The organism is Wolbachia endosymbiont of Litomosoides brasiliensis, assembly GCF_013366805.1.
In the GTDB taxonomy this organism is placed as follows: domain Bacteria; phylum Pseudomonadota; class Alphaproteobacteria; order Rickettsiales; family Anaplasmataceae; genus Wolbachia.
Genome location: NZ_WQMO01000004.1, coordinates 1 through 57,671 on the forward strand (window position 1 = coordinate 1; position 57,671 = coordinate 57,671).

At 33.9% G+C, this 57,671-nt stretch carries 48 protein-coding genes and 11 pseudogenes (1 of these 59 running past the window's edge); 34 read left to right on the top strand and 25 right to left on the bottom strand.

From position 1 onward, the window contains the following. Positions 1–640 precede the first annotated feature (640 nt). From ftsH to GO684_RS01310, 3 genes are all read right to left on the bottom strand, one after another. Positions 641–2,470, bottom strand: coding sequence for an ATP-dependent zinc metalloprotease FtsH (ftsH, locus tag GO684_RS01300; RefSeq protein WP_175938249.1), 1,830 nt, complete (start codon positions 2,468–2,470; stop codon positions 641–643). A gap of 12 nt (positions 2,471–2,482) precedes the next feature. Continuing rightward, a complete protein-coding gene (gene tilS / locus GO684_RS01305; RefSeq protein ID WP_175938334.1) occupies positions 2,483–3,778 on the bottom strand; it encodes a tRNA lysidine(34) synthetase TilS in 1,296 nt (431 codons plus the stop codon). 88 nt (positions 3,779–3,866) lie between these two features. Next, positions 3,867–4,346 carry an OmpA family protein gene (locus tag GO684_RS01310; RefSeq protein WP_175938250.1) on the bottom strand — a complete coding sequence of 160 codons (480 nt, stop codon included), beginning with the start codon at positions 4,344–4,346 and terminating at the stop codon, positions 3,867–3,869. Positions 4,347–4,615: 269 nt separating this feature from the next. On the opposite strand from GO684_RS01310, the gene GO684_RS01315 reads away from it, so the two are divergent. Next, positions 4,616–6,043, top strand: a complete 1,428-nt coding sequence (locus tag GO684_RS01315; protein WP_175938251.1) for a gluzincin family metallopeptidase — start codon at positions 4,616–4,618, stop codon at positions 6,041–6,043. A 21-nt stretch (positions 6,044–6,064) separates the two neighbouring features. After that, a complete protein-coding gene (locus tag GO684_RS01320; protein ID WP_175938252.1) occupies positions 6,065–7,141 on the top strand; it encodes a rod shape-determining protein in 1,077 nt (358 codons plus the stop codon). A gap of 79 nt (positions 7,142–7,220) precedes the next feature. Here the strand turns inward: GO684_RS01320 and GO684_RS05120 are convergent. Beyond that, positions 7,221–7,668 (bottom strand): annotated as a pseudogene (locus GO684_RS05120) (transposase); the annotation flags it as partial. Positions 7,669–7,746: 78 nt separating this feature from the next. Here GO684_RS05120 and GO684_RS01330 point away from each other — a divergent pair. The 3 genes and pseudogenes from GO684_RS01330 (at position 7,747) to GO684_RS01340 (ending at position 11,707) form a co-directional block, all read left to right on the top strand. Then, positions 7,747–8,760: pseudogene (locus GO684_RS01330) on the top strand (IS630 family transposase). Between the two features lie 763 nt (positions 8,761–9,523). Further along, positions 9,524–10,636, top strand: coding sequence for a tRNA 2-thiouridine(34) synthase MnmA (mnmA, locus tag GO684_RS01335; RefSeq protein WP_175938254.1), 1,113 nt, complete (start codon positions 9,524–9,526; stop codon positions 10,634–10,636). 102 nt (positions 10,637–10,738) lie between these two features. Next, a pseudogene (locus GO684_RS01340) lies at positions 10,739–11,707 on the top strand (IS630 family transposase). 27 nt (positions 11,708–11,734) lie between these two features. Here the strand turns inward: GO684_RS01340 and GO684_RS01345 are convergent. From GO684_RS01345 to rsfS, 3 genes are all read right to left on the bottom strand, one after another. Next, on the bottom strand, positions 11,735–11,914 hold the full coding sequence (locus tag GO684_RS01345) for a hypothetical protein (RefSeq protein ID WP_175938256.1): 180 nt from the start codon (positions 11,912–11,914) through the stop codon (positions 11,735–11,737). 688 nt (positions 11,915–12,602) lie between these two features. Further along, the gene (tyrS, locus tag GO684_RS01350) at positions 12,603–13,853 is read right to left on the bottom strand and encodes a tyrosine--tRNA ligase (RefSeq protein WP_175938258.1); all 1,251 of its coding nucleotides are present in this window, start codon (positions 13,851–13,853) and stop codon (positions 12,603–12,605) included. A gap of 58 nt (positions 13,854–13,911) precedes the next feature. Next, positions 13,912–14,238 (bottom strand): ribosome silencing factor, encoded by a 327-nt coding sequence (gene rsfS / locus GO684_RS01355; RefSeq protein ID WP_175938260.1) that lies wholly within the window; start codon positions 14,236–14,238, stop codon positions 13,912–13,914. Between the two features lie 174 nt (positions 14,239–14,412). Between rsfS and GO684_RS05125 the strand changes: the two genes are divergently transcribed. The 6 genes and pseudogenes from GO684_RS05125 to GO684_RS01380 all read left to right on the top strand — a co-directional run bounded on the left by GO684_RS05125 (position 14,413) and on the right by GO684_RS01380 (position 20,768). Then, the gene (locus GO684_RS05125) at positions 14,413–14,667 is read left to right on the top strand and encodes an ATP-binding protein (RefSeq protein ID WP_246228187.1); all 255 of its coding nucleotides are present in this window, start codon (positions 14,413–14,415) and stop codon (positions 14,665–14,667) included. 63 nt (positions 14,668–14,730) lie between these two features. Beyond that, entirely contained in the window at positions 14,731–15,021 is a 291-nt protein-coding gene (locus tag GO684_RS05130) for a hypothetical protein (RefSeq protein WP_246228188.1), read from the top strand. After that, complete coding sequence (locus tag GO684_RS01365) at positions 15,014–15,496, top strand: RNA pyrophosphohydrolase (protein WP_175938262.1); 483 nt, start codon at positions 15,014–15,016, stop codon at positions 15,494–15,496. The genes GO684_RS05130 and GO684_RS01365 overlap by 8 nt, the downstream gene beginning before the upstream one ends. Positions 15,497–15,576: 80 nt before the next feature. Then, positions 15,577–16,560, top strand: a pseudogene (locus GO684_RS01370) (IS630 family transposase). Positions 16,561–17,009: 449 nt separating this feature from the next. After that, the gene (gene mutS, locus GO684_RS01375; protein WP_175938264.1) at positions 17,010–19,502 is read left to right on the top strand and encodes a DNA mismatch repair protein MutS; all 2,493 of its coding nucleotides are present in this window, start codon (positions 17,010–17,012) and stop codon (positions 19,500–19,502) included. 66 nt (positions 19,503–19,568) lie between these two features. Beyond that, positions 19,569–20,768, top strand: coding sequence for a ribonuclease D (locus tag GO684_RS01380; protein ID WP_175938266.1), 1,200 nt, complete (start codon positions 19,569–19,571; stop codon positions 20,766–20,768). Here the strand turns inward: GO684_RS01380 and coaE are convergent. Next, positions 20,751–21,338 (bottom strand): dephospho-CoA kinase, encoded by a 588-nt coding sequence (gene coaE, locus GO684_RS01385; RefSeq protein ID WP_175938269.1) that lies wholly within the window; start codon positions 21,336–21,338, stop codon positions 20,751–20,753. The genes GO684_RS01380 and coaE overlap by 18 nt on opposite strands. Before the next feature lie 78 nt (positions 21,339–21,416). Further along, positions 21,417–22,380, bottom strand: a pseudogene (locus tag GO684_RS01390) (IS630 family transposase). Between the two features lie 1,230 nt (positions 22,381–23,610). Between GO684_RS01390 and GO684_RS01395 the strand changes: the two are divergent. The 3 genes from GO684_RS01395 to GO684_RS05505 all read left to right on the top strand — a co-directional run bounded on the left by GO684_RS01395 (position 23,611) and on the right by GO684_RS05505 (position 26,090). Then, the gene (locus tag GO684_RS01395; protein WP_175938271.1) at positions 23,611–23,796 is read left to right on the top strand and encodes a hypothetical protein; all 186 of its coding nucleotides are present in this window, start codon (positions 23,611–23,613) and stop codon (positions 23,794–23,796) included. 704 nt (positions 23,797–24,500) lie between these two features. Then, on the top strand, positions 24,501–25,502 hold the full coding sequence (gene rsmH, locus GO684_RS01400; protein WP_175938273.1) for a 16S rRNA (cytosine(1402)-N(4))-methyltransferase RsmH: 1,002 nt from the start codon (positions 24,501–24,503) through the stop codon (positions 25,500–25,502). A gap of 465 nt (positions 25,503–25,967) precedes the next feature. Continuing rightward, on the top strand, positions 25,968–26,090 hold the full coding sequence (locus GO684_RS05505) for a hypothetical protein (protein ID WP_255419638.1): 123 nt from the start codon (positions 25,968–25,970) through the stop codon (positions 26,088–26,090). A gap of 247 nt (positions 26,091–26,337) precedes the next feature. On the opposite strand, the gene GO684_RS01405 is transcribed toward GO684_RS05505, so the two are convergent. Both GO684_RS01405 and murD read right to left on the bottom strand, forming a co-directional pair. After that, positions 26,338–26,937, bottom strand: coding sequence for a COQ9 family protein (locus GO684_RS01405; RefSeq protein ID WP_175938274.1), 600 nt, complete (start codon positions 26,935–26,937; stop codon positions 26,338–26,340). 12 nt (positions 26,938–26,949) lie between these two features. Next, entirely contained in the window at positions 26,950–28,443 is a 1,494-nt protein-coding gene (gene murD / locus GO684_RS01410) for a UDP-N-acetylmuramoyl-L-alanine--D-glutamate ligase (protein WP_175938336.1), read from the bottom strand. Positions 28,444–28,563: 120 nt separating this feature from the next. On the opposite strand from murD, the gene GO684_RS01415 reads away from it, so the two are divergent. The 3 genes from GO684_RS01415 to GO684_RS01425 are packed head-to-tail and all read left to right on the top strand — an operon-like array spanning position 28,564 to position 30,327. After that, a complete protein-coding gene (locus GO684_RS01415) occupies positions 28,564–28,923 on the top strand; it encodes a ferredoxin family 2Fe-2S iron-sulfur cluster binding protein (RefSeq protein WP_175938276.1) in 360 nt (119 codons plus the stop codon). Positions 28,924–28,925: 2 nt separating this feature from the next. Then, positions 28,926–29,969, top strand: a complete 1,044-nt coding sequence (locus GO684_RS01420) for a hypothetical protein (RefSeq protein WP_175938278.1) — start codon at positions 28,926–28,928, stop codon at positions 29,967–29,969. Further along, a complete protein-coding gene (locus tag GO684_RS01425; RefSeq protein ID WP_175938280.1) occupies positions 29,953–30,327 on the top strand; it encodes a cytochrome c-type biogenesis protein in 375 nt (124 codons plus the stop codon). The genes GO684_RS01420 and GO684_RS01425 overlap by 17 nt, the downstream gene beginning before the upstream one ends. 96 nt (positions 30,328–30,423) lie before the next feature. On the opposite strand, the pseudogene GO684_RS01430 reads toward GO684_RS01425, so the two are convergent. The 4 genes and pseudogenes from GO684_RS01430 to GO684_RS01445 form a co-directional block, all read right to left on the bottom strand. Continuing rightward, positions 30,424–31,391: pseudogene (locus GO684_RS01430) on the bottom strand (IS630 family transposase). Positions 31,392–31,431: 40 nt separating this feature from the next. Then, the gene (locus GO684_RS01435) at positions 31,432–31,584 is read right to left on the bottom strand and encodes a hypothetical protein (RefSeq protein WP_175938282.1); all 153 of its coding nucleotides are present in this window, start codon (positions 31,582–31,584) and stop codon (positions 31,432–31,434) included. Between the two features lie 148 nt (positions 31,585–31,732). Next, entirely contained in the window at positions 31,733–33,124 is a 1,392-nt protein-coding gene (fumC, locus tag GO684_RS01440; protein ID WP_175938284.1) for a class II fumarate hydratase, read from the bottom strand. A gap of 914 nt (positions 33,125–34,038) precedes the next feature. Then, positions 34,039–34,854: a transporter associated domain-containing protein gene (locus tag GO684_RS01445; protein WP_175938286.1), complete on the bottom strand. Its 816-nt coding sequence runs from the start codon at positions 34,852–34,854 to the stop codon at positions 34,039–34,041. 429 nt (positions 34,855–35,283) lie between these two features. Between GO684_RS01445 and hemE the strand changes: the two genes are divergently transcribed. The 3 genes from hemE to GO684_RS05135 all read left to right on the top strand — a co-directional run bounded on the left by hemE (position 35,284) and on the right by GO684_RS05135 (position 37,687). After that, the gene (gene hemE / locus GO684_RS01450; protein WP_175938288.1) at positions 35,284–36,279 is read left to right on the top strand and encodes a uroporphyrinogen decarboxylase; all 996 of its coding nucleotides are present in this window, start codon (positions 35,284–35,286) and stop codon (positions 36,277–36,279) included. A 60-nt stretch (positions 36,280–36,339) separates the two neighbouring features. Beyond that, complete coding sequence (locus GO684_RS01455; protein WP_175938290.1) at positions 36,340–37,533, top strand: pyridoxal phosphate-dependent aminotransferase; 1,194 nt, start codon at positions 36,340–36,342, stop codon at positions 37,531–37,533. A 73-nt stretch (positions 37,534–37,606) separates the two neighbouring features. Beyond that, positions 37,607–37,687 (top strand): hypothetical protein, encoded by an 81-nt coding sequence (locus GO684_RS05135; protein WP_255419640.1) that lies wholly within the window; start codon positions 37,607–37,609, stop codon positions 37,685–37,687. 41 nt (positions 37,688–37,728) lie between these two features. Here the strand turns inward: GO684_RS05135 and GO684_RS05140 are convergent, their stop codons facing one another. Continuing rightward, the gene (locus tag GO684_RS05140) at positions 37,729–37,881 is read right to left on the bottom strand and encodes a hypothetical protein (protein ID WP_246228190.1); all 153 of its coding nucleotides are present in this window, start codon (positions 37,879–37,881) and stop codon (positions 37,729–37,731) included. A 211-nt stretch (positions 37,882–38,092) separates the two neighbouring features. On the opposite strand from GO684_RS05140, the gene GO684_RS05510 reads away from it, so the two are divergent. Continuing rightward, on the top strand, positions 38,093–38,215 hold the full coding sequence (locus GO684_RS05510; RefSeq protein ID WP_255419639.1) for a hypothetical protein: 123 nt from the start codon (positions 38,093–38,095) through the stop codon (positions 38,213–38,215). Positions 38,216–38,331: 116 nt separating this feature from the next. On the opposite strand, the pseudogene GO684_RS05955 reads toward GO684_RS05510, so the two are convergent. Beyond that, a pseudogene (locus tag GO684_RS05955) lies at positions 38,332–39,319 on the bottom strand (IS630 family transposase). 74 nt (positions 39,320–39,393) lie between these two features. Here GO684_RS05955 and GO684_RS05960 point away from each other — a divergent pair. The 3 genes and pseudogenes from GO684_RS05960 to GO684_RS01485 all read left to right on the top strand — a co-directional run. Further along, a pseudogene (locus tag GO684_RS05960) lies at positions 39,394–39,826 on the top strand (transposase); the annotation flags it as partial. Between the two features lie 429 nt (positions 39,827–40,255). Further along, positions 40,256–40,948 (top strand): isoprenoid biosynthesis glyoxalase ElbB, encoded by a 693-nt coding sequence (gene elbB, locus GO684_RS01480; RefSeq protein WP_175938296.1) that lies wholly within the window; start codon positions 40,256–40,258, stop codon positions 40,946–40,948. Between the two features lie 111 nt (positions 40,949–41,059). Next, positions 41,060–41,425, top strand: coding sequence for a hypothetical protein (locus tag GO684_RS01485; RefSeq protein ID WP_246228191.1), 366 nt, complete (start codon positions 41,060–41,062; stop codon positions 41,423–41,425). Between the two features lie 3 nt (positions 41,426–41,428). On the opposite strand, the gene GO684_RS05515 is transcribed toward GO684_RS01485, so the two are convergent. Together GO684_RS05515 and GO684_RS05145 are read right to left on the bottom strand one after the other, a co-directional pair. Then, the gene (locus tag GO684_RS05515; RefSeq protein WP_369408517.1) at positions 41,429–41,662 is read right to left on the bottom strand and encodes a penicillin-binding transpeptidase domain-containing protein; all 234 of its coding nucleotides are present in this window, start codon (positions 41,660–41,662) and stop codon (positions 41,429–41,431) included. Then, positions 41,659–42,210, bottom strand: a complete 552-nt coding sequence (locus tag GO684_RS05145) for a penicillin-binding transpeptidase domain-containing protein (RefSeq protein WP_369408516.1) — start codon at positions 42,208–42,210, stop codon at positions 41,659–41,661. The genes GO684_RS05515 and GO684_RS05145 overlap by 4 nt, the downstream gene beginning before the upstream one ends. 803 nt (positions 42,211–43,013) lie before the next feature. Here GO684_RS05145 and ispH point away from each other — a divergent pair. Together ispH and GO684_RS01500 are read left to right on the top strand one after the other, a co-directional pair. Then, positions 43,014–43,943, top strand: coding sequence for a 4-hydroxy-3-methylbut-2-enyl diphosphate reductase (gene ispH / locus GO684_RS01495; protein ID WP_175938298.1), 930 nt, complete (start codon positions 43,014–43,016; stop codon positions 43,941–43,943). Between the two features lie 527 nt (positions 43,944–44,470). Beyond that, a pseudogene (locus tag GO684_RS01500) lies at positions 44,471–45,454 on the top strand (transposase). A gap of 305 nt (positions 45,455–45,759) precedes the next feature. On the opposite strand, the gene GO684_RS01505 reads toward GO684_RS01500, so the two are convergent. Continuing rightward, positions 45,760–45,951, bottom strand: coding sequence for a hypothetical protein (locus GO684_RS01505; RefSeq protein ID WP_175938300.1), 192 nt, complete (start codon positions 45,949–45,951; stop codon positions 45,760–45,762). A gap of 331 nt (positions 45,952–46,282) precedes the next feature. Here GO684_RS01505 and GO684_RS01510 point away from each other — a divergent pair, with 331 nt between their 5' ends. Continuing rightward, positions 46,283–47,566, top strand: a complete 1,284-nt coding sequence (locus GO684_RS01510; RefSeq protein WP_175938301.1) for an APC family permease — start codon at positions 46,283–46,285, stop codon at positions 47,564–47,566. Positions 47,567–47,658: 92 nt separating this feature from the next. Next, a complete protein-coding gene (locus tag GO684_RS01515) occupies positions 47,659–48,936 on the top strand; it encodes an APC family permease (protein WP_175938303.1) in 1,278 nt (425 codons plus the stop codon). 34 nt (positions 48,937–48,970) lie between these two features. Here the strand turns inward: GO684_RS01515 and GO684_RS01520 are convergent, their stop codons facing one another. Further along, positions 48,971–49,384 carry a hypothetical protein gene (locus GO684_RS01520; RefSeq protein ID WP_175938305.1) on the bottom strand — a complete coding sequence of 138 codons (414 nt, stop codon included), beginning with the start codon at positions 49,382–49,384 and terminating at the stop codon, positions 48,971–48,973. 140 nt (positions 49,385–49,524) lie between these two features. Between GO684_RS01520 and GO684_RS01525 the strand changes: the two genes are divergently transcribed. From GO684_RS01525 to GO684_RS01535, 3 genes and pseudogenes are all read left to right on the top strand, one after another. Beyond that, a complete protein-coding gene (locus GO684_RS01525; RefSeq protein WP_175938307.1) occupies positions 49,525–50,586 on the top strand; it encodes an aspartate-semialdehyde dehydrogenase in 1,062 nt (353 codons plus the stop codon). A gap of 441 nt (positions 50,587–51,027) precedes the next feature. Further along, positions 51,028–52,018 (top strand): annotated as a pseudogene (locus GO684_RS01530) (transposase). A gap of 509 nt (positions 52,019–52,527) precedes the next feature. Further along, a complete protein-coding gene (locus GO684_RS01535; RefSeq protein WP_175938309.1) occupies positions 52,528–53,037 on the top strand; it encodes a DNA-3-methyladenine glycosylase in 510 nt (169 codons plus the stop codon). Positions 53,038–53,062: 25 nt separating this feature from the next. Here GO684_RS01535 and purF read toward each other — a convergent pair whose 3' ends face one another. Beyond that, positions 53,063–54,448: an amidophosphoribosyltransferase gene (purF, locus tag GO684_RS01540; RefSeq protein ID WP_175938310.1), complete on the bottom strand. Its 1,386-nt coding sequence runs from the start codon at positions 54,446–54,448 to the stop codon at positions 53,063–53,065. A 141-nt stretch (positions 54,449–54,589) separates the two neighbouring features. On the opposite strand from purF, the gene GO684_RS01545 reads away from it, so the two are divergent. The 3 genes and pseudogenes from GO684_RS01545 to GO684_RS05965 form a co-directional block, all read left to right on the top strand. Further along, on the top strand, positions 54,590–55,219 hold the full coding sequence (locus GO684_RS01545; protein ID WP_175938312.1) for a ferredoxin reductase domain-containing protein: 630 nt from the start codon (positions 54,590–54,592) through the stop codon (positions 55,217–55,219). Beyond that, positions 55,203–55,727, top strand: a complete 525-nt coding sequence (locus GO684_RS01550) for a 5-formyltetrahydrofolate cyclo-ligase (RefSeq protein ID WP_175938314.1) — start codon at positions 55,203–55,205, stop codon at positions 55,725–55,727. Before GO684_RS01545 ends, GO684_RS01550 begins: the two co-directional genes overlap by 17 nt. Positions 55,728–55,863: 136 nt before the next feature. Beyond that, positions 55,864–56,003: pseudogene (locus tag GO684_RS05965) on the top strand (IS630-like element ISWpi10 family transposase); the annotation flags it as partial. Between the two features lie 68 nt (positions 56,004–56,071). Here GO684_RS05965 and mdh read toward each other — a convergent pair. The 3 genes in view from mdh to GO684_RS01565 are tightly spaced (at most 3 nt apart) and all read right to left on the bottom strand, a layout consistent with a single transcriptional unit that may run on beyond the window. Further along, positions 56,072–57,022 carry a malate dehydrogenase gene (gene mdh / locus GO684_RS01555; RefSeq protein ID WP_175938316.1) on the bottom strand — a complete coding sequence of 317 codons (951 nt, stop codon included), beginning with the start codon at positions 57,020–57,022 and terminating at the stop codon, positions 56,072–56,074. A gap of 3 nt (positions 57,023–57,025) precedes the next feature. Next, positions 57,026–57,598 carry an NADH-quinone oxidoreductase subunit C gene (locus GO684_RS01560; RefSeq protein WP_175938318.1) on the bottom strand — a complete coding sequence of 191 codons (573 nt, stop codon included), beginning with the start codon at positions 57,596–57,598 and terminating at the stop codon, positions 57,026–57,028. A 1-nt stretch (position 57,599) separates the two neighbouring features. After that, positions 57,600–57,671: the 3' end of a NuoB/complex I 20 kDa subunit family protein gene (locus GO684_RS01565; protein ID WP_175938320.1), read on the bottom strand. It continues 435 nt past the right edge of the window; the window shows 72 of its 507 coding nt (coding positions 436–507); its start codon lies beyond the right edge, outside the window; the stop codon is at positions 57,600–57,602.

Below are 57,671 nucleotides of genomic sequence, written 5' to 3' on the forward strand. Positions count from 1 at the left end.
AGAACGTCTTGCGCAATAAGGTCTATAAATACAATTACTTTGCTTGGGAGTGCTTCGTGCAAATTCATTAACTCTCTTTTTCACTCCGAATTAAACAACTCCGCAATATCACTTATTTAACCTACTAACAATGAGAATCAGTATAAGCAGCCAAATGTCATACTTGCAGCAAAAAGTAGACTATAGTTTAGTTTACATCCATCAGGCAATACAATTCTTCTGGTGTATTCCTACTACCATTTCAAAACCCATCGCAATTTTAAATTAGTATCTTCAGATCTTAGTTTTAAATTTACCCATGCTAGCAAGAAACTAACTATAATATCTGCCACTCAGGTAAAATTCTTTTGTTTCACTTGTATCAAACTGTTGTGGCAACAACAAAGTAAGGATTATTATTACTAATGTTTTTTTATTAATTATTAATATTTAACTACTAAATAAGTTATATCTATCCTGCTATTAGCTAAACAAATAAGGAACTTACAAAGTTGCTCAAAGCACAGTTACAGGCAATAAAACAATTTGTTTTTTCACCTTTAAGAGTGGCATTAGTCTAACATTGATTAATTAAAAATTGTTTAATATAACCCATATGGGAAAGAGTAAAAAAATGGAAGGTATACTGTAGAGAGCACATTTAGAGAGAAGATTTTCTTACTTTTTCTCTGCTTCCGTTGTCACCCCTAACAATCTTTTTCCCGCTTAGTACATCTTTGATTTCATCCCCTGTTAAAGTCTCAAACTCCAGCAGGTTTTCAGCAACAAGTTCCAAATCCTTGCGACGTTTAGTTAAGATATCCTTTGCCTTTCCATAACATGAAGATACAACTCGTTTTATTTCTTCATCTATAAGTTTCAAAGTGTCCTCAGAAATTATTTCAGAACTATGTACATTTTGTTCACGATTATGATATATCGGTCCTATTTTGTCGCTCATGCCCCATTTCATTACCATAGCACGTGATAAATCAGACGCCTGTTTTATATCTGAAGATGCACCGCTTGTAATTTTATCATAACCAAAAATTAGCTCTTCTGCCACTCTTCCACCCATGGCAACAGTTATATCTGCTATCATCTTTTCTCTTGTATGTGACACTCTATCTGTTTCTGGCAACCTCATAACTAAGCCTAGAGCTCTACCTCTTGGAATAATAGTTGCCTTGTGTATCGGATCTGAGGCAGGCATGTTAACAGCAACTATTGCATGACCGGCTTCATGGTATGCAGTAAGCTTTTTTTCCTCCTCTGTCATCATTAGAGACCGTCTTTCCACACCCATCATCACCTTATCGCGTGCATATTCGAAGTCATCCATAGTAACAATCTTCTTATTTCTTCTCGCAGCAATGAGCGCAGATTCATTCACTAAATTTGCTAGATCAGCTCCCGAAAAACCAGGTGTTCCTCTTGCAACTATTTTCACATTTACATCTGGCGCTATTGATATTTTCTTTATATGTGTACTTAATATCCTCTCACGCCCATTTATATCAGGCAAAGAAATAGTAATCTGTCGGTCAAAACGACCAGGCCTAAGCAGTGCTGGGTCTAAAACATCCGGACGGTTAGTCGCAGCAACTATTATCACACCTTCATTAGACTCAAAGCCATCCATTTCAACTAATAACTGATTTAACGTTTGCTCTCGCTCATCATTACCACCACCAAGACCAATGCCACGATGTCTACCCACTGCATCTATTTCATCTATAAAAATTATACAAGGAGCATTTTTCTTGCCTTGATCAAACATATCACGAACACGACTTGCACCAACGCCAACAAACATTTCGACAAAATCAGATCCAGAAATGCTAAAAAACGGCACATTAGCTTCACCTGCAATTGCACGAGCAAGCAGGGTTTTACCAGTCCCAGGGGAGCCAATCAAAAGACACCCTTTTGGTATTTTTCCGCCTAACACTTGAAATTTTTGCCTCTGTTTAAGAAAGTCAACAATTTCTATCAACTCTTCTTTTGCTTCATCAATCCCAGCAACATCATCAAACGTCACTTTCTTTCCACTAGTCATGAGCCTAGCTTTTGATTTGCCAAAGCTTATAGTTCTGTTGCCTCCTGCTTGCGTTTGTTTTAAAAGGAACAGCAATAAGCCAATAAAGATAAACGTTGGAATCCATTGGATAAGTAACCCACCAATTATGCTCATTGCAGAATCCCCAGTTGAAAAGGAGAATTTCACTTTTTTATCATGCAAGCTCTTTATTAAGTCACTATATATAATACCACTTGAATTAAAGCTTGATCCATCCCTAAACTTGCCTTCAATGCTCTGGTTCTTTATAACAATTTTTTCTACATCATTGTCTTCTAGTTTAGTTAAAAATTCTGAAAAAGGTATAGTTGTTTTACTCTTACCTATATTTCCGCTAAACTGAATATAAGCAACAGAAATAAGCACAATAATTACTAACCAAATCAATAAGCCTTCTAAAAATTTCTTCATTGTTACTTCTAACTAAATACCAGTTAATATTACCAAATTTTGTTTTACTGTACTATTAATAATGCATTGAACCTCACCACCATCAATGTTTTTTCCATTATGATTTAGGTGAGGATAAGCTAACACTTTTCCATCTTTTAACACTACAGGCAAAGAATAAAAAACTTCAGGGCAGCAATTATAATCCTTTAAAAATTTAGGAATCTTCTGTGTCTTTTTTAGCGGAGTAATAGTTACTGAACATTCCTGATCTCCAAGTATCGTACAGCTAAATCTATTATCCCACTCAATAGGACCATTTAATGGCAAACTTACAGATATTTCCTGTATCTTTGACGATTCTCTAATTATCAAAATACTCTCTCCGCATTTCCTTATTTTACATTCAGAAAGTGTACAATGAACATCGTTATCCTTTCGCAGTACTTTATTAAATATGGCAATAAGACTGTTATACCTTGGTTTATAGCGTTTGTTACTGATTACCATTATAGAGTAAAGAAGAAGCCTCAAGCTTATTTCTTCTGGCAATTTATAAAATTCACTTAGTTTAATTTCGATATAACCAAGGTCATGAATGTTAACACAATCATTGAATGCGAGGCATGTGTAGTATATCAATGCTTTCATGGCTCTTTTCATATGAAGAGTTGTGAGACATATTCGTTCCGTTAAAATCTCTCGATCATCACTTACTTTAAGTAAGTTGCGGTATAACGTGCGCCTATATTTTAAATCCTGGTTACTTCTATCTTCAACCCACTTCAGCTGATAAAAGTCAGCGTATTTTTTTATTCTACTACGGCTAAAACTTAATAATGGTCTCAATATGCAAACTCCATTTAAAGAGGATTTATAGTCCATAGATGACAGTCCATCCAGGCCACTACCACGCTCAAGTCTCAGTAGAAAAGTCTCTGCTTGATCATCTTTATGATGCGCAGTAAATAGGTGCTTAACATTGTTATTTTTGCACCATTTCGTTAACAGCTCGTACCGCGCTTTTCGTGCCTGCGATTGAATATTACCTTTGATATTCTGCTTCTCCCAGTTTAATATGAACGATTCTTTTGCTCCAAGTTCCTTTGCATAATTTACAACAAATTCAACTTCTTCCTGAGATTCTGGACGCAATCCGTGATTTACTGCTAATGCTATAGGGAGTAGACACTGTCTTTTTTTTGCCCAACTGATTATTAAATGCAATAAAGCTATACTATCTATACCACCCGATACTGCAACCGCAACTTTATTGTTATAGATAGCAAAACCGTCTATTACATCTTGAAGTAACGACTCTAATTCCATCATTCCACTACTTGTAAGCTGGATCTTACGTTGAGATACCGCGATGAATCGCGGTATGACAGAACTGCACTAGCCGTAATTAAAAAAACTACCTTTTCATTCTAGAAAATGAAAACTCTACCCTACGATTTTTAGCATGCTCTTTTTCATATTTAGAGTTCTTAGAATCATCTGCTACATAAACCAAAGGTTCAGTTTCACCCTTAGAAGCAGTTTTTATTCTATTTTCTAAGTAAGGTGTACAACTAACCATAAATTTTTTAGCCGCGTCTGCTCTTCTAGCACCTAGCGCAATGTTATATTCATAAGAACCACGATTATCAGTATGACCAATCAAAGTAACTCTCACATTAGGATCATTTTGCAACATTTCCACCACATCAAGCAATACATTTGCACCTGTTTCACTGATATTAGATTTATTATAATCAAAGAAAACCCTTTTTTCTTTCATCTGTTTTACAACAAAGTTCACTTTATTTGTTGTATTCACCTCCTTTTTTTGGCAAGAACTTATACCAGTAAACAGTAAACAAAAACAGCACATTGCAACCAACTTACTCCACATTACTAAACCTCCATAAATTTTAAATACAGTGCGTAACTTTAATTTTTAGTAGTTAATAGTTTCTCTATATTGCAATATAGTCAAGAAAAATAAAATACTAAACACTTTTTCTACAGTCTTACAATTAATTTTCTAATAAAATGCTAGGTTTTGGTAGAAAAATCCGGGAAGGTACAATTTTTTATTGTGATTTAAGTAAATATACTTTTAACTTTATTATTAATCTATTACGATATTAAACAGATATTTTCTAAAAAAGATGAACAAATATGAAATCTTACAAGTTTCTAGAAGAAGTATTACATAGGTTAAAGAATATTGAGAATACGCTAAAAGTACTAGATCAAAGTCAACTAAACGTAGAGGATAAAGTTGAACAAATGGGTCTTCTAGAAGAAATTAGACATGAAGTTATCTCTCACGACATAATAAAAGAGTCACTAGCAGAAGCAGGCGCTCCTAGCAGCAAAAAGAAAGGTGATAGTTGGCAGCTAAAGTTAATAGAGAGGATGCATAAAAGTAACAGTGCTATTCCCATTGATTTAGTAAAATCCCTATCCAAAGCTAAAATTGAGTGCCAAAATTTATGGAGGCTATCTCAATCTGAACCCAGTAGCTTAGAAAAGCTAAAAGAACGCTTTGCTGACTTAGTCAAACTTATTCGTGGAGTAGCTTCAATAAAATCGCAGCAACTAAAATGTTCAAAATATGATTCACTACTTGCTGACTATGACTCTGATATCACAGAAAAGGATATAAAAGAAATATTTTCTAAGCTAGGCAAATTTTTTAGCGACAATATAGATAGAATAATTGAAAAGCAGAAGAAAGACAAGACTACTAATATACAGAAGATTGCTACTCAAAAGCAGATTGAACTTGGCTCGTTATGTTTACAGCAAATAAGTGTTACGTCACATCATACTTTTTATCACTACCCTATAGATTATGATGAATCTGATTTTTGTTACGGTTTGTTTTTACTTTTACGGTTCAGTGGTCATGAAATTTATCAAAGATGTTTAGCACAAAACTCTATAAGTAGCTCATTTACAAAACACGTTATGTGTGAAGCTCAAGGATTATTCATGGAAAGAATGATTGGAACATCAAGAGAATTTATCAAGTTTATTCAACCGCATATAAAAGAGAAGCTTACTATAAAAGGCAAAGTTAATGCAAAGATCAATAATATTGATAACCTGTACTTGATTTTCAACAAAGTGAATCTTTCCTCTCCTTTAAAGAAGGCAGATGAATTTAGCCTGTTAGCCCACATCATGTTGAGAACCAAGTTAGAACAGGATATAATAAATGGTACGCTAGAGGTCAAAGACTTGCATGACGCATGGCTAGGAGGTATGGAACATTATAAAATCCCGGTAAAAGCTAAAAATGAACTAGACACTTATTTTCAAGATGAGTATTGGGTGAGCGGAACCATAGGCTATTTCCCCATTAAAATTATAGCCTTAATTATTGCTGTACAGATTTTTTCTTTCATAAAAAAAAATCATTACGAGTTTTTGGGTGCTATAATAAAGGGAAATTTCGGGTTACTCATTGGTTGGTTATCTCAAAATGTATGCAGTGCAAGGTGTGGTTTTTTGGATCTGCTGAGAAAAGTAACAGGCAAAGGTTTAGATGTTGAATGCTGTACTAGCTACCTGTCTGAAAAGTATGATTTATCTCAATAAAATGGTTTCCTCGAGTTATGTATGAATTTTTTTCAAAAAACAACCAGAAGGTTTTGTAACTTTTTCACTTTTAAAGGTTTATTTGCTAGCGATATTGCTATAGACCTTGGCACCGCAAACACTTTAGTTTATCAAAAAAATCAAGGAATAGTGCTTGATGAGCCTTCAGTTGTAGCAAGAATAAAGGAAAAGGGAAGCTATGTTCCTTATGCTTTTGGTAAAAAAGCTAAAATGATGCTCGGGAAAACGCCAGGAGAAATAGAGGCAATCAGACCACTAAAAGATGGCGTCATTGCCGACTTCAAAAGTGCGGAAGAGATGCTAAAATATTTCATACGCAGTGCAAATACAAAATTCACTGTCAATAAACCTAACATTATCATATGCGTTCCATCTGGGTCCACCCCAGTTGAAAGACGTGCTATACAAGACGCAGCAGAAAGTGCTGGTGCAAATGAAGTATTTTTAATTGAAGAACCAATGGCTGCAGCCATTGGAGCTGGACTTCCAGTTACTGAACCTGAGGGTTCTATGGTTGTTGACATAGGGGGTGGCACAACTGAAGTTGCAATTATTTCTTTAGGTGGAATTGTTTATTCACGTTCTGCTAGGGTAGGTGGCGACATTATGGATGAAGCAATAAGGTCATATATTCGTGAAAATCACAAGTTGTTAATTGGTGAGGCAACAGCTGAAAAAATCAAGAAGAGCGTAGGTTCAGCAAGCCTGCCGGATAAAAATAATAAAGAAGGGATGATGGTCAAAGGTAGGGACTTAGTGAGCGGTATGCCAAAAGAAATGCTTTTGTCAGAATATCAGGTTGTAGAGAGTTTAATAGAGCCTGTGCATCAGATAATCTCTGCTATTAAAACAGCATTAGAGAGTACTCCTCCTGAACTTTCTTCTGACATAGTAGATAAAGGAATAATTTTATCTGGTGGCGGTGGATTGTTACGCAATTTAGGTAAAGTTATCAGTGAAACAACAAAACTACCAGTACGCGTTGCAGATGATCCACTCTGTTGCGTTGCCCTTGGCAGTGGTAAAGTGCTTGAAAATATGGATTATTTTAGCCATGTTTTATTTAAGCAAGATTAAGTATAATAACTGTTTTGAAGGCAGTTTATTGAATTTTTTCGATGGAATTGTGCAATATAAATTAGATTACAGTAACTAATTAGCTATCACTATAGGTCAAATAAGTGACATTGCAGAGTTGTTTAATTACGGAGTAAGAAAGAGAGGTAATAAATTTGCACAAAGCGCTCTCAAGCAAAGCAATTGTATTATAGACTTTATTGTGCAAAATGTCCTGTTTTATACTTTATATGCAACCAAAGTCTCTCAATAAGACGGAGCTCTGGTGAGCATGGTAGCAGGTATATAATCTCGATATTTTTAGGTACCTTTAAATTTTTTGACCTATGTCAACTAGCACAGTTCATGACAAGAAAGGCTTCCCATGTTCTTAAATGTTGCAACATTTATTCAAGAAATATATTCATACAATCAATGTTGACATCCGGTGCAAATAAGCTAGAACTCTTTCCATTTCTGAGATTAACTGCACTGTAGAGATAAAATTTTTGTCTACCTAATTTTACTTTAACCCGTGTTCTAACACCAACTCCCACTGCACAAGGAACGGATAGATAATAATAGAAAAGAAGCCGTATTGAAGTAAATAAAACAGCAAGGTTTAAATGGTGTTGAAATCAAAATTATTAGGTGAAAAAATCGCGGAATCAGCGAAAGAAATGCTGAAGACAGTGTAAAACACGCATATGTTGGTTGCAAAAAAACTAAATGCTGTAATTGCAGCAAAAAAGCACAGCATAACAGCCATAGCAAAAATATGTTGCACTTCAAGAATATGCACTAACTGCATGGACAAAGCACCTAAAATTTAGAAGAGAAAAAATTGTTTACTTTCTCTCAACGTCATAGAAAAACCAGACTGAATCAGAGACAATTTGAACAAGTTGAAGTATGGCTATAAAAAAAACTAATACTACCATCAAAGAAATGGGGATAAGAATCTAGAAAAATTTGGCTTGAACGCCAGTAAGTCCATAGCACACCGTAATATACAAAAAATGAAGTTTTCATATACTACGCCAAGCCCAATTCACAATGAACAAGACAAAGGTAGATAGGAAGAGTTTAAAAAAAACTTAATTAGACTATTAGTAAGCACCCAAACAAGAGTTATTTTTCTTTAATGAATCGCAGTTTGGCATACACTCGAAAGTCGGACACGGATATTTAAAAATGGCGTTAGAACATAGGTTAAAGTAAAACCAGGCAAACAAAATTTTTATCTCTATAGTACAGTTAATCTCAGAAATGGAAAGAGTTCTAGCTTATTTGCACCGGATGTCAACATTGATTGTATGAATATATTTCTTGAATAAATGTTGCAACATTTAAGAACATGGGAAGCCTTTCTTGTCATGAACTGTGCTAGTTGACATAGGTCAAAAATTTAAAGGTACCTAAAAATATCGAGATTATATACCTGCTACCATGCTCACCAGAGCTCCGTCTTATTGAGAGACTTTGGTTGCATATAAAGCATAAAACAGGACATTTTGCACAATAAAGTCTATAATACAATTGCTTTGCTTGAGAGCGTTTTGTGCAAATTTGTCACCTCTCTTTCTCACTCCGCAATTAAACAACTCTGCAATGTCACTTATTTACCCCACTACCAATGAGAATTGGTATTACTTCAGTATGGCTTCTTTTCCACTATTGTCTATCCGTTCTTCATAAAGTGGGAATTGGTATAAAAACTTAAATTAAGGAGTTTCTTCCTAGTTTAGCAGATTTCTTCTATTCAGTGCTATTTAGTAAATTTCTCAAATATTTGTAGCTACCGTCATCCCGCTGCTTGTTAGCAGAATCTAGAGATACTGCAAATAAATCGTGGTATGATGAATTGGTCCAACATGTGACCAGGAAGAATAAGGTGTAAACCCAAGAGCATTGAAGCAGCAATGGTTGGTATCCTGAAAGTAATTAACACTGAAACCCTATTGTTTGTCTTAAGTCAATTCTGAAGAGACTAAAGATTATATGTACCAAAATCACTACTCTATTACTATAAACACAGTTGCCACCTTACATTTTTGAACTATTTCTCATACTAATTGTCAACTACCTCATTAAGAAAATGAAAAATATTTCTCTTGCCTTCAAGAAATTTGTTATATTGGTTGTGGTTACTGGATTTCATTTTTACTAGCACATTTTTTTAAGTAGTTAAATGGTCATTTATAATGAACTCTATCAGCAACCACACTAAGTTTCTTAGCTACTATGCAACAAAGCCATGTCAATATCAGTTACTCTGATAACAATAGAAAGTTGCAATTACCCAAGCAGCTAACACTGGGATTTAGTTTTTTTACACTGAACCCCATCATAGGATAAAGAGGAGCAAAATTTACCTATTTACTACATTTATTTATAAGTTATATGCTAAAAGAATTTAAAATTGAACCTCTATTAAAAGATAAAGCTCCACATCAAACCAAGGCTGTGGTCGCAATGTCCGGTGGAGTAGACAGCTCCGTTGCTGCAGTGTTGCTACATCACCTTGGGTATCAAGTAATTGGTGTGACTCTTCAACTATATGGCACTAATGGCAACGCTAATGCAAGAAAAGGTGCATGCTGCGCTGGACAAGATATTTACGATGCCAAGCGTGTAGCTGAAAGTACTGGATTTTCCCATTATATCTTAAATTATGAAAAAATATTCAAAAAGGAAGTGATAGAGAACTTTGCGCAAACCTATATGCAGGGAAAAACTCCTATACCATGCATAAAATGTAACCAAACAGTAAAGTTCCGTGATTTATTACAAGTCACAAAAAATCTCAGTGCAGACGTCTTAATTACAGGACACTACGTGAGAAGATTAGAAAAAAATGGCGAAGTAAAGTTGTATAGAGGCATAGATAAAAGTAAAGACCAAAGCTATTTTCTGTTTACCATAACAAAGGAGCAGTTGGAGCTTTTGAGGTTTCCACTTGGCAGATTCTGTAAGTACGATGTGAGGAAATTAGCAAAGTACTTTGATTTGTCAATTTTTGAGAAGCCAGATAGTCAAGATATATGCTTTGTTTCTGAAAGCTATAGCAAGACAATAGCTAAGCTAGCTCCACAATCTGTACAGAAAGGCAAAATTGTAGATGTAAATGGAAAAGTACTAGGCGAGCATAATGGTATAGTAAATTTTACAGTAGGACAAAGAAAAGGTTTGGGCATTGCACACAGTGAACCTCTTTATGTTGTAAGAATCAACACACAAAACAATGAAATAGTAGTAGGACCGGTTAACGCACTAATGCAAAGGAAAATATTGATCAAGGAGCTGAATTGGTTAGAACAACCAAAGGAAGGTATGGAAGTAACTGTGAAGCTCCGTTCATCACACTCGGGAAGTTTGGCAACAATATACCCAGTCAGAGAACGAAATAAAGCTCATATCATTTTAAACGACGATTACTTTGGCATTAGTCCTGGCCAAGCCTGCGTAGTATATAAAGATGAGCAAGTTATCGGCGGTGGCTGGATATGTTCTTAATTAGAGGTCCTATAGTGTTATATCAATTCCCACTGTACAAGAAACGGATAGACAATAATGGAAAAGAGGCCTTGCTGAAGTAAGTAAAATAGCGAGGTTTAAATGGCATTGAAATCAAAATTATTGGGCAAAAAAGTTGTGAAATTAGCAAAAGAAATGCTGAAGAAAGTGCGAAAAACACATATGTTGCAAAAAAACTAAATGCTGTTAATTGCAGCAAAAAGCACAGTATAACAGCCGTAGCAAAGTTGCATCAAGAACAGCACTAACTGCATGGATAAAGTACCTAAAATTTGGAAGAAAAGAAAAATTGCCTACTTCCCATCAATGTCATAAAAAAAACTAGATTGAATCAGAGTCAATTTGAACAAGTTGAAGTATGGATATAAGAAAACCCTAATATTATCATTAAAGAAATGAGAGTAAAAATCCAGGAAAATTTAGCTTGAATGTCAGCAAATCTACAGCACACCCTAATGTGCAAAAAACGAAGTTTTTGTATATTACTCTGAACCCAATTCATGTGAATAAGATAAAGGCAGATAGGAAGGGTTTAAAAAAAAACTTAATGAGACTATTAGTAAGCATCCTGAACAAGAGTTATTTTTCCTTGATGAATCATATAATTTAGCACATTCGAAAGTTGGACACGGGTGATTTAAAAGGGACACTAGAACACAGGTTAAAGTAAAATTAGGTAGACAAAATTTTTATCTCTACAGTGCAGTTAATCCAAAAATAGAGAGAGTTTTAGCTTATTTGTACCAAATATCAACACTGATTGTATGAATACATTTCTTGAATAAATGTTGCAATATTTAAGAACACGAGAAGCCTTTCTTGTCATGGATTATGCTAGTTGGCATAAATCAAGAAATTTAAAGGTGCCTACTACCTACTTACCGAGCTCAATCTTATTGAGAGGCTCTAGTTGTATATAAACAGAACATTTTGCGTAATAAAGTCTATAATACAATTGCTTTGCTTGAGAACGCTTTGTGCAAATTTACTACCTTTCTTTCTCACTCCACAATTAAACAACTCTACAACGTCACTTATCTGACCCATTAATAATGAGAATTAGCATGAGAACTTACTTTAATAATCAACAGATAAAATTACATCTAGGTTGTAAAATTGCGTAAGATACTTTTTACCATCAGAAGCAGTTATTTCCATTTTGGAAATAACTGCTTCCTCTTGTAATTCACCATATCCAAATATGTTTTTTATGTGTTTACTAATATCTAGAGATTGTACACAAAATAACTCTGCCATTTTTTGTGCAAGCCAAATGCTCTCTCATCCTGGTACAAAACATTAACCCTTATATCTCCATTTGAAGTTGTATATAATTAGGACTTCGTTTTCTACTATCTTTTCAGTTATTTTATGCTAGTTCTCAAATTTTGAAAATTTGCTTCATACTGTAGAGTATGTTTGGGTTGTTTATTAGTAGTTCTTAATAAATTGCTTGTGCTTTTCTATTTTACAGTTCCCAAGATATCCAGGTTTAATTCTCTTTTACTAGTTCTAATAATGCACTGTTTTTTGGACAAGTTACATCAATAATTTGACCTTTATGGTAAAGATAGCAATGCATTTTTGGAATGTGTGATAAGCTACACTCATTTAGGACTGCAGAGACTTTTGAAGTGTTTACTTTAATCCATCATAAAAACTACTATATAGTGTAATATTGACCTCACACCCGTGGCTTAATCTATAAATCAGTGCATGTTTTGTACTACACATTCCTCGTTTCTCATTGAGTGCTGATAAATAATCAGTATATCAAGATTACGTCCGTAAGGCAATCCACGTACAACTCTAGTGCCTTGTAGAATATAGTAATACTAAAAATTAAAAAGAGATTTAATATAGGTTTATGATGAGATAAACATATTAAATTTAAGTCATTTATATAACTGCTTATTTGTATGAAATTTACTTCTCACTTCAAAAGCTAACTCACCATAACTTTTATGTGGCGTTTTTTCCCCGCAGACAGCTTTATAAACGACTGATCTTTAAAGCTTTTAGAATTTATTACATAATTAACATCGTTTATAGTATTATTATTAACTTTGCATCCATTGCCATATATTAAACGCTTTGCAGCACCTTTTGAAGGTTCAAGACCTATATCGTGCAGCAGGTCTACTAAGGATATGCCATCTGCAACTTGTTCTCTTGTTATAGTATAATCAGGAAGTAGCAAGCTGTCTTCATTTTCAAAAACAGAGACTGCGGCAGATTGTGCAAGTTCTGTTTCTTTATCACCATGACATATTTTTGTCACCTCTGTTGCCAAAATTTTTTTTGCTTCGTTTATTTCTTGATTCTTTAAAGATTCCAGTTCTTTAATCTCATCAATTGGCAAGTCAGTGAAAAACCTTAAAAAACGCCCAATGTCTTGGTCATTAATGTTGCGAAAGTACTGCCAGTAGTCATAAGGTTTTAGCATATCACCATCAAGCCACACAGCCCCACTTTCAGTTTTGCCCATCTTTTTTCCCTGAGCACTCAACAAAAGAGGCGTAGTAAGACCAAACAACTCGGGTAAATTCAACTTTTTGCCAAGTTCAATTCCACTTACTATATTTCCCCACTGGTCCGATCCTCCTATCTGCAAACGGCAGTCATACTTTTTGTTTAATTCAGCAAAATCGTAAGCCTGTAATAACATATAATTAAATTCTAGAAAACTTAGATTTTGTTCTCTATCAAGTCTAGTTTTTACACTATCAAAACTCAGCATGCGATTTACAGAAAAATGTACCCCTGTCCCACGTAAAAAATCTATGTATTTTATACTATCTAGCCAATCTGCGTTATTTACTATAATTGCACCAGTCTTTCCATCGTTAAAAGATACCATTTTCTCAAGCACTTTTTTTATGCCAGATATATTTTGATTTATATCTTCAATAGGTAAAACGCTTCTTGCTTTATCTTTACCAGATGGATCGCCAATCTTTGTTGTGCCACCTCCAAGTAAAACTATCGGCTTATAACCAAATTTCTGTAGGTGACGAAGCATCATAATTTGGATTAAGTTACCAATATGAAGACTTGACGTTGTACAATCAAACCCAATATATGCGACTACGTAGTTATTTTGTAATAGTAGTTGGTCTAACCCTTCAATGTTTGTACATTGATATAGATATCCCCTTTCTTGAATGAGATTTAAAAATTCAGACTTGTATTTCACAGTTTGCTTTTATTAATTAAAATGATTCTAATCCACAAATCTTATAAATGGAAGAAAGTTAATTCCATAGTTCTTCTATTTTATAATACTCCCTTACTTCCGGCCTGAATATGTGAACCATTATGTCTTGAAAATTCAAAATCACCCAATTACCTTTATCCATACCTTCCACATCTATTTTACAACATTGCTTGAGATCTTTCATTACATGTTCAGCCAATGCCTTCACATGGCGGCTTGAATCACCAGATGCAATAATCATATACTTTGCAATGAAGGTTTTATTCTGCACATCAAAAGTGACTATATTCTGACCTTTATTTTGATCTATTATACTCACAATTGTGCTTTTTATTGATTTTGTATCACTGGATACATTAGTCATTATACTAGATTATATAATTTATTTATAATTATACACATAAAATCTCTGGATATGAACTATTTTTAATATAACCGTTTGCTAAGCAAGCAGTTTAAGCTTTTAGTGCAACAGACAGTATGTACAGCGCATATCCTTTTGTATATAATGAAAGGTAGTTTCTCCATTATATTTATTATGAGCAAGACTCTCATACACTTAATTGGCTTTCCAGGTAGCGGTAAACTTACTACTGCAAAAGAATTATGTAAGGTCATTGATGCGGCGATAGTAAGCAATAACCTTTTCAATAATATTATACTCAAAATTGTTAAATTAAGAAATGCTGAAGTTACAGTGACTTATGGAAAAAATTTTTGCAGTCAGAGAAAATATGCTAGCAATATTAGAGCAGTATTACATAAAATCAAAGCACTATATATTTATAAATGAATTAATAGACGGCAATCCACACGACCAAAAGTTATATAATTCAGTGGTAAACTTAAGCAAAAAATGGGTGTAAAAATTCTTCCCGTGGTATTACATTGCAATAGCAAGGAACTAGTAGAGCGCATCCAATCAGAAGATAGGCATCAGGGAAATAAAATTACCGATCCAGATTTTGCTATAAAGAAAATTGAAGAAAAAAGGTTATTTATACCTAAAGGTGCTTTTGAAATTAACAACTCGGAATTAAGCGCAAAGGGGGTTGCAAAAAAAATCGCCGATAAGATAAAAAACGGAAAAAGATTAGTTGAAACTTCTGTAACAAATAATTTAACAACAGGACATACTTGTGGTTGAGCAGAAAGATAAATATCGTCCCTGCGTTGGCATAATGCTATTTAACAAACAAGGACATATATTCATTGGAAAACGCTTTGATAGCGACTCTTACTGGCAAATGCCACAAGGGGGAATTGATGATGGTGAAAAGCTAGAGAAAGCAGCATTACGTGAATTGCTAGAGGAAGTTGGTACTAGCAAAGCAAAGATTATAGCTAAAAATAAGGATTGGATATATTACAACTTACCTGAGAAAATTATACCAAAATGCTGGAATGGAAGATATTCTGGCCAAAAGCAAAGGTGGTTCTTAATGAAATTTTATGGAGAGGATAAGGATATTAATATCAACTATACTGATCATCCAGAGTTCAAGGCATGGCGTTGGCAGAGTATAGATAATTTGGTAGCTAGTGCCATACCATTTAAAAAGGAAGTTTATAAAACAGTGATAGAAGAGTTTTCTTCTCAAATCAAAGTCTCTATATATTAATACTAATTCCCACTACATAAGGAACGGATAGACAATAATAGATAAAGAAGCTATACTGAAGTAAGTAGAGCGAGGTTTAAATGACGTTGAAATCAAAATTATTTGATAAAAAAAGTCGTAGAATCGACAAAAGAAACGCTGAAAAAAGTGCAAAATAACGCATATGTTGCAAAAAAACTAAATGCTGTAATTGCAGTAAAAAAGCACAGTATAACAGCCATAGCAAAAATATATCGCATTTCAAGAACAGCATTGACTACATGGATAAAGCTCTAAAATTTAGAAGAGAAGAAAAATTATTTGCTTCTCCTCAACTTTGTAGAAAAGCTAGATTGAATCAGAGTCATTTGAACAAGTTGAAGTATGGATACAAAAAAAACCTAATAAAGAAATGAGAATAAGAATTCAGAAAAAACTTAGCATGAATGCTAGCAAATTTACAACACATTGTAATATGCAAAAAATGAAGTTTTCATATATTACGCCAAGACCAATTCATGATAAACAAGATAAAGGTAGGCAGGAAGAGTTAAAAAACTTGACAAGACTATTGGTAAGGGTAAGCACCCCAAACAAAAGTTATTTTTCTTTGATGAATCATAGTTTGGCACATATTCAAAAGTTAAATACTGGTGTTTAAAAAAGGCGTTAGAACATAGGTTAAAGTAAAATTAGGTAGGCAAAATTTTTATCTCTATAGTGTAGTTAATCATTAGAAATGAAGAGAGTTCTAGCTTATTTGCACTGAATGTCAATGCTGATTGTATGAATATATTTCTTAAACAACTGTTGCAACATTTAAGAATACGAGAAGCCTTTCTTATTATGGACTATGCTAGTTAGTCTAAGTCAAAAAGAGGTATCTAAAAATATAGAGGCTATATACCTACTACTACGCCTACCTGAGCTTAATCCTATTGTTGGTTGTATATAAAACAGAACATTTTGCGTAATAAAGTCTATGGTACAATTGCTTTGCTTGAGAGCGCCTTGTACAAACTTATCACTCTCTTTCTTGCTCCACAATTAAACAATTTTACAATGTCACTTATTTAACCCATTAACAATAAGAATTAGTATCAATATCCATTTACTCAATCTAGTATACTATCTTTATAGTATGCATTATTTTCAAAAAAGTCAAAATGAAAATTAAGGCTTAACTTTATTTGCATGTATGAAAATAAAAAACCTCCTTATTTTCAATCTTGCCCAAAGACGAAAATAGAGAAGATTTTCTGCCTTTTTCCTCTAGTTGCTATTTCTAGTCTGTAATTCAGTTTGGCAAAATGATTACATGCACACCCTCCACAAATGATAGTTTGAGCTTTTCAAAAAACCAAAATTCCATATAATTTTAGTTATAAGTTATAGCTTATAGAAGAGACACTACCATAGATCTATTAAACATGCACAATTTTCTAAAAAAACGAGCAGTATCATCTTCGCATAGTGTAAAATGCCCCCATTTAAGTTCTATGTTGTCCATATAATCAACTTATTAAAAAGAATTATGAACTTCTTAAGAGAAAAAAACACTCCCGTGATAGAGCAATATTTAAGACTAAAAGCTCAATATCAGGACCATCTGTTATTTTATAGACTGGGAGATTTTTATGAGTTGTTTTTCGATGATGCTATTAAAGCTGCGAAGTTGTTGAACATAGTACTAACTAAAAGGGGTAATTCGTATGGGCAAGAGGTGCCGATGTGTGGAGTGCCAGTACATAGCAGTGAATCTTACCTTCATAAGTTAATAGATTTAGGATTCAAAGTAGCAATCTGCGATCAGTTAGAAACCGCTGACGAAGCAAAAAGGAGAGGTTATAAATCTATAGTAAAACGCGATGTAGTGCGAATTATAACTCCAGGAACAATTGTTGAAGACTCGCTATTAGAAGATAAAAACAACAATTATCTTGCATCTATAGTTGAGCAAAATGGGGAGTACGCTATTGGTTGGCTTGAATTGTCAACGGGAAAATTTTTTCATACCTTAACGAATTTAAAAGCTCTGGACAGTGATCTATTACGTATATCACCAAAAGAATTACTAATTCCTGATAAACTTGCTGAGGATGAAAAAATCAGATCAATTTTAAAAAATTATAAAATATCGATTACGCAGCACGTACAGAGCTTTTTTGAGTATAACAAATCTCATAGAACTCTGTGCGAATTTTATAAAGTTAGAGAACTTAGAGTTATAGGAAATTTCAGCAAAGTGGAGATTATGGCGTGTGGTTCGCTGCTTGAATATGTTAGAGTAACGCAAAGAGGCTCTATTCCAAGGCTTGAATTACCAAAACCCTATAAGCAGCAAAATTTCATGTTTGTTGATATCTCAGCAAGAAGAAATCTTGAGTTATTTTCAACTCAATTTGGTGAAAAGAAAGGCTCGCTAATTTCAGTTATTGATCACACAGTAACAGCTTTTGGTGGGCGTTTGCTAAAACAAATGCTTGCATCACCACTTGCTTGTTCTAAGGCGATTAACTTGAGGCTCAGTACCGTTGAATTCTTTGTAAATAATCATGAATTACGCAAGAAAATACGGGAAATACTATCTAACATTTCAGACATTGAAAGGTCTCTATCACGCTTAATACTGGGACGTGGTTCACCAAAAGATATTAATTTATTAAAAATAGGCCTTGGGAAAACTTTAGAGTTATCTGAGTTCTTATGTAAAATCGAACCTCTCTTACAACAATGTGTCATCCCAGTACTTGACATCAGGGTCCAACAGCCAGTGTCGCACGCTGGAATGACAGTAAAATCAGATGAAAATGAACTTAGCATGATACATAAAAGCCTTGGCAACCATAAAGACCTATTAGAGCTTTTAAACAGCGCTGTGCTTGATAATAATCTCAGTTCTGTGAAAGAAGGAGGATTTATTAATCCAAAATATAATCAAGAGCTATCTGAGTTATCCTATGTGTTAAGTAATAGCAACAAACTAATAACCAAACTTCGTGAATCTTACCGTGATCTGACCGGTATTGCTGCGTTAAAAATATTGCACAACAACATATTAGGCTATTACGTTGAAGTATCAGCGAATCACAAAATAACTTCGGATATATTTATTCATAGGCAAAGCTTAGCAAATAGCACGCGCTATACTACTAATGAATTGAAAGAATTAGAAAATAAAGTTCTTACGGCACGTGATGCTATAATCAGCTTAGAAATAAAAATCTTTAGTGAACTGTGTAGTAAAATTGCCAAAGAATCTGATGGGATTGCTCTTGCTACAAATGCTTTGGCAAAACTTGATATCAGAACCGCGTTTGCAGAGCTTGCAGTACAAAATAATTACACAAAACCTACCATTGACAATAGCAAGGAATTCAATATCTGTAATGGAAGACACCCAGTTATTGAAATTAACGACAAGTTCATTGCAAATAATATCAATTTGGCTGGTATACATCTAATTACTGGTCCTAATATGGCTGGAAAAAGCACTTTCTTAAGGCAAAACGCTCTCATTGCAATTTTAGCTCACATGGGTTCATTTGTGCCAGCAGATAGTGCACATATTGGAGTAATTGATAAGATATTCAGCAGGGTTGGCGCAACAGATAACATAACAGCTGGTTATTCCACCTTCATGGTGGAGATGCTTGAAACAGCAACCATAGTCAACCAGGCAACAGACCGTTCCTTGGTAATACTTGATGAAATTGGCAGAGGAACAGGAGTGTATGATGGTTTATCTATTGCTCAGGCGGTGATTGAACATATTCACAATGTAAATAAGTGCCGTGCTATCTTTGCAACTCATTATCATGAATTAACTAAAGTAAGTAAATACTTAAAGAGTGTAAAATGTTTTTGCGTGAGAATAAAAGAATGGAAAGGAGAAGTGATTTTTTTACATGAAGTAGTTGAGGGCGTTGCAGATGAGTCATATGGAATACACGTGGCAAAACTTGCTGGTTTTCCTGATCCTATTTTAAATAGAGCAAGCGAAGTGCTTAAAGAGCTAAAAGTTTAATTAGGAAAGTCGTTAATTGCAAAATTTAATACAAGTAGTAAAATAGAATTACTTAATAAAAAATATATGTTAATTAATACAACATTGGAGCTGGAGAATATATGTGAAGAGTTAATAGCAAAAAAGCCGAAGTTTATAGCAGCTGACACGGAGTTTATTAGAAATCACTTAACCTATTACCCAAAATTGTCATTAATTCAAATTTCTTATGGAGAGAAGAGTTTCATTGTAGATGTATTAGCACCAGAGGTTGATTTATCATTTATTAAGAAAATCATGCTCAACCGGGAAATAACCAAAGTGTTCCATAGTTGTCGGCATGATATAGAATCTTTATTCACTGTGTTTAAGTGTATTCCTGTTCCTATTTTTGATACCCAAGTTGCTGCTATGTTTTGTTATTATTATCACGACTTTATTGGTTACTCAAAAGTAGTAGAGCAATATCAAGGGGTAGTGTTAGATAAAATTAAAGCTAAAAATTCAGATTGGTTAAGAAGACCATTGTCCAAGGATCAATTAGATTACGCAATAAGTGATGTGGTACACCTATATGACTTACACCAAATACTGTGCGATAGACTTGAAGAAAATGGCAGAATAGGCTGGTTTCATGAAGAGATGGAATCAGTAGTTGACATAAATAGATATTTGCATAGTCCAAAAGATGCATGGAAGAAGATTAAGTTTAATTATAAGGTAAATCCAAAACTGATGCTAACTATTAAAGCAGTTAGTGAATGGCAAGAGACCTTGGCACAGCGTTATAATATAAATCGTAATAAGATAGTGAACAATGCTGTGGTAGCTGGTTTTATTGAAAAAAATGTGGAACACGTTGATGAAATTTTGGATGATCTTAGGAGGAACACAAAAAATATAAGAGAGGAAGATTTATTAGAATTTATAGATGTTTTTAATGAGAATGAGAAAAATTTTGTGCAGCAAGATTATACTCTGTTAAATAATTATGATAGGTCTATATTCGATATGCTCTCAATTATTTTAGAGAGCAAATGTAAAGAAAATAACATATCAAGAAAATTGGTTTCTTCAAAAGATGAATTAGTTGAGTCAATGTCCGGGCAGGTAGATAAATTATTCAAGGGATGGAGATATGATTTTTTTGGTATGTCAGTTGAGTCATTTTTGAATGCAAACTCAAAGTTTGAAATTTCAGTGGTAAAATCTACAAATAATACAGTCAAAATTCGGAGTGATTTAGTAAAGGCAAGTTGTGGATTAAAATCAACTGCAGAGACCTAATGAGTCTACTATACCTTTTACTTGAGAGAGGACATATTCTTTACTTGCTCTGGTGTCAATGGTAAAGTCACTCATCTGCATTTTTTTTTTAACAGGTAGTTGGATACTGGAAATTAGATCCAGCTTTTTTTTATTCATATTACGTTCACTGAGCCTTTGAGCTTGTGTAGCACTATCTGCATAGACGAAAACAATAAAGTCGCAATATAAACAAAATCTCACTTCTAGTAAAAGTGGAATGTCTAAAACTAAGAGTTTCCTATCGACCTCTTTCTCCCGAGCAATAAAAATTTCTAGTTCATTTCGCACAGCAGAATGAACTAAAGATTGGAATTGTTTCCAATTTTCATCATAAGCTAAGAAATATTTGGATAATACTGTTTTATCTATTTCACCATTTACTATTGCTCCAGGGAATTTTTTTTTTGCATAGCTTATTATGTTTTTGTCCATTCTATAAAACTGGCGTACAACAGAATCAGCATCAAATACAGCAGCATCAAATCTCTTAAAGCAATTGGCTATAAAGCTCTTCCCCACTCCAATTCCACCTGTTAGACCTATAATCATACAACAAAAAACACATTATGAAGCTATACTTACAGTAGCTACTTTTTTTTATGTGTCCACTTATACTAATTCTCATTGTTAGTAGTTCAAATAAGCAACATTGTAGAGTTGTTTAATTGCGGAGTGAGAAAGAGAGGTAATAAATTTGCACAAAGCGCTCTCAAGCAAAGCAATTGTATTATAGGCTTTATTACGCAAAATGTTCTGTTTTATATACAACTAAAGCCTTTCAATAAGTTAAGCTTTGGTGAGTACAGTAATATGTATATAATCTTGATATTTTTAGATACTTTTAAGCCTTTTAAATTATGTCAATTAGCACAATTCATGACAAGAAAGTCCTCTCGTGTTCTTAAATATTACAATATCTATCCAAGAAACATATTTGTACAATCAGTGCTGATATTCAGGGCAAATAAGCTAGAACTCGCTCCATTTCTAGAATTAAATTGCACTGTAGAAATAAAAATATCTATCTAATTTTACTTTAATCAATTTCTAACACCCTTTCTAAACCATCTATGTCCAACTTTCAAATGTGGGCCAAATCGCGATTTATCCACGGCGAATAACTCTTGTTCAGGATATCACTAATAGCCTCATTAAGTTTTTTTTTAACTCTTCTTGTTTACTTTACCCTGTTTATTGTAAATTTGGTCCTAGTGTAATATACAAAAAATTCATTTTTTGCATACTATAAGTATGCTGTAGATTTGCCAACATTCAAGCCAAATTTCCCCTGGATTCTTATTCTCATTTCTTTAATGGTAACATTAGGGTCTTCTTGTATCCATACTTCAAATCGTTCAAACTAACACTAATTCAATCTAGTTTTTCTACGACGCTGATGAGGAGTAAACAACCTTTCTTCTCTTCCAAATTTTAGGTGCTTTATCCATGCAGTTAGTGCTGTTCTTGAACGCAACATATTTTTGCTACGGCTGTTACACTATGCTTTATTTGCTACAATTACAGTACTTAGCTCTTTTGCAACACATGCGTTATTTTGAACTTTCTTCAGCGTTTCTTTCGCTGATTCCATGACTTTTATCCAATAATTATTGATTTCAACATCATTTAAACTCGCTACTTTACTTACTTCAGTAAGGCTTCTTTTTCATTATTGTCTATACGTTCCTTGTATAGTGGAATTAGTATTAGGAGCCTCTCTTAAAGAGAGAACATTTCTCGCCTTTCCTCCAAGAGATATACTCTGCAATAACCTTAAATATACCACCAATATTGATGTAAGTACTCCAAGATTTTAGCATCCTGGCATAAAAGAAATTAATATGGTTGACAGAGTCATTAATATAATTGAAAGCAACAGAGCAACCTTTCTTCCATATCTATCGCCAATATGGCCAAATATAGTAGCAGCGACCAGCCTCATTAGAAAAAAACCTCACTGCAAACACTCCAAAAGTCTTTAGTATGCTAGCTAACTGACCGCTGATGAGAAAAAAACATCGCAGGTTATGTTTATAGGCACCAAAAAGCATGTGATTATGCTACAGTAAAGTGTTACAAATTAAACTTGATAGTATTACTTTTATTATTTGCTGCACAATCTTTTACATTCAGAGTGTGAAGAGTGAAATAAATCAGGAGATTTTGTGTCCACTTATTACATATAAATTCAAAAGGGGAAGAGCTTTGAGTCTTCTAGCACAACTGCAAGCTATAACAAAGTTGTAGATTTGAATCGCTGATACAACTAACTTCCTAACCTTAGCACTTTTTAAAGTCTCATTTATACGCCAGATTTACTCAAGGTAAAAAAACTTGACATCCCTTTAATGTTTTACATAATTATATATGTATAGAGAAAATCTAAAAAGTTTTTGTCTAGTACAGTTTTTTATGCCCATTTAATAGCTTTTTCTGAGCGGGGTATTTTTCAATCGGGAAAAAATAGAGAATATGTGGAAATTTATATGGCTAAGTCGTTTTGAACGATTCGTTAGTTAACAAAAAATCTTTTGTTAGAGCATTTATATAGTATCGAGAAAAAAAGATTACTAAGTATATGACTTAATCAAGAAAGTCAAGGATAGTATTATTGCTCTAGATAGAGTAAACCATCAGAACGGGTACAGAAAGCAAGCAACAGTTTTGACAAAATAAAAGCTTTTATAGGGCAGAAAAAAGAAATATTGAAATATATTATGTTCTTCTTAAAGAAGATAAAGTAAGAGAATTTCTTAAAAGAGTTTGAACAAATGCAAACAGATTTCTTAAGAAAAAGCAAAAAAACTACCTTATCTTAGCAATGGAAAAGCTAAAGATATTAACTATAGTATACCTAAATCTAGCAGCAATAAATCAAAATCAGTATATAAAAACACTTTATGAACCTATTATAAGTGAAAATCCTGGACATGCTGTACTAATAAAGAAAAATTCAGATAATAGCCTTGCATTTTATGACCCTAATTATGATGCAGTTTTTATCTGACAGAAGAACAGCTATATAGGGCTGTACAATCATTTTATAGCTACATGAGAATAAGCAAACTATGTATTGTTGCACTACTTATCTTATCAACCTCAGCTATTGCTGAAATGCCACAGCAGTATATGGTTATAATACAATTGCCGGTGTATCACTTATAATTTGTTTAGTAGATTTGTCAATTTTGTGTTGCTTAAACAAAAAATTAATGCTGCAAATGTATAATACTATTATATCAGCCGATAGTATAACAGCTCTTTGTAAAGAGCATGAAACTGAATTAGAAAATCTTATAGATAGGTATTGTGGTAATGAATGACAAGTCAAAGAATGCAGCTGTTATAACCGATCCACAAGTAAAAAGTATAACTGAGAAAAATTTAATTTTGGACAACCCCATAACTTATACGTGTTGAGTTAACTCATAACTTCTCTTTCAGTGGTATGATCTACTCATTTACTCAGGGGCTATATATCACGGTTTGTTTTATATCATAGTGATATGCCTTATTTTTTTTAATACGGGAAAAAATGTGGGTATGATGTAAATACTATGATAATAATGATATCTCATTTAATCTTAATATTTTTATGTCATTGACTATATTAAGTATTTTTATATTATTGCCCATATGTCTCTATAAAATACCATGCTTAAGTAAAAAAATTATCTTTATACATGAACAAAATCTTTCGATAAAACAGCTATGACACATATTCCAGTCTTGTTAAAAGAGATGCTATCACAACTTTCACCACAAAATGGTGGTATATATGTAGATGCCACATTCGGAGCTGGTGGATATAGCAAAGCAATACTGGAGTCAGCTGATTGCAAAGTGTATGCGATTGATAGGGATAAGACTGTTATTAAATTTTATGAAGATTTAAACGTTAAATATCCCAGCAGGATAAAGCTATTTATTGAAAAATTTAGCAATATGAAAAACATATTAGATAATGATAGCCTTGAGTGCCCCGCAGAGCTCTCTCCTACCTCAAAATCCTCTTCCGTTATTTCATCTATGATTCAGAAAAAAAACATATGGATCCCAGTGTCAAACACTGGAATGACACCAAGTAATACTGTAGATGGGGTTGTATTCGACATAGGAGTTTCATCTATGCAACTTGATGACAGAGATAGAGGATTCTCATTTTTACATGATGGTCCGCTTGACATGAGCATGGATAACTCTTCTCATATAAACGCTTCAACATTTGTTAACGCTTTACGCGAAGAAGAAATTGCAAATACTATATATAACTACGGAGGTGAGCGTCATTCCTATAAAATTGCAAGAGCGATAGTAAACGCACGGAAGAAAAAAACTATAAAAACCACATTCGAGCTTGCAAATATTGTGCGTTCTGTAGTGTTTCGTGGAAAAAGCAAAATTGATCCTGCAACTAGAACATTTCAGGCAATCAGAATATGGGTAAATGATGAACTAGAAGAACTTGAAAAGGGCATTAAAGCAGCATCTGAAATTTTAAATAAGAATGGCAAATTAATAGTTGTCACTTTTCATTCCTTGGAAGACCGTATAGTCAAAACTTTTTTTAAAAGTTTATGTGATCCAAGATCTACCGATTGTAAGGCATTCTCTCTTCTAAATAAAAAAATAATCAAAGCAAGCACAGAAGAAGTAAAGACAAATCCACGTTCGCGTTCAGCAAAGCTAAGAGCTATACAGAGGTTATCGTGAGAATTTTCTGTATTATCTCATAGTTATATTTTTTTAGTATTGTAGAGCTGTTTAAGGTAAAATTACACATTCAGTTGTTAAATAAAAAGAGCTAATAGAAACAAGAAGTAAGATTAGTTTGTACAAAGTGACATAAAAGTTCTACAAGTAGAATGGAGTTATTTAAATAATCCGAAAAAACTTGCAAAGTTTATGAAGGGATATTTGAGAGATAACTCTTTAGTATTAGCTAGTCAGGTCAAAAACCTTGCTGCTATAAATGGCCACAGTGTATTAGTACAACTTAAAAACCTAGACTAATGATTTTGTGACTCTCTGCTTAAATGTAGAGCAGATTTGCCAGCACAATCTTGATCTTTTTATACGTTTTACTTCTTTCTCTATATTTGGTTATAGGCTTTAAAATAAACGGTAATCCTAATACCAGTTCTTATTGTTAATAAGTCAAATAAGTGGTATTGCGGAGTGAAAAAGAGAGATAATAAATTTGCACAAAGCGCTCTTAAGCAAGGTAATCGTATTATAGACTTTACTACTAACTCCTCTTTAAAGAATTTTGAATTAATAATTCTAGAAAAACAAGGATAGCCAAACAATACTTAACTAGTTCGCTTTCTTGCTTCTTAGGTACACCTTTACTAAATACATTAACCTTAATACATCCAAGCACTTCAAAAAAGTTTATTATATATTGCGCATCTTCTTTTAGCTTAATATCGTCATCGGGGTAATAAACAACTCCTATTTATCTTTAGCAAATCTTCAGCCATTTTAATATAAAAATTTAAAAAAGCTAAGGTAGCTCTAAAATATGGACTATAATATAACAAAAGTCCTATAGAAAACTCCCTACAATTTCTTTTAGATGGGTTTTAAACTTTTGAAATGTCATAACATTATTGATGCGCCTATCAAGAAATGATAGAGTATGCGCAAAACCTTCTGAGTAGTCATTAATAAAAAAGAGTATTGTGCCTAAGTATATCCCAGCTAATATTGTCCGTTTTGTATAGTAATTAAAATTTGTCGATTGATCGTGAATACTATACCAAATCACATTAACTGTTCCATACAAGAGTTTACTAGAAAAGTATGTATTTTTTGGCAATATAGAAAAGAATAGAATACTTTTTAAAAATTCTCTGTAATTTGGTAATTTAGCATAGTTTGAGAGATGTATTTGAACAGCTAATCTTATTCGCTCCCGCACTTTCATATCTTCCAAATTAGAATTTCGAAGTTCAGCTTCCACTGAAGCATTCAAGTTCTCCACCATACACTCTAAAGCACTATATATCCCATTGCGAAATTTGCAAAAGCTATTGGCTAAATTAAGGTCTGTACACACTTTTAAGAGAGTTTTATCACTTATCCCTTCAAATGGAATAACCCTGATTAGCTCATCTATTATCAACCTTATTTCATCTTGTTCCACAACAACATTGTACTAAACAGCACATGTAATTGTAAATGAATCCCTGAGATTTTCAAACATCCTACAAAATGCTTTACCACGCTCTTCAAAATTTCTCCACTGATCGAAAGAGGCGCATGCAGGAGAAAGTAATATCGTTATCTTTTCTTTGCTCTTTATAGCCTCTTCAAAAGCAAGTCTAAATGCGTTTTCTAAATTGTAACATCTAACATAATCCACTTTGTTTTCCATAGTGCTTGCAAAAACTTCTGTTGATTCCCCAATAAGAAAAGCTTTTCTAATTCTTGTAAAATGCTTACTTAATGACTCTATACCGCCTTCTTTACTTTTTCCACCAACAATCCAATATATGTTTTTATAAGACAAAATTGCCTTTTTGCTTGATTCAGCATTAGTTGCTTTGCTATCGTTTACAAAAAGCACATTTTCTATTTTGCCAAGTAGTTCATTTCTGTGCTTTAACCATGAAAAAGATTTGATTCCGTCGATAATAGTGCTGCTATCTATTTTAAGCAGCTCACACACGGCATATGTAGCTGCTATGTTTTCTGCGTTAAATGTTAAGTTCATTTTCGCTTCACTTGCCGATAAGTTATAATCTTTCAGTTTCAATGAGATCTTCTGGATCCTAGCACCCTTCTTGTTATCTAATAAGAAGTGTATTCCCGAGATTGGAATTTTATTCCCAGTAAACCTGTTGAATATATCAGCGGTAATTTCATTATCACACCCTATCACTGCAACTTCACTACCGCTTATTAGCTTTGATTTAACCGCTATGTAATTTTCCATACTCCCATGTCTGTCTATGTGATCTGGGGTAATGTTGAGCAGTACTGAAATATCTATCTTCATACCAACTATCCTTCTCTTCACTCCGTTCACCCTTTTTGTCACCCCAGATACCTCTTCTATCATCCAAGTAGTACAACACTGAGATCCAGAAAAAAAAGTATGGTCATGCACTGGAATAACAGCAGGCATATTTATTAGCTCTAATTGAAAAGAGGAAAATTCAACTACATAAATTTCTGCATCTTTTTTTAGATCCAAAATAGGAATACCTAAATTTCCACCAATAGCTACTTTTTTCCCCGCAGATTTTAATATATGCCCTATCAATGACGTAGTGGTTGATTTGCCATTCGTTCCTGTGACGCCTATAACCTTCTGGTTTGCAGCTTTAGCTTCTAGAAATAGTTCAATATCAGATTTTATTTTACAGTCAAAATTCCTTGCAAGTTTTACTATCCAGTGCGGCTTCGGATATGAAATTGGCACTCCAGGGCTTAAAATCAACGCTTTTATCTCGCACCAATCGTACTTTCTTGGATGAATAAAATTACACTCTTTATACATTGTTTTCGCATTTGCTAGTTGTTCTTCACTATCATCCCACGCATACACTTTTGCACCACTTTTTATTAGAGTATTAATAACGGATAAACCAGTCTTACCAAGGCCAAAAACTGCAACACTTTGATTTTTGTACTTGCTCAGTTGCATCACTTATTTTAGGAAGATGTCATATAAATTGTTAATAGTCTTAACGTAAAGAGTTTGCAAATACTAATTACTACCTGTAAGATATAGGGAAATTAGTAAGGATCTTAATAGGAAAATAATATGCCATCTGTTACTTTTATTTTACCTAATGGAAGCAAGAAAGGCTATGAAGCTGCAGAAGGGGAAACTCTACTTAATTTAGCTCACAGAAGTGACCCAGATCTGCTTGAAGGTGCATGTGAAGGCTCTCTTGCTTGTTCTACATGTCATGTAATTGTTGATCAAAAATTTTATGATGCTGTAGAAACACACAACCCTATATCTGATGAGGAAAATGATATGTTAGATCTAGCTTTTGGCTTAACAGAAACATCAAGACTTGGGTGCCAAATAAAAATTACAAAAGACATCGATGGTTTATGCGTGACCATACCAAGGAGTACAAGAAATATATCACTGGATAAACAAGGGAGTGATTAGCTATGCGCAGGGTTTTCATCTATACAATAATTTTTTTATTTCTTCTTGTCCTTATAGTTTACAGTGTTTTTTGGTATTTCTCTGCATGGAAGACAAAAAATCTTTTGGCAGAAATAATAACTAACGATGAAAAATTCAATATTTCATATGACTTCAGTGGATTTCCTTTTAGTCTAACTCTCCACATAACAGACCCAAAGCTCTCCAATGGGCAGTTAACTATTTCGTCTGAAGCTTTGCTGGTAAAAAACAGATCATTCGATAAATCGTTATATATCTATATACCAAGCAATGAAGTCAATATTACTACCCATGATGATGAGAAAAAGAATATAAAATGCTATACAAACAATAACAACCATTTTTTTGTCAAACTAAACGACTTACCATCTTCGCTGCGACTTAATAAAAATAGTACTATGATAGACTATGTAAACACGCTCCGTTACGAAGATTATGGATTAAAATGCAATGCTTCAGAAAATCAACAAGGCATTATAACTGAAGCAAACGGTAAAAGCAACTACATTCAATTTCATTTTGACAAAGAACCAAATGGCAACACTAAGCTAGGGTTTGATTTTTATATCTATCGATACAAGAACGTTACAAGTCCTGAACATTACTTTAATGTCGATACTAAATTAGATTATGAATTTACAAATTACATCTCAGCTCCCAGAGTTAATTTCAATATAGAAAGATTTTTAATTCAGAGTGATAACTTTTCTCTTACTGCAGATGGTGGAGTGCAAAATTACAGCTTGGTTACGTCTTCATTCACAAACAAGGTTAATGTAGCCGTATCTAATTATAAAGAATTAGTCTCGCTTTTAGTTGGTGAGAAAAATCACCCAAAAGCTTCAGATGCGTTCGAAAAATTAATATTCTCCCTATCAGAAAGAACAACTGATGACAGCATTCAATTTTCAATAAAATATGATGATAATCTAGGGTCAAGCTTTATTGGAAAGTTATCCACCACTGATTTTATGAACCAACTAAGTAAAGTTACCGAACTAACCAAAAATGAAAGTATTAATTAGCTTGCTTTTTATATTGATATTCTACTCAAGCACAAATGCTTTTACCTTGGATGACAAGCTCAAAGATAAAAGCATGGAAAAGCGAGCAACTAATTTATTTAAAATGATAAAGTGTCCAATATGTTCTGGTGAATCATTATCTGAGTCCGGATCTCAAATTGCATATGATATGCGCAAAATGATTCGTGAAAAAATCAATCATGGATATACTGACGAGCAAATAACTTTAGAGCTAAGAAATTCTTATGGAGATTCAATTATAATCGCTCCACCTGTAAAATTTAGTACTTATATTTTATGGCTTATTCCACTTGTAATTCTGCTAATAGGATGTCTTCTAATACGAAAATATACTTAAGTAGTGCATGTCTCCTCCAAAAGGATAGAAAATTGATCAATTCTTCCCCTCTCACTATTAACGGACTCATAACACAATTAATACCAATTCTCATTGTTAGTGGGTCAAATAAGTGACATTGCAAAGTTGTTTGATTGCGGAGTAAGAAAGAGAGGCAATAAATTTGTATAAAGCGTTCTTAAGCAAAGCAATTATATTGTAGACTTTATTACGTAAAATGTTCTGTTTTATATACAACCAAAGTCCCTCAATAGGATTGAGCTTGGGTGAGGATAGTGGTAGGTATATAATCTCGATACTTTTAGGTACCTTTAAATTTTCTGATTTATGCTAACTAGCACAATACATGATCAAGAAAGGCTTCTCGTGTTCTTAAATATTATAACATTTGTCTAAGCAATATATTCACACAATCAGTATTAAATATTTGGTGTAAATAAGCTAGAACCCTCTCTATTTCCAGAATTAATTGCACTGTAGAGATAAAAATTTGTCTACCTAATTTTACTTCAACCTATGTTTTAATGTCCTTTTCAAACCACCCGTGCTAACTTTCGAATGTGTGTCAATTACGATTCATTATCAAAGATGAATAACCTTTGTTCATGGTACTACCAACAGCCCCATTAAGTTTTTTTAAAACGCCTCCTATTTACCTTTATCTTGTTCATTGTGAATTGGTCTTTCATAATAGACGAAAACTTCATTTTTTGCATACTATGGTGTACTACAGATTTACTGACATTCAAGCTAAGCCTTTCCTGGATTCCTATTCTCATCTTTTTAATAGTAATATTAGAATTTTCTTATATCCGTACTTCAGCTTATTTAAATTGACTCTGATTCAATCTAGCTTTTCTACAACGTTAAGGGGAGTAAACAATTTTTCTCCTCTTCCAAATTTTAGGTGCTTTATTCATGCAACATATTTTTGTTACGGCTGTTATACTGTGCTTTTTTTACAATTTAGCTCTTTGCACATATGCGTTATTTTGCAGTTTCTTCAGCGTTTCTTTTACTGGCTCCACAACTTTTTCATCCAATAATTTTGATTTCAATACCATTTAAATCTCGCCATCTTCCTATTTCAGTAGTTTTTTCTCATTATTGTTTATCCGTTTCTTGTATAGTTGCATTAACACAAGTTAAAATATTTAGTATGGAAAGCTTTGCACTCATTTTACTACTAGCTTTATCTCCACTTTTAGCATTGCCCACAATGCTGGATGCATCAAAGAAAACTACAACTATAAACATTACCTAAACTGGATTATAATTTTGCAGGTGAACTGTACGTTATAAAGAAAAATTATTACAGATAAGATGAGAAATTAAAAATATTAGCGGATAGCGGACAAGAGAATAAAGGAGATAAAAAGGACTACTTTAGGTACTGGCAGTAAAACTAGTGGTTTATAAATTCCTCTAGCTTTACTATCCTTTCAAATTCTTGCTCAGTGAGTAGCTCAAGCTTTACCGCCGCCTCTTTTAGAGCAATATTTTCTTTATAAGCAAGTTTTGCTATTTTTGCTGCATTGTCATATCCTATATGTGTATTCAATATAGTAACCAACATCAACGATTGATTTAGTAGATCTTTTATCCTCTTTTCATTCGCCTTAATACCAATCACACACTTTTCTGTAAAATTTAAACTTGCATCAGCCAAAAGCCTTATAGACTGCAAAACATTATAAATTATCACTGGTTTGAACACATTCAGTTCAAAATGTCCATTTGAACCACTGATAGTTACGGTAACATGATTCCCCATAACTTGAGCGCATACCATAGTCACTGCCTCACACTGAGTTGGATTTATCTTACCTGGCATGATTGAAGAACCAGGCTCATTTTCCGGTAATGTAATTTCTCCAATTCCACACTTTGGACCAGAACCAAGCAATCTTATATCATTTGCAACTTTCATTAAACTGACCGCTACTGTATTAAGTGTTCCACTCAATTCAACTAGAGCATCATTAGCTGCCAATGCTTCAAATTTGTTGTCTGCTGAGGTAAATGGAAGATTGCTAATTTCTGCAACTTCTTTAGCAAAATCCTCAGCAAAACCTTCTTTAGTATTTAATCCCGTACCAACTGCAGTACCACCTTGTGCAAGCTCGTATAGATTGCTCAGAGTTGATTTTATTCTCTCTATTCCCTTTTTAATTTGAGCTGCATAGCCAGAAAATTCCTGCCCTAGTGTTAGAGGTGTTGCATCTTGCAAATGAGTGCGACCTACTTTTATTATATTTTTAAATTCCTGAACCTTACCATCCAATGCTTTGTACAATACCTCAAGATTCGGAATGAGAGAACGATTTACCTGCTTTGCTGCTGCTATGTGCATCGCTGTCGGGAAAGTATCATTCGATGACTGACCATAATTTACATGATCGTTTGGATGTACTGGAGACTTACTACCCAAATTGCCGCCCAAAATCTCTATTGCACGATTACTTATCACTTCATTTATATTCATGTTAGTTTGAGTTCCAGACCCAGTTTGCCATATAACGAGCGGAAATTCGTTATTAAATTTACCATCTATTATTTCCTTTGCAGCCGTACAGATCGCATTTCCTACTTCTTTATCAATAGCACCATGCTTCATGTTTACACGTGCTGCTGCAAGTTTTACCATTGCTAACGCTTTAATTATGGGTTCTGGCATTTTTTCTGTACCAATTTTAAAATTCTCTAAAGAACGTTGTGTTTGCGCTCCCCAATAATGTTCACTTGGTACTTTTACTTCTCCCAAGTTATCCAATTCTATTCTAGTTTTCTTGCCCATGATTTTGCCCTTAATGTCATGAAAGTAGCTGACACTGACATCCAGCTTCACTATGTAATTTTTTCATGTGAATATCCCTATTTCTCATTTAATTAAATCACACTAGACCCCAGTGTCAAGTGTGTGGATATTGTAATATTGATGTTTCATAGTAAATGACGTCATGCCAGTGCATCCTTCTTCTGTTATCTTAGTGTATCCTTCTTACGCCATTCCAGTGTGCGACACTAGAATTTAGTAGACTTACTTACTATTTTCTGAGAAGCCAACGCTACGCAGCAAGATATCAACAGCCATAAATTATTAAGAAACTCAATAAATAGAAAAAAAGGCAAAAGAAACCTTAGTTAGTTTCTCTTTCAGGAGCTTAATGTTAACATCCTATATACTTGGCAAGCAAGCTAATTTTGGAATTACAGATACCCATAACATCATGATTAAAGAGGAATGCAGAAGTCTATCAAGTATTTTTTATAAAAAAATAAGATTAGTTGGATCTTTAACTAACTTTAAAAAAGACAAAAGGAGCCTAGCGATGTGAGTTGCTTGCCATTCTCTCAAAAATTTGGCCTAAGTTTCCCTTCACATTACTTAACAAGCAAGGCTCAGCTAATGTGGATAAAAATTTTTATAAAGAGATAGAGTATCTATATAAGAAAGATTAAATATAATAAGCCTAGCTTAATACTGCGCTTTTGTCACTTAAAACAAAGAAAGACGAATTTTATGCCTGAAACACCCACACTTCTATGGTAAAGAAGTTGGTAAGGTTCGTCAAGTAGTTTTTCCGTGTTATCTAAATAACAGCTGGGTAAAAACTATATAGTTTACAGGAAGCCCACTTTGGGTCTAAGCTAAGCATATTACGTCTAGAATTTGTGTCCAGCACTACACACTTTGAGGAAAGTATTGATTTAGCTCTCGTAGTCACTCAAGTTCAATATTACCTTATTGATATAGCGCTCATTTGCATCTTTTATAATAAACTTTATTCCATTTTTATATTCGATGGTTTCACCTACAGAAGGTACTCTACCAGCAATTGAAAAGATTAGGCCGCCAAGCGTAGCATAATCTTCCTCAGGATCACGCAATTCTATTTCCAAATTTTCTTCTATATCCCTTATAGGAGCCCTTGCTGATACTTCGTATTTATTTTGGGATAATTCAACAATGACGTGCTCAAAAGGCTCATTTCCACTGCTAACACTTGGCATTAATTTCCCCATAAGGTCAGTCATTGAAATTAAACCATCAGTTCCACCATATTCATCCAATACAACAGCTAAGTGTGACCTAGAGGATCTCATTTTAACAAAAAGACTAGTAGTCTTCATTGATGGTGGAACGAATATCACATTTTGTATGATGCTCCTTAAATTAAAATTCTTGTCTTTACTAAAGAAAACATCCTTTATATAAAAAAACCCTATTACGTTATCAAAATTATTCTTATAGATTAATATTTTGGTAAGGCAAGTGCCTTTTACTTTTTTTATTATCTCATGTCTGCTTGACTCGATGTCTACTGCGCATATTTCCGTACGTGGAGTCATTATATCAATTATATTGCAATCGTGGAACTTTAGCAGACCATTAAATATACTAAGATCTGGTATATCTTCCATTAGCGCTTCAGTTGCACACTTCTTTAATATGCGGATTTTCTTAAAAAGAAATAGGAAAGCCCTGTACACTACTTCTTCTATCAGAGTTCTTTTTTTACTCAATTTGCTTCCTGCAACAGCCAAAACATTCTTGGACGAGATTTATCAAGAAAGCTGTTGTTAAATGTTTAATAAGCATGTGAATAATGTCAAACTAATTTGTGAATTACTTGTCGATGCTAAATACTAACAATTGATTAACAGCTTTTTCATCGGCATATACACGAATATGTAACAGCTTACAACAGAAAAACCTTTTCTATAAGAGAAGATTACTAACACTCTAAACATTTCACTTATACACATAAATTATAGCAGAAAATCAATGGTATGTGGAAGTTATTAACATATCTATCCACAGGTTAAGTAACAAAAGTCCTAACTAAATCCCAAGTTAATAACAAGTTGTTGATAAAATTACTACTACTACTATACTCTAACATATAGGTAAAGAAGATAAACTAATTAGACTTAAGGAGTAGTAGAGTGATAGTGTCAAAAACTATAAAAGAGGGAAAACAAGGTAAAAAAACACCCATCTGGCTGATGCGACAGGCTGGTAGATCCCTTCCCGAATACCACAGGGCAGTAAAGGGTATTAGTAATTTTATAGAAATGTGCTACAACACAGACCTAGTAGTAGAATTGACATTACAACCAGTGATAAGATTCGGCATGGACGCAGCAGTAATTTTTTCGGATATTTTAATAGTAGCTGATATTCTGGGTTGCAATGTAGACTTCATACGCGGCGTAGGCCCAATAATAAAACCCATAAAAAATCCTAAAGAACTGAAAAACCCACAGAAGATTGGAACTAAGATCTTACCAATTTTAAATGCTATAAAGAGGGTCAGAGACCAGTTACCAGAGGAAAAGTCACTTATAGGATTTGCTGGGGGGCCATGGACGGTAGCTTCATATATAATAGAGGGAAGAAATAGCAAAACCTTTTCTAAAGTATTAAACCTACATCCTTCAAGTTTGGAGGAGATAATTGAACAGATAACAGAAGTGACAATTTTTTATCTAGTCAAGCAAATAGAATTTGGAGCAGATGTTATTCAATTATTTGACAGCAACGCCGGTGTACTCTCAAGAGAACTATTTGAGAAGTATGTTATCAAGCCAACGAAGAAGATTGTTTCAGCAATAAAAGGCAAGTTTCCTAGTTTTCCGGTAATAGGTTTTCCAAAATCTGCTGGAAGCCTTTACAAAGATTATTGTGAAAAAACAGGTATATCTGCGGTGAGCATAGACTATAACGTTCCAATAGAATGGGCAAAAGAAAACCTAAAAGTTCCTCTGCAAGGGAATCTTAATCCCAGCCTTTTAGCCTACAACAAAACAGAAGCAATTAAAGAAGCAAGGCACATAATAGATTGCTTTGAAGATTTGCCTTTCATATTTAATCTTGGTCATGGAGTGCTCCCTGACACTCCAATTGAAAATATTGCTGCACTAGTGGACCTAGTGAAGAGTCAGTAACAAAATTCTAGCTTTTTTGTTATACGTGGCTTATTATTTAGATTTAGCTCTAGTAAAGTTATGTCAGATCTCGCAGAAAGAATGCTCCTAATAAGGCCATCACCTACAATTGCTGTAGCCGATAAGGCAAGTAGGTTAAAAAACGAAGGAAAAAAAATCTGTGTTTTAGCTGCGGGAGAACCAGATTTTGATACTCCAGACCACATAAAAAAAGCGGCCATTCAAGCGATAGATAAAGGTAAAACCAAGTACACTACTGTAGATGGAACGCGTGAACTTAAAGAGGCAATAATCAGTAAACTAAAGAGGGACAATAACCTTGAGTATGCACTTAGCCAAGTTTGTGTCGGTGCTGGTGCTAAACAGGTACTATTTAACTTATTTATGGCAACGGTTAACCCTGGAGATGAAGTTATAATTCCTGCTCCTTATTGGGTCTCGTATGTTGATATGGTAAACCTTTTTGGTGGCTTTCCAGTTGTAATAGAGTGCGGGCAAGACTTGAAATTAACACCGGAATTATTGGAGAGCAAAGTAACCAAAAGGACTAAGTGGTTAATTCTCAACTCACCAAATAATCCAGCAGGGATCGTATATACATACGGCGAGTTGGAAGGAATAGCGCAAGTATTGCTTGAGTATCCACATGTGAATATTGTTACAGATGACATTTATGAATATATAATATACGATGAAAAGTTTTTTACCATAGCTCAGGTTGAACCTAAGCTTTACGATAGGACTTTTGTGGTCAATGGGGTGTCAAAGGCTTATGCGATGACAGGATGGAGAATAGGTTACATTGCAGGTAGAAGTAATGTAATAAAAGCTATTTCCACATTGCAGTCTCAGAGCACTTCTAACCCAAATTCAATAGCACAGGCAGCAGCAGTTGAGGCATTAAGTGGCGATCATAGCTTCTTGAAGGGAAGGATGAGAGTCTTTAAGAGACGCAGAGATTTTGTAGTAGAAAAGCTAAATTCTGCCCCAGGTTTATCAGCATCCATTCCACAGGGTGCGTTCTATTTGTTTGTTTCATGTAAAGGTTTATTGGGCAAAAGCGCAAAGAGCGGTAAAGTAATAAATAATGACCTTGATTTTACTGAATACTTACTAGAAGATCATCTAGTTGCTATAGTTCCAGGAATTGCATTTGGCCTAAAGGATTTTATTAGGGTTTCTTATGCTACCTCTCAGGAACAACTGGAAATTGGGTGTAACAGCATTATTAAAGCATGTAGAATGTTAAGTTAACTTTTTTGCGTTTTTTCATGTATAATATACTTATATATTAGTAAAGTGAAGTTAATATGTAGCTTGGATACATTTGTTGTTGGCTGGTCTGTTTGAAACAACATGGACCACAACACTAAAATACAGCAATGGTTTTACTTATGTTGCACTTTAATGATAGTCTTAGTCTGTGCTCCTGTAAGTCTTCATTGATTATTAATAGTGATAGAGTCTATTTCCTTTAGCACGTCTTGTGCAATTTGAGCTAGCCATAGGTTCTATAGATACGACTATGATGGAAATAGTATTTTTTAATGACCCAGTAAATCTTAGGCGTTTATTTTCTGCTGTTTTGGTGGCGCTGAGCATTGTAAGCTTAAAGGTGTTTACCAAATGAACAATTGAAAACCAGTGTAATACCAATCCCTACTGTGCAAGAAACAATGGACAATAACGGAAAAAGAAGCCATACTGAAGTAAGCAGAATAGTAAGGTTTAATAGCGTTTGAAATCAAAATTATTGATAAAAAAGCCGTTGAATCAGAAAAAGAAGCGCCGAAGAAAGTGCAAAATAATGCATATGTTGCAAAAAAAACTAGATGCTATAATTGCAGCAAAAAAAGCACAGTATAACAGTCTTAGCAAAAATATGTTTCGCTTTAAGAACAACACTAACTACATGGGTGAAGCTCTAAAACTTTGAAGAGAAGAAAAATTGTTTGCTCCTCCTCAACGTCATAGAAAAACCAGATTGAGCCAGAGTCAATTTAAACAAGTTGAAGTATGGGTATAAGAAAACTAATGCTATACTAATTCCCATTAGTAGTAGGTCAAATAAGTAGTATCGTAGTGGAAAAGAGGGGTAATGAATTTGCGCAAAGTGCTCTCAAGCAAGGCAATTGTATTATAGACTTTATTACGCAAAATGTTCTGTTTTATATATAACCAAAGTTTCTCAATAGGATTGGGCTCAGATGAGTATAGTGGTGAGTATATAATCTCAATATTTTTAGGTACTTTTAAATTTTTTAACTTACGTTAACTAGCACAATCCATGATAAAAAAGGCTTCTCGTGTTCTTAAGTATTGCAACATTTATTCAAGAAATATATTTATATAATCAGTATTGACACATTCCGCGCAAATAAACTAGAACTCTCTCCATTTCTAGGATTAACTGCACTGTACAGATAAAAATTTTGGTCTACCTAATTTTACTTTAGCCTGTATTCTAACACCTTTTTTAAACCCCCAGTATTCAACTTTCAAATATGTGCTGAACTACGATTCACCAAGGATGAATAACTCTTGTTCAGAATACTTACTAGTAGTCTCATTAAGTTTTTTTAAAAACTCTTCCTATCTACTTTTATCTTGTTTATTATAAATTATTCTTGGTGTAGTATACAAAAACTTCATTTTTTGCATATTGCAATGTGCTATGGACTTGCTAACATTCAGGCCAAGTTTTTCCTGGGTTCTTGTTCTTATTTCTCTAATAGTAACATTAGAGTTTTCTTGTATCCATACTTCAACTTGTTTAAGTTAGCTCTGACCCAATCTGGTTTTTTTACGACATTGAGGAAGAGCAAACAGTTTTTTTTCTCTCAAAATTTTAGGGCTTTACCTATGTGGTCAATGCTGTTCTTGAAATACAACATGTTTTTGCTACAGCCGCTATACTGTGTTTTTTCTGCAATTACAGCATTTAGTTTTTTTGTAACATAAGCGTTATTTTGCACTTTATTCAGTGTTTCTTTTACCAATTCTACGGCTCTTCATCCAATAATTTCAATTTTAACTCCATTTAAATTTCGCTATTTTACTTACTTCAGCATGGCTTCTTCCCTATTATTATCCGTTCCTTATACAGTAAGAATTGGTATTAGAACACAGGTTAAAGTAAAATTAGGTAGACAAAATTTTTATCTGTACAGTACAGTTAATCCTGGAAATGGGGAGAGCTCTAGCTTACTTGCACGGAATGTGTCAATACTGATTGTATAAATATATTTCTTGAATAAATGTCACTCTACTTAAGAATACAAGAAGCCTTTCTTAGTGTGAATTGTGCTATTAGCACAAGTCAAAAAATTTAAAGGTACCTAAAGACATTGGAATCGTACACCTGCCATCATACACACTCAAGCTCAATCCTGTTGAGAGACTTTGGCTATATATAAAACAGAACATTTTGCGTAACAAAGTCTATAGTACAATTGCTTTGCTTGGGAGCGCTTTATGTAAACTTATTACCTCTTTTTCTCATTTTACAACTAAACAACTCTGCAATGTCACTTATTTGACCCACTAATAATGAGAATTGATATAAGTTGATTTTTTAAAAGTTGAATTTATAAGCGCTTCTTCGATCAATTTTATAAAAAATTCTTTATTCACTTCTTTATTTGCAAGCTTTGGTAATTAATCGCTAAATCCAGGTCATTAAAATCTATTTTCCCAACTTATTCTGTATAACTTCAAACAACTTTTTTCCCCTGTAAGGATCACGCAATTGCTTTTATTATACGTTGAAACAGTTTCTTCTAGTTTATCTTATCCCAATAAAAGCTCTCTCCTTCTTCAAGCGCCATGTTGAACTCCATCAATTATAAATATGTTTAATTGTACACGTTAGTTACCAATTATACCTTAACTAACATAAAATAATTAATATAATTACCCCTTTCCAAACATAGAATTTGTATTACAATACCTAAATTATGTGAAATCAAGGTACTCTATGAGTGAAAAAAAATTAAAAGCTGCTGTGGTTTTGTCAGGGTGCGGTCATCTTGATGGTGCAGAAGTGAGAGAAGCTGTTTTAAGTCTACTTGTACTTGATCAGCAAGAAGTGAAGGTCAAATGCTTTGCACCTGATATTAATATTACACAGGTTATAAACCATAAAACAACAGAAGCAGTGAAAGATAAAAGAAACGTACTTGTGGAAGCAGCAAGAATTGCAAGGAGCGAAATATGTGACATAAAAGAGGCTAAAGCCGAGGACTTTGATATGTTAGTTGTGCCTGGTGGATATGGAGTTGCAAAAAATTTATCTGACTTAGCTGAAAATAAAGAAGTAGTAACAGTAATACCTGAGTTTGAAAGATTAGTTTCAGAATTTTTTATTACAAAAAAACCAATAGGAGCTATATGTATATCTCCAGCAGTAATTGTTTCTATTTTAGGTAGTAAAATAGGTAAAGAAGAAAGTAAGATTAAGGTTACGATAGGAGATAACAGAGAAAAGCTAATAGAAAAGCTAGGTGGTGAGCACATAAAATGCGACACGGAGTTATCAATAGAGGACGAAGAACATAATGTGTTTTCCTGTTCTGCTTATATGCGTAGAGACGAAAGTACGTATTCTGTATACCAAGGGATAAAGCATATGATTGACAGCATGGTAAAAAAAACTAATAAAAGGAATTAAGTGGCCGTTAGTAATTTATATCTCTTACACAATTAATTGTTGAACTTTGTATTTTGAGATGTACTATAGTTACATACACTTAGAAGGTATATATACTTTTTCAATGAGTAAATGTTGAGGATATTTTATATGTCAAGTGATTTGTGGGGTTTTTTTGCAGAAGTTCCAAGTGAAGGTTATATAGTTGAGAGTTCATGTTGCACGGATAGTGGTTGTAGTAGTTATATAGGAAATATTGACCCAAGCAATATTCAGGAATTTGATCTAGTTTCTCCTGATGGAAGGGTAACAAAGAAATTTAAGACTAATATAATTGACTTTTTTGAACCAAGGGTCCGTTTGAGTATGGATGACAGTGGCAAAAAAATCAATTTAGACATCGCTCCTGAAAATTGTGGTGCAACAAAAGATGGATTTCTTTGTGTTGATGAAAGTGAACAGAATTATAAACTTAAAATTCTAATAAAGAAACTATAACTCTTACATCTCAGGTGTGATATTTAATATAGGTGCTATTTTATTTGTAATGTCCTTAGCTACAGGCGCAGCAATTATTCCTCCGGTGCGATGTATGTCTTGAGGTTTATCAATAACAATTAGTGCTATATATTTTGAATCAATTGTAGTTAACACTTCTATAAATGATGCTGTATTTGCATTCTTGTTGTACTTACCGTTTACAGCTTTTTCTGCTGATCCAGTTTTACCTCCTATATCAAATACACTTTTATGCTTGCTCTCCTACCTGTTCCATCTGTTACTGCTGCACGTAACAATTTTCTTACTTCTTTGGAAGTGCTGCTTGTAATAATCTGCTCTCCTATACTTTTTTTATTTAATATCAAAGTTGAATTATGAAATATCCCATTGTTGATTAATGTGGCTGCAATTTGTACAAGATGTATCGGGGCTACAGCTGTTCCATAACCGCAAGGTGCCGTTATTAAAGTGCTTTCACCCCATTTATCTGGAGTTATTGGTGTAGATTTTTCCGGTATTTCTATTTTCAAAAGAGAAAATAGTTTTATGTTTTTAAGATATTCTACTTGCTTCTTAATGCCTAATTTGGCTGCAATTTTTACTATACTGATGTTGGACGATTTCACGAGTATATCTCGCACAGTAGTTTTTGGAATTTCAGATCTATGAAAGTCTTGAATTTTATACTTTCCAATCGTGATTGGCTTTGATACGTCATACAAATCACTAGTTTTTACAGCGTTTGCATCAAGCACTGCAGCTATTGTAAAAAATTTTAGCACTGATTCATCTCATACTCTCCAAGACTGGTGCAATTAAACTTTTGTACTTCTTTCATTTTATTCTGCAGGTTGGAATTAAAATCAGGCAAGCTGACCATTAAAATGATCTCGCTATTGCCCCATTTAAAGCAAGTCCTACTTCACCAAGTGCTTGATATCCGTTTACAACTTTGGTTAATTCTTCATGTACTACGCTTTGCACTCGTGTATCTAAGGATGGTTAAACATATTCACCAGGTATCATTTGGGTAGCGTGGGACTGGAATCCAGTCTTACTTGTGTATGCCTCAACTCTGGCGATGCCCTTATCATCTATATCAGTAGCCAAACACGTGTGAAAACAAATTATTGTGTAGGTATACATATTTCACATCATCGTAAAAATTTACTCCAGGTACATCAGTATTTTTGACCGCTAGCAACTCTTTTAGAATTAAATGCTGTTTTATCCAAGCAAACTTCTTTTTTGAAACAAGTATTTATATAAATTTTTATACTCAGTCATTTAAAACAGAACACAGTTGTGCTGCTATACTTTTCGATTTTTTACTCTGGTTGGATCTATATATAGTGATGTTGTGGATACGTCTGTTACTATTACCACCCTATTCCTACCTAAAATATTAGGCTGCTTATACACCTTAGTGCCTTTTTCTGAATCCTATACAGCACTAAATTGATCAAACGTTAAAGAGAATATATGAAAAATAATTATTATATAAAATACAAATAATGGTACTATAAAAAACAGTGAACGGAGCTTATTTTTAAGCAATGCTTGCATACTTACTCGATTTAAAAAAATGGAAATCATTTTAGCTGAACCGCGTGGTTTTTGTGCGGGAGTCAAAAGAGCTGTAGACATATTAGCTATCACTTTAGAAAAATACCGAAACAAGCGTAAGGTCTATGTGCTGCACGAAATTGTTCATAATAAATATATAGTAGAGAACTTTAAAAGACAAGGTGTGGTTTTTGTGAATAGCATCTGGGATATTAAGGAAAATGGAGGAATACTGGTCTTCAGTGCACATGGAGTGTCAAAAAGTATAGAAGACGAGGCAAAAAGAAAGGGTATTCAAGTAATTAATGCAACATGCCCTCTAGTTAGCAAAGTACATAAAGAAGCAAAAAGGTATGAAGATAATGGTAAAGAGTTAATTTTAATTGGGCATAAAAACCACCCAGAAGTTAAAGGAATCAGAGGAAGAGTGAATAACCATATAATTTTAGTGCAAACCCTACAGAATGTACACAATTTAAAGGTTAAAGATCCAGATAATTTATCTTATGTTACACAAACTACGTTGAGTATTGACGACACCCGTGAAATTATTACTGCCCTAAAGCTCAAATTCCCAAACATTACAGGCCCAAACTTAAAGGATATATGTTATGCAACGCAAAATAGGCAGAATGCTGTCAAAAAATTAGCTGAAATTGTAGACATAATGCTAATTATAGGGAGTAAAAATAGTTCGAACTCAAATCGCTTACTAGATCTGTGCATTGCCAGAGGAAAAAGAGCTTATTTAATCGATAATTACAGCTGTATGAACAAAAGTTGGTTACAAGGCGTAGAAAAGATAGGAATCACTGCAGGTGCCTCTGCCCCTGACATATTAGTTGATGAATTAATAAATCACTTGAAAACAAACGTAAATACAAGGGTTTCAATCATGCCAGGTGGAGTCACCGAAAATGTTCAGTTTAAGATACCGAATTTAGTTTGAAGTAAATCTTGTTTGCAATCCTGGTTAGGCCTCTGGTAATAGCTACCAAAATAGTAAGCACACACTTATACCAATTCTCATTGTTAGTGAGTCAAATAAGTGAAATTGTAAAGTTGTTTGATTGTGGAGTGAGAAAGAGAGATGATAAATTTGTATGAACCGCTCTCGAGCAAAACAATTGTATTATAGGCTTTATTATACAAGATGTTCTGTTTTATATACAACTAAAGTCTCTCAGTAGGATTGAGCCATGATGAGTATGGTGGAGGTATATAATCTTGATATTTTTAGGTGCCTTTAAATTTTTCGACTTATGCTAACTAACATAATCTATAACAAGAAGACTTCTCGTGTTCTTAGATATTATAACATCTGTTTAAGAAGTATATTCATACAATCAGTATTGACATTCGGTATAATTAAGCTGTAACTCTCTCCATTTCTAGAATTAATGTCAGTTTCTCTGTGCAAGGAGCGGATAGCCAATAAAAGAAGCCTTACTGAAGTAGGTAAAATAGAAGGTTTAAATGGCGTTGAAATCAAAATTATTGGATAAAAAAGTTGTAGAATTAGCAAAAGAAATACTGAAGAAAGTGCAAAATAGCGCTTATGTTGTGCAAAAAAACTAAATGCTGTAATTGCAGCAAAAAACACAGTATAGGGCCGTAGCAAAAATACGTTGTATTTCAAGAACGGCATTGACTACATGTACAAAATTCTAAAATTTTGAAGAGAAGAAAAATTGTTTTCTCCTTCTTAACGTTGTAGAAAAACCAGGTTGAGTTAGAGTTAATTTGAACAAGTTGAAGTGTAGATACGAAAAAACTCTAATATTACTATTAGAGAAATAAGAATAAGAATCTAGGAAAAATTTGGCTGAATGTCAGCAAGTCTATGGTAATATGCAAAAAGTGGAGCTTTCGTATATTACGCAAGACCAATTCACAACGAACAAGATAAAGGCAGATGGGAAGACTTAAAAAAATTTAATGGAACTGCTGGTAAGCACCCTGAACAAGAGCTATTTTTCTTTGATGAATCACGGTTTAGCACACATTCGAAAGTTGGGTGCGGGTAATTTAAAAAGGGCATTAAAATACAGGTTAAAGTAAAATTATGTAGCAAAATTTTTATCTATACAGTGCAGTTAATCCTAGAAATAGAAAGATTTCTAGCTTATTTGCACGGAATAATGTCAACGCTGATTATACGAGTATATTTCTTGAATAAATGTTACAATACTTAAGAACATGAGAAGCCTTTTTTATCATGGATTGTACTAGTGACGTAAGTTGAAAAATTTAAAAGTACCTAAAAATACTGAGATTATATACTCACCACTATACTCATCTGAGTTTAGCCCTATTGAGAGACTTTGATTGTATATAAAACAGAACATCTTGCGTAATGAAATCTATAATATAATTGCTCTGCTTGAGGGTACTTTATGCAAATTTGTTATCTCTCTTTCTCACTCTGCAATTAAACAACTTTGCAACCAGCTTATTTGATTCATTAACAATGAAAATTGGCATTACCAACAGTCTCATTAAGTTTTTTTTAACTTTTCCTGTCTACCTTTATCTTATTCATTGTAAATTGATCTTGGCGCAATATACGAAAACTTCATTTTTACATATTAGGGTGCACTGTAGACTTACTGACATTCAAGCCAAGTTTTTCCTGTGTTCTTATTCTCATTTCTTTAACATAATGTTAGGGTTTTCTTGTACCCATCTTCAACTTGTTCAAATTGACTCTATTTTAATCTAGTTTTTCTACACGTTAAGGGGAAGTAAATAATTTTTCTTCTCTTTCAAATTTTAGATGCTTTATCCATGCAGTTAGTGCTGTTTTTAAAATGCAACATATTTTTACTACAACTGTTATACTGTGCTTTTTGCCACACAGCATTTAGTTTTTTTGTAGCATATGCGTTATTTTGCAGTTTCTTCAGCATTTCTTTTGCTGATTCCACAACTTTTTCATCCAATAATTTTGACTTCAATGTTATTTAGACCTTGCTATTTTACTTACTTCAGTATGGCTTCTCTTCTATTATTGCCTATCCATTCCTTGTATAGTGGAAATTAGTATTAGCTATAAACATAGAACCATCTATAAAGAACCCTATCCTATCTATTATAACATTTGCCGTTTTCATTATATCACCATCTATGATTAACTCTCTTAATTTCTACTCTATAGATACCCTCCCAACTCTTTGGCCGTACCTAATTATAGAGTTGAAAAATGCAAGCTTTCATAAAAGATCAATTGAGGTTTATGAGCTTCACTTATACTATTAACATACTCAGATAAAAAAATTAAAAGTTATCGTGTCAAACAAAATAGGCTTTTTAGCTATTTTTGCCTTAGTAATTAGTAGCCAAATTGGCTCTGGAATTTTCATGATTCCAATTAGTCTTGCACCATATGGTGCTTATAGCCTTGTAAGCTGGGCAATATCAGGGCTCGGTGCTGTATTTCTTGCTTTAGTTTTTGCATTGCTCTGCGCGAAATTTCCAGAAATTGGTGGTCCTCATGTTTACGTGAAGCATGCTTTTAGTCCTACAGCAGCTTTCTTTGTCGGTTGGACGTATTGGGCGAGCTCATGGGTTAGTTCAACAGCTGTAATAGTTGCAAGCATTGGCTACCTAGCTCCGCTTTTTTATAACGATATGCAAAATATACATCTGCTTTTAGAAATAGCATTAACCTTAGTTATTATGCTAATAAACTTAAGAGGTATAACTACCGTTGGATATATTGAACTTCTATTGATGATTATCAAAATTACCGTGCTGTTTGCAGTACCTATAGCAGCACTACTCCTTTTTAATAAAAATAACTTTGTTGTAAGCGAGGAAATATCAAACTTCACAATATCTCAAACTTTTGCTCGTTCTACACTTCTTACTTTATGGTGTTTTATTGGATTTGAAACAGTGACAGCATCTGCGGGGTCAGTTGAAAATCCAAGCAAAACAATTCCAAAAGCTATAGTGTTTGGCACAGTTTTTGTTGCTATCATATACTTCGTCAATAGCCTTGCGATTATGGGATTGATTAATAGCAATCACTTAGCTAACTCGAAAGCACCGTACGCTGATGTAATAAAAATAATTTTACCTGGTAATTGGCACTTAATCATTTCCATTATTGCTTTCGTCGTCTCCGTAAGTAGTTTAAACGCTTGGTTTTTAGCTGATGGGCAAGTTGCTTTAGGCCTTGCAAAAGATAAGTTAATGCCGCAATTTCTTGCTAAAAGAAACAAGTATGATGCCCCCTTTTGTGGAATCATAATCAACACATTGGGAATATTAGCTTTACTCACTTTAACATCGAGCAAAAATTTTGCCAAGCAAATAACTTCAATAATTGATGCCTCTGTAGTTTCATTTTTATTTGTCTACTTAACATGCTGTCTTGCTTTCCTCAAAGTCATTATACAGGAAAAAAATTACTACAAATTTCTAATTGGAGGCGTGGCTGTACTTTTTTGTTGTTGGATAATATATGAGACTCCTGTTAACACATTGTTAATATCGAGCCTATTCCCTTTAAGTGGCACACTCGCCTATCTACTTTGGTACCGCAAGTCTACAAAGCAATCTCCCTAAGAACTTAGCTCAAAAAGATGGTTTTTTATTTATTAAAATTCTTAGGAATCAGGTTATACTACTGGCTTACACTAATAAAATTGAGAAATGTTGTGTCAAATAAAATAGGTTTTTTTCCTGTTTTTGCTTTAGTAATCAGTAGTCAAATTGGCTCTGGGATTTTTATGCTGCCGATTAGCCTTGCACCATACGGCACTTATAGCCTCATAAGTTGGGCGATATCAGGGTTTGGTGCTGTGTGTCTTGCTCTAGTCTTTGCTACACTATGTGCAAAGTTTCCAGAGACTGGAGGCCCTCACGTTTATGTAAAACATGCTTTTGGCCCTACCACAGCCTTTTTTGTTGGTTGGACATATTGGGTAATCTCATGGGTTAGCACAACAGCTTTAATAGTTGTAGGTGTTGGCTATCTTACACCATTTCTCCATGAAAATATCAAGAACGTACGTTTGCCTTTAGAATTGTTATTATTTGTAGTTGTTACATTAATAAACTTAAGAGGAGTAACTGCCGCTGGACGTGTTGAATTTCTATTGACGGTTGTAAAAATAGCCGTATTACTTGCACTACCTGTAGTAGCATTGTTTTTTTTCAATAGAAACAATTTCATTGTAGGTGAAGAAATTTCAGGTCTTACAATGTCACAGACTCTTGCCCGTTCTACACTCCTAACTTTATGGTGTTTCATTGGAGTTGAACTAGCGACAGCATCTGCAGGATCAGTTGACAATCCAGCAAAAACTATACCGAGAGCTGTAGTACTTGGAACAATCTGTGTTGCTATCATATATTTTATCAACAACTTTGCAATCATGGGATTAATAAACGGTAATGACCTGGCAAACTCGAAAGCACCATACGTTAATGCGGTAAGAATTATGTTTTCTGGCAATTGGTATTTGATTATTTCTATAGTTGCATTCGTTTTCTGTATTGGCAGTTTAAACGCCTGGGTCTTGTCTAGCGGACAAGTTGCTTTTGGTCTTGCAAAAGATAAACTGATGCCGCAACTCTTTGCTAAAAGGAACGAACATGGATCCCCTTTTTGGGGGATAACAGCTAGCTCAGCTGGAACTGCAATTTTACTAATTCTCACTTCAAATAACAATTTCGCTCAACAGATTACATCGATTATCGACTTTTCTGTAGTTTCATTTTTATTTGTCTACCTTGCATGCAGTCTTGCTTTTCTAAAGGTTGTTATAAAGGAGAAAAATTATTACAAGCTTTTAACTGGTAGTATAGCAACAGCCTTCTGTTGCTGGGTGATACTTGAAACTCCTTTAAACACCTTATTAATTGCAAGCTTATTTACCATGAGTGGTGTGCCTCTTTATTTATTTTGGTACCGCAGGGCTTCCGCACAATAAATATTATGCCAGATGCTCTTGAAATGGTCTATATTTATGGACTACGGCTTTTTTTATCATCCACTTGTTCAATGTTACTCTTCTTAAGCTTGCTGCTTATTTCTTCTGTATGTTTATCATCTATACGAGACCCATCTTTTATCTTACTAGAGCGACCTGTTTGCAGTTGTAGTTTATTATATGTTTCTTTCTCAGGTATGAAAATTTTTGCTAAAAATCTTCCTATCGCTAGTATTGATTCTAATAAACCTCTTGGTTTTGAAGATTGTTGTTCCGTTTCTAGAAAGCGTGTTTTAACTGTTTTTACAGCATACTTCTTATCATCAAAGTTTATATCACATCTTCTTTTTGAGAGAATATTTTGAACCTTTGACTCATTGATTCTCTTAGGTTCTTGAGATGTGAATGTTGCAGGTTCTACCTTAGTTTCATCATACTTTTCGCTCATCTCTCACTTTATTATGTAATATTATTAATATTGCATAATGATAACTAAATTATAGTTAATTGCAAGGTAAAAATATTAAAATAATTGTAAGTTTTGTGGTAAAAATATAATATAACTTTGAAGTGAGAATTTTAATCTATATGGGACACAAAATTGCTATTGTTGGAGTAACCGGGAGAGTAGGACACGAGGTACTGAATGTACTTGCTGAGTTTCAAGACGAGGGAAAAATTTCGATAGATTCTGTTATTGGATTTGCATCAAAAAAATCAAGGGGGAAAAAGGTGAGTTTTGGTAACGAAGAATTAACTGTTTCATGCCTTGAAAGCTATGATTTTTCTAATATTGATATAGCCATCTTCTGTGCTGGATACCATGTTTCAGAAAAGTACGTGCCAATTGCAACTGAAGCGGGATGCATCGTAATAGATAACAGCTCTTATTTTAGGATGAAGGAAGGTGTACCACTAATCATTCCAGAGATTAATAAAGAAAAAACCATGGAGTACAAAAACCACAACATAATATCCAACCCAAACTGTACTATAATACAGATGTTGTTAGTGCTACATTTATTACACCAAAAAGCAAAAATAAAGAGAATTGTTGCTTCAACTTATCAATCAACTTCTGGTGCAGGCAAAGCAGCAATGGATGAACTCTATAATCAGACAAAAAAAATCTTCATGAATGAAGCTAAAAAGCCTGAAATATTCCCCAAGCAAATAGCATTCAATTGCATTCCTCATATAGGAGAGTTTATGAAAGATGGCTCTACTAAAGAGGAATGGAAAATGCAAGAAGAAACAAAAAAGATTTTAGAGGCAGATATAAAAGTTACTGCAACTTGTGTAAGGGTACCCGTTTTTATTGGTCATGCTATAGCAGTAAATGTAGAATTTTATCAGCACATAACTGAAGGACAAGCTCATGAAATGCTAAGTGAAGTTGAAGATACTGGAATTTTAGTGTATGATAGGCGAAGAGATGGCGAATATACAACCCAAATTGATGTTGTACAGGAGGACGCAGTTTATGTATCCCGTATTAGAAAAGACAATACTGTTGAACATGGATTAAATATGTGGATAGTGGCTGATAATCTGCGTAAAGGTGCGGCACTAAATATAGTACAAATTTTGGAGATCTTGACGAAGGAGCATTTGTCAATTAAACGCATACAGAGTGCACGTAAGCTGTAGTTTGAAGGAAGTTTGCATACCAAGTGGGTGTCGTTAAATGGCCTGTAGAAACGAGAAAAACACTTGATAAATTTTGCCAAACTTCTTGATGGTTCTAAAGTTATCCAGTTGTCTTTAATCTATGCAGATTAAATGACGAAGTATTATGTAGTTGGCTTCTTATATTTAATTTTTTGCACTATGTGCACTTATGTCTTTACACGTTGGTTTTGCCTATATGGGCTGAAACGTGCTTATAAAGCGTTTAAGGCGGTATAGTGTGCCAATTTGTAGGGTTAGAGAGTAAATACCATCTAATACGGGGTAACTTTTGCCTTTTTTTCTTGGTAAATTTCTTAAATATTTGCGACTAAAGGTTATGTCAATTCCCACTGTATAAGGAATGGATGGACAATAATGGAAAAGAAGCCATGCTAAAGTAAGTAAAATAGCGAAGCTTAAATGGCGTTGAAATCAAAATTATTGTATGAAAAAATCGTAGAATCAGCAAAAGAAATGCTGAAGAAAGTGCGAAATAACGCATATGTTATAAAAAAGCTGGCTGTAATTGCACAAAAAAGTACAGTATAATAGCGTAGCAAAAATATGTTGCATTTCAAGAACAGCACTAACTGCATAGATAAAGCGCCTAAAATTTGGAAAAGAAGAAAATTATTTGCTTCTTATTCAATGTTGTGGAAAAACTAGATTAAATTAGAGTCGAGTTGAACAAGTTGAGTATAGATACAAGAAAAACCTGGTATTACCATTAAAGAAATGAGAATAAGGGTCTAGGAAAAATCTTGAATGTCAGTAAGTCTGCAGTATATCATAATGCGCGAAAAATGAAATTTTTGTATATTACGCCAAGACCAATTCATGATGAACAAGATAAAGGCAGACAGGAAAAGTTAAAAAAAACTTAATGAGGCTGTTGGTAAATATTCTGAACAAGAGTTATTTTTCTTTAATGAATCGCGGTTTGGCACATATTTGAAAATTGGACACGGATATTTTAAGAGGGCGTTGGATACAGGTTGAAGTAAAATTAGGTAAACAAAATTTTTTTTCTATAGTATAATTAATCCTAGAAATTTAAAGGATTCTAAGCTTATTTGCACTGAATGTCAATACTTAATTATATGAATACATTTCTTGAATAAATGTTGCAATATTTAAAAACAAGAGAAGCCTTTCTTGCATGGATTGTGCTAGTTAGCATGAGTCAAAAAATTTAAAGGTATTTTAAAATATCGAGATGATATACTTATACCATACCCACCTGAGCTTCAATCCTGTTGAGAGACTTTAGTTGTATATAAGACAGAACGTTTTGCGTAGTAAAGTCTATAATACAATTGCTTTGCTTGAGAGCGCTTTGTGTAAATTTATTACCTCTCCTTCTTGCTCTACAATTAAACAACTCTGTAGTGTCACTTATTTGACCTATTAATAATAGGAATTATTGTAAGGGTAGTGTGTGCAAAAAATTATAGTGTAGAAACAATTACACTCTGCTTCCTGATAAGAGGAACACAAGAGGAGTTCGTTGCCGGATCAATGGTGTTGAGCATGGGATAAGAATCTATAAAGCGGCTAATAGATCATATAAGATGGATTTGAGATGATGTTGTGAAAGCAAGGAATATAAAATTAAAATTATTATAAAAGAGGACGGATCTATAAGACTTGTCTAGGGTAATGAAATAATTGAGGAGCAGTTGAAAACACGTAAAGAAATGGGGATAGAAAGACAATATAAGGCAAAACCTTTACACGAAGTTTAGCATTATAACTGTGACAGTTACAACGAAAAGGTTCTGAAACAACAGGAGCTTTACCGCGATTGGCAAATGCGAGCACATCACAAGGACAACAAGTTCTCTCTGCTTAAGTGAGTAGGTAAGAGAAAGCAAGAATAGTATAAGTTGCTTGTATCTACAAGCGACTTATACTTTTATAATGAATAACAAAATACTACCAAGAAGTTTCTATGAGCGGCCAACTTTAGTTGTAGCTGGGGAGTTATTGGGAAAAATACTAAAATTTTCTAACTTCAGTGGAGTAATAACTGAAGTTGAAGCATATGTAGGAATGGATGACCCAGCTTGTCATGCAGCACGAGGCTATACTGATCGAACCTCGATAATGTTTGGTATATCAGGGTTTTCATACGTGTACTTTGTATATGGAATGTACTACTGCTTAAACATTGTAACAGAAACAGAAGGGTTCCCAGCAGCGGTTCTAATACGGGGACTAAAGCTTATTGAACCTCTTGAAGCAGTTTTAAACGGGCCTGGAATACTGTGCAAAAGATTAGATATTACAAAAGAACATAACAAACGAGATCTCACTATAAGCCACGAGTTTTGTGTTTATGAATCCCACCTCAAACCGGATTATATTTGTACTCCAAGAATTGGGATCAATAAAGGCAAAGAAAAATTTTGGCGGTTTAAAATTTTCTAACTAGGTTCTGGTGATCTTGCTTAGGTTACTTGCCAATCGGATAATCACCAGTAAAACAAGCATCACAGTATTGTGGCGCTATGTTATTACGCCTCTCTCCGTTAACAGCCTGATATAGCCCATCAATGCTTAAGAAGGTTAAACTGTTTACCCCTATGCTTGCCTCTATTTCTTCTACGGACTTACTCGTGGCAATTAAATCCTTGCGCTCTGGTGTGTCAATTCCATAAAAACAAGAATACTTAATTGGCGGGCTTGAGATTTTTAAGTGAATTTCTTTTACTCCTGCATCTCTTAGCATAACTATTATGCTTCTTAGTGTACTACCACGTACTACACTATCATCTATTAAAATTATGTTCTTGCCCTTTAAAATGTGCTTATTAGCGTTAAATTTTAATTTTATTCTAACTTTGCGTACTTCAGCGGTTGGTTGTATAAAAGTTCTTCCAATGCAATGATTGCGAATTATTCCCAGTTCTATAGGTAATCCTGAATATTTCGCGTATCCAATAGCTGCAGGTATTCCAGAGTCAGGTATTGGTACAACCATATCTGCATTGTTTTTTGGTGGACTCTCTTCTGCAAGTGTCCTTCCTATCTCTTTTCTTATATCGTATGTAGACCTGTCCTCTGACATGCTGTCTGGCCTTGAAAAGTAAACATATTCAAAGATACAGAAACTTGACTTTTGCTGAGAAAGAGGAAATACTGAGGCTAGATTACCATTTCGATCAATAGTAACTAGCTCGCCTGGTTCTATTTCTCTAATAAACTCTGCATTTACTATATCAAGAGCGCAAGTTTCAGATGCGAGTACGTAAGAACCATTTAATTTTCCTAAAACAAGAGGTCTGATTCCTGCTGAATCACGTACTCCAACAACTACTTCTCGATTAATTGCTACAAAAGAATAAGCGCCTTGTATTTGCTTTAATGCATATATGAAACTCTCTAGAAAGCTATTTTTCGTATTGATTTCTACCAAACGCGCTACCACTTCTGTATCAATATCTGATTGAAAAACACATCCCTGTTTAATCAACTGCTCGCGTATTGGAGGAATATTAATTAAGCTACCGTTATGTGCTATAGCAAAATCTCCAAATCTGTTACTTTTGCCGAGCATGGGCTGCACACCAGATTTACTGCCACTTGTTGAATATCGAACATGACCTATTGCATAATTTCCAGGCAAGGATTTTTTTATTTCATCTATATCGTCAAGTACGCTACTCACCTGACCTTGAAGATGATAAGAATGTAACTTATCGTTGTTACTTGTTGTTATACCAAAAGATTCTTGACCCCTGTGCTGCAAAGCATGAAGACCTAGTATAGAGTCAAAGGCAGCATCTTTATTGCAGCTTATACCAAATACTCCGCACTCTTCGTGTATTTCATCGAGCATAAAAACTACTGAGTAAAGTTTAATTTTACTTTAGCATAGATAAAGCACAAGCATTTTATTTACTGTCCCTCTTCAAAATTAATTTTTCTATGGAACCTCAAAAAATTTGAACAAAACGAGCTTCTATGGTTAAAATAATACATGAAGAATATAATGCTAATTGGTGGTGGAGTTGGGAATGCAGTGTTATTTTCAATAGGGAAAGCATACCTTGAAAATAATAATAAGGTTTTATACTTTGCTGGCTATAAGAAATTAAATGGTCTATTTAAACGGACACTGATAGAACATGCATCAAATGTGGTGGTTTGGGCATGTGAAGAAGGCTTAATAGAAACAAGCAGAGGTCAAGATAAATCCTTTCATGGCAATGTAGTTGATGCGATAATCTCTTATCAGCAGGGAACATTAGGTGATGCTGCAATTAATTTAAACTCCATAGATAGAATTATTGCTATCGGTTCAGATAAAATGATGAAAGCTGTAAATGAAGCGAGAAAAACAGCTTTAAAGCCATATCTGAAATTGGGCCACGTAGCAATATCATCGATCAATTCTCCTATGCAGTGTATGATGAAAGAAATCTGTGCTCAATGTGTGCAACGATATGTAAATATAAAAACAGGAGAAGAGAGTTATGCGTATAGTTGCAATAACCAGGATCAGGCTATGGAGTCTGTTGACTTTGATTTTTTAAGTGAGCGCTTGAAACAAAATAATTTGCAAGAAAAACTCACTGCAAAATGGATTGATTATGTTCAAAGATATTAAACAACAAAAGAGGAAGATAAGAGAACAATATAGAGCTGTCAGAAAAAATATTGATGAGGGTTATTTTAGTTATGCAACGAATTCCCTTATTAATCTCTTTAATCAGAACTTAAGTTACGTCAAAGGCAAAACAATTGCTGCTTATATTCCAATTGATGGGGAAATAAACGTTATACCTTTGATATATAATTTACTTGATTTAGGCTATAAAGTGGCAGTTTCTGATAAAAATAAGCTACTAAGATTTAAAAAATGGAATAAAGTAGATGAAGACATAATCCCCGATACAATTATCACTCCTATTGTTGCTTTTGATGGTCATCTCAATAGGTTAGGTTTTGGTGGTGGTTGGTATGATGCTGCGATAAAAAAGTTACGACCACTTGGGAAGGTATTTATAGGCGTAGCTTATGAAGAACAATATTATAAAGATTTACCAGTGGAAAAACATGATCAAAAATTGGATATTATAATCACTGAGATATGTGTTAGACATAGGGGTATATAACTATCAAAATTTCCTGTAATTCTAGTTAGCTCTTCTAATCTAATACCAATTTCCACTGTACAAGGAACTGGTAGGCAATAATAGAAAAGAAGCCATGCTGAAGTAAGTAAAGTAGCAAGGTTTAAAATCAAAATTATTGGATGAAAAGGTTGTAGAATTAGCAAAAGAAACGCTGAAGAGAGCGCGAAATAATGTGTATGTTGCAAAAAAAACTGAATGCTATAAAATGCTATAATTGCAGCAAAAAAGCGCAGTATAATAGCCGTAGCAGAAGTAACTACAAACAACTTTTTCAGGCTATTTGCGAAACTTGAGCTTAAGAAAAATTATATAAAACTATTTATTTATAAACTTAAAGATTTTACTAGCTCTTTCACTGCATTTACTGATTTGTTGAACATCTCTTGTTCATTGTTATCCATTTTAATCTCTAGAACCTTTTCAATTCCGTTTTTACCAATGATTACAGGAACACCAATGAACAAGTCTTTTACACCATATTCACCATTAAGGTAAGTAGCACACGGTAGTATACGCCTTTCATCACGTAAATATGATTCCAACATACATATACTAGAAGATGCAGGAGCATAGTATGCAGATCCAGACTTAAGTAAATCAACTATTTCTTTGCCGCCATTGCGAGTGCGCTTGACTATTTCATCAACTTTTTTCTGTGTGATGAGACCCATATTAATAATTTGGATAAGTGGAATGCCAGCGATGGAAGTGCAACGAATCAGCGGCACCATGGTATCACCATGTCCTCCAAGCACAAAAGCAGACACATCCTCAACGGAAATATTGAGTTCTCTTGCAAGAAAATAACGAAAGCGAGAAGAATCAAGCACTCCAGCCATTCCAACAATCATATTAGCTGGGAGGTTTGAAAATTTATGCACTACTGAAACCATGGCATCTAAAGGATTGGTAACCACTATCACAAACGCATTTGGAGAATATTTCCTAATGTTTTCACCAACTTCCTTCATTACTTTAGCATTAGTTTGGAGGAGATCATCCCTGCTCATTCCTGGCCTTCTCGCAGTGCCAGCGGTTATTATAACTGCATCAGAGTTTTTTATATCTTCATAACTATTTGTACCAGTAATATTGACACTAAATCCATCAATAGGGGATGATTCCGTTATGTCAAGTGCTTTACCTTGTGGTATTTCATCGCTAATGTCAAGCAAAATAACATCACCAAGCTCTCTTAATGCAATCGTATGTGCAAGAGCTCCACCGATGTTTCCTGCACCAATCAGAGATATTTTTTTTCTTTGTACTGTCATTTTCTACTCCTTTGTATTTGCTTTTGTAGCTTCACCTTTCCAAGGGGATAGGCTGTCAAACATACGAAAATCTTGCGGTAAGTCTATAGGATTATATACAACCTTTTTTGCCTCTATGTCATATCTAACTTCCTCATAACCAGTAAGAGGAAAGTCTTTTAACATTGGATGGCCTTTGAACCCATAATCCGTTAGAATTCTACGCAAATCAGGATGATTAGAGAATTCTATTCCATACATGTCAAAAACTTCTCGCTCGAACCATGAAGCTGTGTTAAATATCCTTGCTACGCTTGGAGACATATCACCCTCGTATAATTGAAGCTTTATATGTACCCTGATATTATACACAATACTGAGCAAATTGTATATTAGCTCAAAACGTTTCTCCCTATCTGGATAATCAACTCCAAAAATGTCAACTAATAATTCAAATCTACATTTTTCATCATCACGTAGAAAAAGTAAGTGATCTTCAATATCATTTAAAGTTGAATATATTAAAATAGTACCATCACCTTGCTGAATACATTCACATTTGATTTTTTTTTGTATGTACCTTGCAATTTTATCCATGCTATGTATTCTGAGTTCGTTTTATTTTGTTTTGTAGGCATAGCATTCCATATAGCAATGCCTCTGCGGTTGG

Bases quoted from the DNA above. Each gene is read 5' to 3' on its own strand.
- ftsH (WP_175938249.1), bottom strand. From the start codon at position 2,470: ATGAAGAAATTTTTAGAAGGCTTATTGATTTGGTTAGTAATTATTGTG.
- tilS (WP_175938334.1), bottom strand. From the start codon at position 3,778: ATGGAATTAGAGTCGTTACTTCAAGATGTAATAGACGGTTTTGCTATC.
- GO684_RS01310 (WP_175938250.1), bottom strand. From the start codon at position 4,346: ATGTGGAGTAAGTTGGTTGCAATGTGCTGTTTTTGTTTACTGTTTACT.
- GO684_RS01315 (WP_175938251.1), top strand. From the start codon at position 4,616: ATGAAATCTTACAAGTTTCTAGAAGAAGTATTACATAGGTTAAAGAAT.
- GO684_RS01320 (WP_175938252.1), top strand. From the start codon at position 6,065: ATGAATTTTTTTCAAAAAACAACCAGAAGGTTTTGTAACTTTTTCACT.
- mnmA (WP_175938254.1), top strand. From the start codon at position 9,524: ATGCTAAAAGAATTTAAAATTGAACCTCTATTAAAAGATAAAGCTCCA.
- GO684_RS01345 (WP_175938256.1), bottom strand. From the start codon at position 11,914: ATGGCAGAGTTATTTTGTGTACAATCTCTAGATATTAGTAAACACATA.
- rsfS (WP_175938260.1), bottom strand. From the start codon at position 14,238: ATGACTAATGTATCCAGTGATACAAAATCAATAAAAAGCACAATTGTG.
- GO684_RS05125 (WP_246228187.1), top strand. From the start codon at position 14,413: ATGAGCAAGACTCTCATACACTTAATTGGCTTTCCAGGTAGCGGTAAA.
- GO684_RS05130 (WP_246228188.1), top strand. From the start codon at position 14,731: ATGGGTGTAAAAATTCTTCCCGTGGTATTACATTGCAATAGCAAGGAA.
- mutS (WP_175938264.1), top strand. From the start codon at position 17,010: ATGAACTTCTTAAGAGAAAAAAACACTCCCGTGATAGAGCAATATTTA.
- GO684_RS01380 (WP_175938266.1), top strand. From the start codon at position 19,569: ATGTTAATTAATACAACATTGGAGCTGGAGAATATATGTGAAGAGTTA.
- coaE (WP_175938269.1), bottom strand. From the start codon at position 21,338: ATGATTATAGGTCTAACAGGTGGAATTGGAGTGGGGAAGAGCTTTATA.
- GO684_RS01395 (WP_175938271.1), top strand. From the start codon at position 23,611: ATGGAAAAGCTAAAGATATTAACTATAGTATACCTAAATCTAGCAGCA.
- rsmH (WP_175938273.1), top strand. From the start codon at position 24,501: ATGACACATATTCCAGTCTTGTTAAAAGAGATGCTATCACAACTTTCA.
- murD (WP_175938336.1), bottom strand. From the start codon at position 28,443: ATGCAACTGAGCAAGTACAAAAATCAAAGTGTTGCAGTTTTTGGCCTT.
- GO684_RS01415 (WP_175938276.1), top strand. From the start codon at position 28,564: ATGCCATCTGTTACTTTTATTTTACCTAATGGAAGCAAGAAAGGCTAT.
- GO684_RS01420 (WP_175938278.1), top strand. From the start codon at position 28,926: ATGCGCAGGGTTTTCATCTATACAATAATTTTTTTATTTCTTCTTGTC.
- GO684_RS01425 (WP_175938280.1), top strand. From the start codon at position 29,953: ATGAAAGTATTAATTAGCTTGCTTTTTATATTGATATTCTACTCAAGC.
- GO684_RS01435 (WP_175938282.1), bottom strand. From the start codon at position 31,584: ATGTTTATAGTTGTAGTTTTCTTTGATGCATCCAGCATTGTGGGCAAT.
- fumC (WP_175938284.1), bottom strand. From the start codon at position 33,124: ATGGGCAAGAAAACTAGAATAGAATTGGATAACTTGGGAGAAGTAAAA.
- GO684_RS01455 (WP_175938290.1), top strand. From the start codon at position 36,340: ATGTCAGATCTCGCAGAAAGAATGCTCCTAATAAGGCCATCACCTACA.
- GO684_RS05140 (WP_246228190.1), bottom strand. From the start codon at position 37,881: ATGCTCAGCGCCACCAAAACAGCAGAAAATAAACGCCTAAGATTTACT.
- GO684_RS05510 (WP_255419639.1), top strand. From the start codon at position 38,093: ATGTTGCAAAAAAAACTAGATGCTATAATTGCAGCAAAAAAAGCACAG.
- elbB (WP_175938296.1), top strand. From the start codon at position 40,256: ATGAGTGAAAAAAAATTAAAAGCTGCTGTGGTTTTGTCAGGGTGCGGT.
- GO684_RS01485 (WP_246228191.1), top strand. From the start codon at position 41,060: ATGTTGAGGATATTTTATATGTCAAGTGATTTGTGGGGTTTTTTTGCA.
- ispH (WP_175938298.1), top strand. From the start codon at position 43,014: ATGGAAATCATTTTAGCTGAACCGCGTGGTTTTTGTGCGGGAGTCAAA.
- GO684_RS01520 (WP_175938305.1), bottom strand. From the start codon at position 49,384: ATGAGCGAAAAGTATGATGAAACTAAGGTAGAACCTGCAACATTCACA.
- GO684_RS01525 (WP_175938307.1), top strand. From the start codon at position 49,525: ATGGGACACAAAATTGCTATTGTTGGAGTAACCGGGAGAGTAGGACAC.
- GO684_RS01535 (WP_175938309.1), top strand. From the start codon at position 52,528: ATGAATAACAAAATACTACCAAGAAGTTTCTATGAGCGGCCAACTTTA.
- purF (WP_175938310.1), bottom strand. From the start codon at position 54,448: ATGCTCGATGAAATACACGAAGAGTGCGGAGTATTTGGTATAAGCTGC.
- GO684_RS01545 (WP_175938312.1), top strand. From the start codon at position 54,590: ATGAAGAATATAATGCTAATTGGTGGTGGAGTTGGGAATGCAGTGTTA.
- GO684_RS01550 (WP_175938314.1), top strand. From the start codon at position 55,203: ATGTTCAAAGATATTAAACAACAAAAGAGGAAGATAAGAGAACAATAT.
- mdh (WP_175938316.1), bottom strand. From the start codon at position 57,022: ATGACAGTACAAAGAAAAAAAATATCTCTGATTGGTGCAGGAAACATC.
- GO684_RS01560 (WP_175938318.1), bottom strand. From the start codon at position 57,598: ATGGATAAAATTGCAAGGTACATACAAAAAAAAATCAAATGTGAATGT.